Genomic DNA, 57,671 nt, shown 5'->3' on the forward strand with positions numbered 1-57,671 from the left:
TACTATCGACTGAAAGTGGTGGAACTGCGCATTCCGCCACTCAGGGAGAGAGGCAGTGATATCCTGATGCTGGCGGAAAAACTGCTGGCCAAAACCTGTGGCAAAATGGGGCTGGACGTCTTCTCAATGGCTCCCGAAACCATGGCCGCCATTTCCCAGTATCAGTGGCCCGGGAATGTTCGCGAAATGGAGCATGCCATCGAACGGGGTGTCATTCTTTCTGAAGACAATATCATCACCCCGGAAAACCTGGATATTGACGTTCGTGTGAAGCAGACCCTGTTTCGTCAGGATGCCGAAGAACTTCAGGATGGCCTGACTCTGGAAGACTACTTCCAGCGTTTTGTTCTTGAGCACCAGGATCAGATGACCGAAACCGATCTTGCACAGAAACTGGGTATCAGTAGAAAAACACTCTGGGAGCGGCGCCAGCGCCTGGGTATTCCGAGAAAGAAAACAGCGGGGACATAGTGCATGGTTTCAATGCAATTGATGAGTTCTTTCTATCAATGCCTCCCAAGCTCCGTTCGTCCTGAGCGGAGATTGTACACATCAAACTCATCGAAATGATGTACTGGATTAGTCATGTGTGACTAACAGGATTTTTGCACTTTAGTACTGTTAACAAGGTGCTATTTTTTATCCCTTTTACCCGAAAAAGATAAATGAATACATTTTATGGAATCTTTTCATAAATAAGAGGTCATATATAAGTACGAATAATAATATCAATCCCTGTTTGACGGGATTCAGGAGGTTTATATGCGCTTTGATGATAGTTCCAAAATAGTAGGTTTCTTCTCGAATGCATGGAAAGCAGCAAGTGATAATGATGCCCAACCTGATCAGTGTCAAAACTGTCTTAATTTTAGTTATAGATTGGTCAAAACGTGTGTAGTGGCGGTTTTCTGCCCAAAACCATCGGAAGATGACCCGGCAGGTTTGACAGAGACGTTACTGCCTAAAGCCGGTCAAGGTGTTTTGGCTAAACAACCAGATCGGAACGATATGTCAGAATCGGGTCCAAATTCGGACGTATATTTTGTGGGGAGGTATGAAGCTGAGGCCGAAGGGGCTGTCCCTTTCGAGTCTTTTGGGGGTGATGCGCCCGAACCCGGGGAAAATCACGAGTCTTTGGTGGGTGATTCGCCCGAACCCGGGGAAAATTACCAGCCTTTGGTGGCTAAATCGTCCAATCCCGAGGAAAAGTACAAGTCTTTGGTGGATGATTCGCCCGGACCCGAGGAAAATTACGATACTTTGGTGGTTAATTTGTCCCAACCCGAGGTAAACGTCACTAACGAGCAGTTAGGGGTGAAAGAATAAAAAGGATTTACACATGGTCATTGTCTGCAGCCATTAGTCCAGTGTCAGGGCGACAAAAAGCTGATTTCAAATTGAATAAGATGTCTTTGGCTTATTAACTTGAAAAATTTCAAACACTAAAGTCGAATCCTTGTCAGTTCAACTTCAAAGGATTTTGAAGTTGAACTGTTCCAGACATCAGGCGGGCTGTCCGCTCAAGTCTGCGTCACTTTCACTGGCTGATTTGATCTTGGATTCATCCCACATTACAAAGTAGATAAGCGCACATATAAACAGTGCCACAGCAGGCAAGAGGAACATTAGTGCATCGATGCCGAGCAATACTGAGGCTGGCTGTGTTTCCTGTTCTGCCTGATAGCCAATAAAAGATAACCCCGTACCCGCGATGAAACCTGCCAGTGCCTGCCCCATCTTACGGGCAAATGAATAGCTGGAATAGATGACGCCTTCCTGACGCTGACCAGTTAAGTAAGAGTTGTAGTCACTACTGTCAGATACATTTGCCCAGATCAGCAAATTAGGAAGCAGCATCAGTGGAATGCCCACAAAGAGCCACAGGAACATGACATAAATTGAGTCAGGCAGTAAAAAGCAAACGGTCGCGGTAATACCGGCCGAAAGAAATCCGGTAATCATAATTTTCCTGGTACCGAACTTTAAGGCGAGCTTTCCGATAAACGATGAAATGATAAGGATAGCAAGAACACTGACCGCTGAGCTTAAGGATATGAACCACAGTTGGCCATCCAGGTTCTCAGTCAGGAAATAGTAAGTAATGGCACTCTGGGCCATAAATGCCGCCAGCATAAATGCGGAAGATATACTCACACAGAGAAATAATGAGTTTTTCCGCAAAGAAGTGATACCCTGAAAAATGTTAATGTTTTCGGTTGAAGGCTCTTGTCGTATATGTTCAGCAGTACACCGGTAGGATATAAGATAGGCGATCATGGCAAAAATGCTGACGAAGACAGCAGAGTACAAATAACCTTTGGCAAAGTCATCGGCGAAAATCGACAGGAAAAGTGGTACGGCAATGTTGCCTACGACATTGCCAGCCATGCTACCGACGCCTCTGGCAGCGGAAAGAGAGGCCCGCTCACCTTTATCATTGGTCATCACCGTCGCCAGTGAACCGTAGGGTATATTGATAAAGGTATATGCCATGCCCCAGACAATGTAGGTGGCGTAAGCCCAAATCAGTTTTTGTGAGTCACTCAGGCCCTGTGGTGCCCAAAACACAAAAATGGCTGCCACCGCAACAGGTCAGCTGCCTTTCACCAGAAAGCCGCGAAACTTGTCCCCGGTATGCTTGCGGGTGAAGAGTTTGTCACAGAGAGCACCCATGATCGGGTCATTCACAGCATCCCAGATTCTGGCAACGAGAAACAGCGTCCCCGCTGCAGCGGCAGTAATACCCAGTACATCCGTATAATAAGCCAGCAAGAAAGTGGACATCATACCGAAGGTCAGTGTGTTGCCCAGGTCCCCCATGGCATAGCCAACTCGATTGAGTTTGGTAATGGTCTTCATTGTGTCGCCTTTTTTTAATTGTTTTTGTTCTATAAATTTTTTCGGCTTGCCTTAAGAGCTTGAGTTCAGAGTTCGTAATGTACGACAGTGCATTACAATGAGCAAATAAGGGGCTTTTACCGTGGAGCCGATAAATGTCAATAAATGAACAAAGCGGCAGCATTGTCAGAAAAATTTCTGGCAAATTTTGAATTTTCTACCACTATAGAGTGTCGATTATCTGTCTTTGATTCATGAATTAAAATATGAGATTGCCCTGTACCGTTTTCTCCCTGGCTCAGTTACGGATCAGGTATTGCGTTGGTGTTTCAGCCAACCGTCAATCGTTGGATTAACTTGGACACTTTTTTCTATGCAATTTCAGGTGAGAAAAATTGTGAAGAGGGTGGGGTATGGATTCTGCATTATTGGCTAGTACATTAAACTCGTTATCTATTACGAGTACCACAGACCAAAGTAAAGTGGGTACAGAGGAACCATCAGACAACGGTAATCCAAAAATAATGGATGCCAGGGTAGTTAAAAATAAATTACCACTGAAAGGAGATATTTATTCTCAGGTATTAAATACTCAAGTTATCAGTGATCGATTAATTCAATACCTTGGGCTGGATGACCTTCGCCGATTGGGTGCTGCATTAATAAGCAGTTCAGAGTGTAAGCCTTTATTTTCCAGCACTAGAGAGGAGGTGAGAAATATTGTGTTTACTCCGGTGGAAATTGACGGTTCGCTCTGGGAGGGTAATTATGCATGGTATTCTTTTTTAGTTGATGATGGTTCCTGGGAAACACGGGGGACGCCGCAGCCCGGTATGGTCGAATACACAACTGAATGCAGGGAGATTGACAAAGTCTTCTCATACCAGGAGGGTGAAAATGAAACAGAAAACTGGATCATGTTTGGCGAATTAAAGGATGGTAGTGTTTATAAGTTTGAGGGGGGGTGTGATAATACCGGATTTGGTTGTATAGGTGGCGGGGAGCTGATATTGGCACCTGGCTGGAGAAATTTGTTTGATCATCTTACTGTTTATGAAATTGGCAGTTTTATCGATAACTTGAACCAGGGGTCAGTAGAATTAAAACAAGCCTTGGATGATATTTCTGATTCTAAAGACCTGAATGAAGTATTAGCGCAATTGTTTTCCGATAAAATTATCCCGGACTGTTTGCAACTAAGGTAGATCAGTCTGGCTTTTGCAAAAATGAAATATCTGGCCTCCCCGCATTGCAAAAAAAGACCTTCCCTATAGAATCACATTTTTATTATTTTCAGGTACACATTCTCCTATGTCCGCGCATGAGGAAAAGCGGCTCCCTCCCGCTGTATTTTTGATGGGTCCTACCGCTTCAGGCAAAACTGACCTTGCGGTAGCGCTCAGCAAAGAGCTGCCTTTTGAGATCATCAGTGTTGACTCGGCACTAATTTATAAAGGGATGGATATTGGCACTGCCAAGCCGGAACCTGAGGTTCTGGTGGAAGCGCCTCATCACCTGATCGACATTCTTGATCCGGCGGAATCGTATTCAGCCGCCGATTTTCGACAGGATGCCCTGGCGTTGATGGCCGATATCACCGCCCGTGGGAGAATACCTCTGCTGGTTGGTGGTACGATGATGTACTTTAAGGTGCTCAGGGACGGTATGGCGACCATGCCCGCTGCCGATGCCGGGGTTCGTCAACGGCTGCTGGATAGCGCACGGGCACGGGGTTGGGCATTTTTACACCAGCAGCTCTCAGGCGTTGATCCGGAAGCGGCACTGAGAATAAAACCCTCGGATACCCAGCGCTTGCAGCGCGCCCTGGAGGTTTATGAGCTGACTGGTAAACCGCTGTCTCAATGGCACAGGGAGCAGAAAGAGCAACGTTTACCCTATGGCGTTGTCAGCCTGGCGATGGCTCCAAAAGACCGTTCTGTGCTCCATGAACGCATTGCACTGCGTTTCAGAATGATGCTGGAGAACGGTTTTCTGGAGGAAGCAACCCGGCTTTATCAGCGTGGGGACCTGAATGTTACCATGCCTTCTGTCCGTTCTGTTGGTTATCGTCAGGCCTGGTCTTACCTTGCTGGGGAACTAAGCTACGATGAGATGGTCGAAAGAGGTATTATTGCGACCCGACAACTGGCTAAAAGGCAGTTAACCTGGCTCAGAAGCTGGCCTGATATTCACTGGCTTGATACGTTTTCCAACAACCTGCCGGGTGATGCCTTGAAAGTTTTGGAGGGTGCCCTTAAATAACATCGGTATAATTTATAGTCATGAGGTAAAGTGCATAGCCCTGAGGAATGCCGAGGGCGTTAATGCAAATTTCTTCCATAAACCGTTGGCTGTTTAGACTTATTGCTTAATAAAGTAGTACCTTAGAACCTCTAATTGTTCCGGCAGGACTGGTGGGAGTAGCTAATATTACTTATTGAGTGCGGTGTTGGGTTAGCTTAATGTGAGTCGGCATTTCATAGGCTGTACATATATTGAACAATGAGTACTGGCACAGCCGGTCCAGCGGATAGTCCTCCCCAAAGTGAAACAAGGCTATTCAAAAACCCGAGAATTAAAAGGAGTACAGAAATGTCAAAAGGGCATTCTCTACAAGACCCTTACCTGAATGTGCTGCGTAAAGAACGCGTGCCGGTTTCTATCTACCTGGTTAATGGTATTAAGCTTCAGGGGCAGATTGAGTCTTTCGATCAGTTCGTTATTCTTCTCAAGAATACGGTGAGCCAGATGGTTTACAAGCACGCCGTATCAACTGTCGTTCCCAGCCGTCCGGTTCGTTTGCCGATGCAGGGTACTGATCAGCCTGAGAATGAGTAATTCTGTTGATGCATCTTGAAGGCACCTGAGGTGCCTTTAGGTGTTTATATTTATTTTAAAAATGAGCCATGTGGCGCAGTCTTGTTTTCAGGTTGTCTGTTAGCTGGTTCTCAGCTCGTGCGGTTCGTGGCTGTTTAGGAGATCTATTTGTTTTTTGACCGCCATGAGGGTGGTGAAGCCGCGGTTCTTGTTCATCTGGAATTGAACGATGAGCGTGAGCGGGAAGACCCCCAGGAATTTATGGAGCTGGTACGCTCCGCTGGCGTTGAGTCTGCCGCATTTATTACCGCAGGCTGCAAACATCCCAATCCCCGTTTCTTTGTCGGTCCCGGCAAAGTTGAAGAAATCCGTCAGCTGGTTGTCCTGCACGATGTCGATGTTGTGCTGTTTAATCATGCCCTCTCTCCGAGCCAGGAACGTAATCTGGAAAAAGAGCTGAAATGCCGGGTTATTGATCGTACCGGACTGATTCTGGATATTTTTGCTCAGCGTGCCAGAACCTTTGAAGGTAAACTTCAGGTTGAGCTGGCTCAGTTGCAACACATGAGCACACGACTGGTTCGCGGCTGGACTCACCTTGAACGACAAAAGGGTGGTATCGGCCTGAGAGGACCGGGTGAAACCCAGCTGGAAACCGACCGTCGTCTTCTCAGGGCGCGCATCAAAAGCATTAGCCGTCGTTTGGAAAAGGTGCGCAGGCAGCGGGAGCAGGGGCGACGTTCCAGACAGCGGGCAGAGGTTCCCCAGGTATCACTGGTTGGCTATACGAACGCTGGCAAGTCGACACTGTTTAACCGCGTGACCGAGTCGGTGGTTTATGCGGCTGACCAACTGTTTGCCACCCTTGACCCAACGCTGCGGCGAATTGATTTGCCGGATATCGGGCCTGTCGTTCTTGCGGATACGGTGGGTTTCATACGTCACCTGCCTCATAAGCTGGTGGAGGCATTTCGGGCAACCCTTGAGGAAACCCGTCAGGCTGATCTGCTGCTGCATGTTATTGACAGCCATGATCCGGAGCGTCTGGAAAACATGGATCAGGTTCATTCGGTACTGAAAGAGATCAATGCGGATGAAGTGCCACAGTTGGAGGTCTATAATAAAATTGACCTGTTACAGGGGGTAGAGCCGAAAATCCAGCGCAATGATGAAGGGCGTCCTGTGCGAGTCTGGGTTTCCGCAGTGACCGGTGAGGGTGCTGATCTGCTGCAAGACGCCATCAAAGAGTTGCTTTCTGATGATATGCTGCAGGGGCAGTTAACCCTGAAGCCTGCCCAGGGACGCATCCGTGCCCGTCTTTATAAGCTTGGCGCTATTCAATCCGAAGTCTACTCCGATAGTGGTGATGTGGTTCTGGATATTCGCCTGCCAAAGTCTGACTTTGAGCGCCTTTCCAAGCAGGAAGGTCTGAGTGAGAGTTGCTTTAATTCCATGCTGTAAGCTCTTGTGGTTTGTGCGTATTGGCTCGGGTCAATACGTACGATGTCTTTTATCTTCAATATTACCTTCTCGCTGTCTCTGCTGGCTGTGTGCCAGTAACAGTATGTACTGTTTATGCGGTCAAAAAGTGTAGCCGCAGATGATAAAAAGCGTTGCTCGCTGGACAGAATATTTCATCAGGACAGATGGATGAAATTTGGGCGAAACAGCTCTGATTTGGTGTTTGTAAAGAAAATCCGTTGCGGTCTTTACCAATTCGGCTTGCGCTATTCGCTATCCAAACTCTACAATCTGGCTCAGGAACTATCTTTACCGGGTACGTCTTATTGAGTGCCTGTAAAGGCTGGTCAGGATTCCGGACGGTACGGATACATTGCATTTTTTACGCTCCTGTGTTGCAGTGAAGGGCGAAGTGGAAGTTGATGACTGCTCTGGAAATTTATCCTGCGACGTCATGTCATACCTGGGACTCTCAAGGTCTGTAGGTAACTATGGTGTGCACATCCTCTGATGGACCGGCAATGGATTTAATCGCCTGTTGTCCCCAGTAACAGGGATGCTCAAACCAAAATTCAATCTGATGCTGACTCTACGGAGACATATATGGCCTGGAACGAGCCGGGTGGAAACAACCAGGATCCATGGGGCGGTGGTAACAAAGGCGATAAGCAAGGACCACCGGACCTGGACGATGCTTTTCGCAAATTTCAGGAAAAACTGAATTCCATGTTTGGGGGAAGCCGCAAAGGCGGTGGTGGCTCCGGTGGTGGTGCTCAGGCAGGCTCCTCTTCCGGCATTTTTATTGGCATTCTGATACTCGCTGTTGCAGCCTACATCTGGAATGCGGTCTATACCGTTGATGAAAAAGAGCAGGCCGTCATCCTGCGCTTTGGTGAGTATGCAGAGACGGTTGGCCCTGGCCTGCATATGTACTTCCCTCCCATTGAAACCAAGTTTCAGGAACGGGTGACTGAACTTCGGACCTATAACCTCTTGCAGCAAATGTTGACCGAAGACGAGAACATCGTCGAGGTGGCCATGTCGGTTCAGTACAACATTGATGATATCAAGCACTATGTTCTCAACGTTGCTAAGCCGCTGGTCAGTCTGGAAGAAGCGACACAGAGTGCATTGCGTCATGTTGTCGGTGGCTCCGAGATGTACCAGGTGTTGACCGAAGGTCGTGAGGTGATGGGTATCGAAGTGCGTGATCGCCTTCAGGCTTATCTGGACAGCTACGGTACCGGCCTTAATGTTGCCAAGGTAAACATTGAGAGCGCCCATCCTCCCAAAGAAGTGCAGGCAGCGTTTGATGACGTTATCCGCGCCCGTGAAGATGAAGAACGGGCCAAGAACAAGGCCCAGGTGTATGCCAACAAGATCATTCCGGAAGCCCGTGGTCAGGCTCAGCGTATTATTGAGAGTGCCAACGGTTACCGTGATGAGGTAGTTGCCAAGGCAGAGGGTGAGGCGGATCGTTTCGTGAAACTGTTGGGTGAGTACCAACAGGCACCTGAAGTAACCCGCGAGCGTCTATATATTGAGGCGATTGAAGACGTGTTCAGTAAATCCAGCAAGGTACTGGTGGATGTTGAAGGTGGCAATAACATGATGTATCTGCCGCTGGATAAACTGACACAGTCCCATGGTAGCAGCAAAGTGCCATCCAGACAGTTATCTGCCCAGGAATTAAACGAGATTACCACCCGGGTGACAGAAGAATTGAATAAACGCGTCAATAGCTCGCGAGTCAGTGGGGGGAGGGTAAGTCGATGAGTCAGAAAGCCTTCACTGGACTGATTATTTCTCTGGTTGTTGTAATACTGGCATGGGGAAGTTTATTCGTTATCTCCGAACGGGAGAGGGCGGTGCAACTTCGTTTTGGTCAGGTAGTACGTGACAGTATCCCTCCGGGCCTGCATGTGAAAATCCCGCTGGTTGACAAGGTTAAGGTGTTTGATGGCCGTCTGCAGACTTTGGATGTGCCATCCGAGCGCTTCCTGACCCTTGAGCAGAAGGCCGTGATTGTCGATTCCTACATCAAGTGGCGCATTCACAACGTCTACGACTTCTACCGCGCAACGGCAGGCGATGTATTCCGTGCCAGTAACCTGCTTGCCCAGCGTGCTGAGTCCAGCATGCGGAACCAGTTTGGTAGCCTCACTCTGAACGAAGTGGTGTCCGGCCAGCGTGACGAGATGATGGAAGAGCTGACCACAACGCTGAATGAAGTTGCCCAGGATGAGCTGGGGGTCAGTGTTATGGATGTACGTATCAAGCGGATTGACCTGCCTCCCCAGGTCAGTGACTCGGTATTTGAGCGGATGTCATCCGAGCGTGAGAAAGAGGCCCAGGACTATCGTTCCCGTGGTCAGGAGATGGCAGAAGGTATCATGGCGAATGCCGACCGTGAAAAGCAGGTGGTTCTGGCCGATGCCTACCGTCAGTCTGAAATGATCCGCGGTGACGGGGATGCCAGGTCAGCTGAGATTTATGCCAAAGCGTATCGGCAGGATCGGGAATTCTATGCCTTCTATCGTAGCCTTCAGGCCTACAAAGAGAGCTTCGGAGAGTCCGGTAACGTCATGCTGATAGAACCAAAAGGTGATTTCTTCCGCTACTTTAATCACGATAAGCAAGGCAAATAATGAACTCTTGCTGCCAGCGCTAAAAAACCGTGGTAATATTATCAAAACCGGGCCTCGCCCGGTTTTTTCGTGTGTGGGCAAGTAGCGAAGAAAAAACTTCCACAGTAACAATAAGAGAGGCTGTTATGACCGTCGCTGATCGCTGGCTGCTCCCTGATGGAATTGAGGAAATTCTTCCCGGCAGAGCCCGTTGTGCTGAAAAGTTAAGGCGCGACATACTCGACCTGTTTGACCGCTGGGGTTACCAACTGGTGATTCCTCCCCATCTGGAATTTATCGAGTCACTGACGGCAGGTGTCGGTCATGACCTGGATCTGCAAACCTTCAAGGTAACCGATCAGCTGACCGGTAGAACCATGGGATTAAGGGCAGATACCACACCGGCGGTGGCCAGAATTGATGCCCATACCCTGAAAGTGGATGGGCCGGTAAGGCTTTGTTATTCAGGCAGTGTCTTTCATACCCGCCCCGCTTCCCTCGGGGCTTCAAGGTCACCCATCCAGATCGGTGCAGAGCTGTATGGTCACTCTGGCGTGGCAAGTGACCTGGAAGTGATTTCCCTGATGCTGGAAACCCTGGCTCAGGTGGAAGCCGATTCAGTCAGTCTGGATCTTGGGCATGTGCAGATTTACCGGTTGCTGGCATCTCAGGCCGGACTATCGGGTGATCAGGAGCTGGCGCTTTTTGATGCCTTGCAGCGCAAGGCGATCTCTGAAGTTGAACAGCTGGTCAATCAGTGGGATATCAGCGCAGGGTCTGCCCGAATGCTGAAAAGCCTGCCCAATCTGGCCGGTGGTCCGGAAATACTGGAACGGGCCAGGGGTGAGCTGGCTGATGGTCCTGAGGGCGTCGCCACTGCTCTGGATGAACTCGGGTTGATTGCCAGAGAGATTACCAGTCTTTATCCGGGTGCTGACTTCTATTTCGACCTGGGCGAACTCAGGGGCTACAACTATCATACAGGTGTCGTTTTTGCGGCTTATCTGCCCGGTCAGGGGCAGGCAATCGCCAAAGGTGGGCGCTATGATGGGATCGGTGAAGCCTTCGGCCGATCACGCCCTGCGACCGGTTTCAGCACTGACCTCAAGACGCTTATGGAGCTTAAGGCGTTGCTGGAGCTGAAAACAGAAAGTACAGAAGACTGTACCGAAGGCAAGACCATTTTTGCGCCTGTTGATGCGGATGCTGCCCTGGTGCAGTCCCTGCGTCGGCAGGGGGAGCGGGTAGTTCGCCAGCTGCCCGGGCAAGCGACAGACGCAGCAGGTATGGGTTGCAACCATCAGCTGATCTGCCGTGACGGCGAATGGTTGGTTGAACCGTTATAAATTGCATTGAAACTAAGAGACCGATTCCATGGGTAAGACTGTTGTCGTACTTGGCACCCAGTGGGGTGATGAAGGTAAAGGCAAGATTGTCGACCTGCTGACCGAGCAGGCGGAAGCTGTTGTTCGCTTCCAGGGCGGCCATAATGCCGGACACACCCTTGTTATTAATGGTGAGAAAACCGTTCTGCACCTGATTCCTTCCGGAATCCTGCGGGAAGATGTGGTTTGTTACATCGGTAACGGTGTTGTGCTGTCTCCTGAAGCGTTGCTGAAAGAGATGAAGCAGTTGGAAGAAACCGGTATTCCTGTGCGCGAGCGCCTGAAACTCAGCCCTGCCTGTCCTCTGATTCTGCCTTACCATGTGGCGCTGGATCAGGCCCGCGAGCTGGCCCGTGGCGAAGCCAAAATCGGTACGACGGGGCGTGGTATCGGTCCTGCCTATGAAGACAAGGTAGCTCGCCGAGGTTTACGTGTTGCTGATCTGCTGCACCCTGAACGTTTTGCCAGAAAGCTGAAAGAAGTGATGGATTATCACAACTTTGCCCTGCAGCACTACTACAAGACAGAAGCCGTAGATTACCAGACCGTTCTGGATGACACGCTGGCCATGGCCAGGGAACTGATTCCGATGATTGATCGTGTTTCAGACCGTCTGCATGAGCATCATGGGCGTGGTGACCACATTCTGTTTGAAGGTGCCCAGGGTTCTCTGCTGGATATCGACCACGGCACTTACCCGTTTGTCACGTCATCCAACACCACCGCAGGTGGTACCTCTACGGGGACTGGTTTTGGTCCGCTGTACCTGGATTATGTCCTGGGTATTACCAAGGCTTACACCACCCGTGTAGGTTCAGGCCCCTTCCCGACAGAGTTGGATGACGAAAATGGCCGCCATCTGGCCAAAGTCGGTAATGAGTTTGGTGCTACGACCGGTCGTCCACGCCGTTGTGGCTGGTTTGATGCCGTAGCCCTGAGACAGGCTATTCAGATCAACTCGGTCAGTGGCCTCTGCCTGACCAAACTGGATGTACTTGACGGTCTGGAAACAATCCGCATTTGCGTGGATTACAAGAATGCTGATGGTGAGTCCATTACCACGCCTGTTGATGTTGAAGAGTACGAGTCGGTTCAGCCTGTCTATGAAGAGATGCCGGGCTGGAGTGAGTCGACATTTGGTGCGAAGAGCCTTGATGAGCTGCCTGCCAATGCGCTGGCTTATATCAAGCGTCTTGAAGAAGTCACCGGTGCACCGATTGATATTATTTCCACCGGACCGGACCGTGTAGAAACTATCGTTCTGTGTCCGCCGTTTGCCTGATCATCAGGATTGGCCTCTGTGACAAAATCGCCGGTTTATCATCGGATAAACCGGCTTTATACCTAGTACATGGTTTCAATGAGTTTGACGGGTTGTCGTGCCTCCGCACTCCGTTCGTCCTGAGCTTGTCGAAGGACCCATAGGGCCTAAAGGCGGAAACTCCGGACTCTGATAGATCGTGCCAAGCACCCTTCGACTCCGCTCAGGGTGAACGGAGATCGTACACGTCAAACTCATTGAAATCATGTACTAGGGTGATATTGTCAGTAGTTATGGTTTTGACATCAATTTTTTAAGCGCTTTCAAAGTCACCTGCAATAACTGAGTCATAACTCGGTGGTGGACTTGGGTAAAGACAATGATAATCGGGCGGGGCTTCATAAGATGTGGTCATAAATATGTCCATAATTTTATTGTTTAGTTGATCGCAGTTAAGATGTTGAAAATCAGCAGGGGATGGGTCATGCCTGTCCTGATGCCCGATAGCAAACAGTGTGAGAAATTGCTGTTTGAACAGCTCATTTTCGCTGGCCAAAAGTTGGTTGCGAAAGGTGCCAGAGTTGGCAATTTTGTCCCTTAGAGCGTTGAGTAAAATATCAAAACGCTGGTTTAATTTGCGAAAACATCCTTTGCAGTACTTGTCCATAAAAATAATCAGCAGGTTTTCAGCGGCTCCTGTGCCGATGGGTAAGCCGGGGTCCAGATTCAGAGTCTGGTCTGTAAGCAGATGCTCAGTCAGGCCGAAGTGATCAAACATCAGGGTCTGGCCAATAAAATTTACGTGGATGTAAGGACTTTGTGGATGTGGATAAAAACTCTGATTATCTACTTTGCTGGATAGAGCGAACGCACCCGTTTGGTAAAAAGATATCTCCGTGTTCACATCGACTCGGTTGTGACCGACAAGCATTTTACAGATTTCTTCCCTGTTTATATTGGCAGGGTTGCTGTTGATTAATTCCTTTGGCGTAAAACGCAGATAATGGCCCCCGGTATCCCCAAGCCTGATGGTGACTTCAGGGCGAATAAAAATATTATTAAGCAATATACTCACTATTTCCGGTGTCAGTTTTTCTGTAACATGATACTGGCGACGGCGTCCCCGCGCATCAAACATTCTTCTTGGGGGGATCAGAAAATTCTCACCCGCCAACGCATAATTCGGGTAGGCCCCAAACTCAAGCAATAACTCCAATGCTTCTGCCTTGCCGTTTGCCGCTGCTTTGGCCGCCGCGTCTTCCAGCCCTGTCCCAACAGAGTTACCGTTGGCTAAAGTGTGCTGGCGAACCAGTCGCCTGATCAGTGGCAGATCACCGGTTGTTGCAGCCCGTAACAATGTCGATTCACGACTCTTGAATTTCAGAGAAATCAAGTTGATGGCTTGATGGCAACGGAGGGTGAGCTTCTGACTGGAAGTCCGCCGGGTTGCCCGATACGGTGGTGCATCAGTGGCATTGGGCGATTGATTACCAGTCTGGATGGGGGCAGGGCTGCTACTGTGTATCATGCTTCTGACTTCGTTGAATTTATGATGTTTCGGGATTGGCGCTTGCAAACCCCGGAGTTCCAGCAATCAATGAATCGGACTTACCTGCCAGTCAATAAGTTCCCGGTCTCAAGCAGTTTTTTCTGTTGATCTGTCCGGGGGAAGTATCATTTGCCTTCAGGGGTCCGGCTTGCTTTACACTGTCTCCACCGGTTGTTTTGGCATAACACTGAGATCAGCTATTCTTTTGTTATTCTCTCTTTTCACTTTCTCCCTTTGCATTAATAGTCTGATGCATGTACTAATACAGAATGGATTCAATGTTGACTTCTCCCCCCTCCATGGCCTTTGAAGAAAGATATCATGATTGTAGATTTTCATTTTCACCAGGCAGCCCCGGGCTGCCATACGCCCTAAAAGAGGTGCAATAAGCCCATGTCAAAAGGGTGGAAAAGCCAGGATAGTCAGGCATCTCTCGAAGCAGAGCGCTATGAAAACCCGATCCCCAGTCGTCTGTACATCATGGAATACCTTGAGCAACGCGGGGCTCCGGTCAGCCATCAGGCGTTATGTCGTGCACTGGGTATAAACGACGAAGAACAGCAGGAAGCACTGATGTTCCGCCTTAAGGCGATGATCCGCGATGGTCAGCTGCTGCAAAATCGCAAGAATGCCTTTGCCCTGATCAGTAAGCTGAATCTTATTAAAGGGGTAGTTCAGGGTAATAAAGAAGGATTTGGCTTTTTAATGCCGGATGGTGGTGGTGAAGATCTCTACCTTTCCCCCCGTGAGATGCGTCAGCTGTTTGATGGTGACCGTGCGGTTGTGCGTGAATCAGGTGTCGATCATCGTGGCCGCAGGGAAGGCCAGCTGGTTGAGGTGATTGAGAGAAATACGACACAGGTTGTCGGTCGTTACTATACCGAGTCTGGTGCGGCCTTTATGGTGCCTGAAAACCCCCGTATCAGCCGGGAGATTATTGTTCAGCCGGGCCCGCTGATGCCCACGGAGGGACAATATATTCTGCTGGAAATTACCCGGCAGCCCGGCCGTCGCAACATGCCTATGGGCATTGTTAAGGAAATTCTCGGTGGCAGAGCCGATGCCGGCATGGAGGTCGAGGTTGCTGTTCGCACCCATAATATTCCCCATGACTGGCCGGAAGCGGTGGAAAAACAGTGCAAGGGTTTTACCACTGAGGTCGCAGAGTCGGACAAAGATTGCCGGGTCGATTTACGGGCAACGCCGTTTGTCACAATTGATGGGGAAGATGCCCGTGATTTTGATGATGCGGTTTATTGTGAGTCAAAAAAAGGCGGCGGCTGGCGTCTGTTTGTTGCGATTGCCGATGTTTCCCACTATGTGAAACCGGGCTCAGCCCTGGACAAGGAAGCGTTTAACCGGGGGACTTCGGTTTACTTCCCGGGGCATGTGATTCCCATGTTGCCGGAGGTTCTGTCCAATGGTTTGTGCTCCCTGAACCCCGAAGTAGATCGACTGGCAATGGTCTGTGAAATGACCATCAGTGGCAAAGGCAAGATTTCCGGCTACAAATTCTATGAGAGTGTTATCCGCTCCCATGCCCGGCTGACGTATACCAAAGTCTGGGATATGTTGTCCCTCAGTGATGAGGGCCGGGCGCTACGGAAGCAGTACCAGCCATTAGTGCCACACCTTGAGCATCTGTACTCGCTCTACAAGACCTTGGTATCCGTACGGGCAGAGCGTGGCACGATTGATTTTGATACGGTGGAGACCCAGATTATTTTTGGTCGCCACCGCAAGATTGAGCAGATTGTGCCCAGAGAGCGTAATGACGCCCACAAGCTGATTGAAGAGTGTATGCTGTGCGCCAATGTGTGCGCGGCAAAGTTCCTGGAAAAGCATAAACTCCCGGGGCTTTATCGTGTGCACGAAGGGCCGACGCTGGAGAAGAAGCTTAACCTGAACAGCTTTATTGGCAGTCTGGGGCTGGCACTTCCCTCAGGCAAAATCACCCCCCGTGATATTCAGGCATTGTTGCTTAGGGTGAAAGATCGTCCTGATTACCATGTGATTCAGACCGTGGTTCTTCGCTCAATGAGCCAGGCAGTCTACAGTGGTGATAATCAGGGGCATTTTGGCCTGGCCTTCAAGGCTTATGCACACTTTACCTCGCCCATCCGGCGTTACCCTGACCTGCTGGTACACAGGGCGATTCGTCATATTATCCGCTCAGAGAGCCCCTCCCGGCATGTGATTCGTGTGGGGGCCAGCCTCATACCTGAAAAGCGCATCTACCCCTATAATGCCGGCGATATTCAGGCACTGGGAGAGCACTGTTCCACCACAGAGCGGCGGGCTGATCTGGCAACCCGCGATGCCATGGACTGGCTGAAGTGCGACTATATGCAGCAGCATATTGGTCAGATCTTCAGCGGTATTGTCTCTTCAGTGACCGGATTCGGGTTGTTTGTTGAGCTGAAAGATGTCTATGTCGAGGGATTGGTTCATGTGACCAGCCTGCCGGATGACTATTATATTTACGACAATGTTCATCATTGCATGCGCGGTGAGCGCACCGGTCGCCGGTTTGGTCTGGGCGATGAACTGGAGGTGATGGTCAGTAAGGTGAATCTGGACGATAAGAAGATCGACTTTGAACTGCTGTCAGCGCTTAGCAGGCCGGGAAGAAGAAAGTCCTCTGGTAAGTCTGGTTCGGCGAAAAAATCCCGTTCATCCGCAAGCGCGGCGCTTGGCAGTCGATTCAAGTCGGCAGCGGCCAAGGAAAAACTGCTCAGAGAAGCCAGGGCTGCTGAAGAGGCGGCTAAAAAAGGGAAAGGCAGTTCATCCGCCAAGGGCTCTTCATCCGCTAAGGGCTCTGCCGAAGACGGTAAGCCATCCGGCCGTAGGACGAAAGGCAGGAAATCCGCCAAAACAACCGGTAAAAAGGGCAAGCCAACCGCTTCCGGCAAAAAGAAGACTGCCGGTAAGAAGAAAGCCAGCAGCGCCCGGAAGTCTGATTCAGCCAAAGCCTCAAAGCCGACGGGCAAACAGCCTCGTAAACGGAAGATCAGTTAATAAGCTTCGTATCACAGGGATTATCAAGCATTGCTTCCTGGCTCCTTGGGTTACTCCGGGAGTCTGTCTGCTTTATCGAGATGTCTTTTGAAATCAGGCCGCTTCACAGCGGCCTTTTTGTTTCCGGGTTGATAAGAGTTTTTATTTAACGATCACTTTTCGGGCAAGGAAAACACCTTAGCGGCAGAATTGGTTAAATATCTTAGTGTTCATAGGGAACTAAAACCAAATATAAATATCTATTAGCTGTAACAAACATTAATTAAAACGGAAGGTTTCGATATGGACAATATCACTTCTAATCCAAAAAAGGACTTTGGTTCAATAAATAACGTAAGCGATAGTACAAAATGTAAACATTCTTCTGGTCGTTCAGGTATACGGGAATGCGTGGAAAGTTCTGACCAAAAAAATTATCTCTCCTGTGAAAAACAGTTTACTGATAATGAGATAGAATGTATTCCATTGCAGGATCGGATAGTGACTATTTCGAAAAAAACCATTAAATTTCTGTGCCAGGCTACTTTGACGTTTACTCTCCCGGTTGCGCCCTCGGCTTTAGTTGGGTTTGCTATCGGGGCTACCGGGTCTGCTGCTGTCGGGGTTGATAGTGCCGGGTTTGCTGCTTGTGCTGAGCTTGCTGCCGGGCCTGCCTTGATTGCCTTAGCTGGATTTGCTATTGGGGCCTTCTGGGGTTCTGTTCAGGGTGAAAGGGCTACCAGCGATGTTGGTACTGGTGTTGCCAAAGGTGTTGCGACAGGTGTTGCTACCAGTGTCTGTATGGGGACTGTCGGGGCTGCTAGTCTTGCTACCTCGTCTGCTATCGGGTCTACTGTCGAGGCTGTTGGTAATTATTTCTTTAAAAAAGACGATTAAAATGTTTGGCCGAGCTATTGTTACGCATACTCGGCCAGCCTCCTCGGTCGAGGTTGATGCAGAATTTAGCTAACTGGAAATGAGTCCGGTAGCGCATAGGTCATGCTTATTCTGGCCGTTTTCGTTAACATATCAGTGTTAAAACATCAGCAATAACTCCTGTCCTTCCAGTTTTGCTAAAATCCCCCTTTTTATGGCCTGTAAAGGCTTTCAAATGAGAAATCAATGAGCAATGACGTAGTATTTGGCCTGCATGCAGTGCAGAGCCTGTTTGAACGGTCACCCGAAAGAATACTGGAGCTTCAGATCCAGAAAGGTCGTACGGATAAGCGAATCAATGCCCTGGTTGATCAGGCCAGAGATCAGGGCGTTTCCGTCCGATTTGTTGAACGCAGTCGTCTTGATGCCAAAGCGGAGGGTGTGCATCAGGGTATTATGGCCAGAGTCTCTGCCGCCCGGGTTTACCGGGAAGAAGACCTGGAGGATATTCTTGATGGGCTGAATGAACCATCCTTTCTCCTGATTCTGGATGGCGTTACGGACCCTCACAATCTTGGGGCCTGCCTGCGGACTGCCGATGCGGCAGGTGTACATGCGGTGATTGTGCCCAGGGATAAGTCTGCCAGTCTCAATGCTACAGCAACCAAAGTGGCCTGTGGTGCAGCAGACAATGTACCTCTGATTCAGGTGACCAACCTGGCACGGAGTATGGAATGGCTCAAGGAGCGAGGTATCTGGATGATTGGTACCGCAGGCGAGAGTTCCGGCAATATTTATCAGTCGGATTTAACCGGTCCTCTGGCTCTGGTCATGGGCGCAGAAGGTAAAGGAATGCGTCGCCTGACCAGAGACCTGTGTGATTCGCTGATTTTTATTCCAATGGCCGGTTCTGTCAGTAGCCTCAATGTGTCGGTTGCTACCGGGGTGTGTTTATTTGAGGCGGTTCGACAGCGACGATGATTGTCACCACTCTGATTTCACTGAATCTGCCCTTTGGATAAATCATCGATTCAACAAGCCAGTTCAAAAAGACTGGCTTTGGGGCATTGGCTTATTCAATGGTCGTTCTTCGGTTGTTCCATATTGACGATAAGTAGTTGGCCAAATGAAATCGTATATTTCTGGCTAAGTGGACAGTTACTATGCAAGGCACAACGCAGGGAGCATAGCCGTAGCTATGTGACCGGAGTTGTAACGCCGCAGAGTGACTGTCCACTTAGCCAGAAAATATGATTTCATTTGGTTAACTACTTACGCATCTAATTGCCCAAAAAAAACGCAATAATAAAGGATTAGCCGGACTCATCTGAGGAAAAGCTATTCCCATTTGGCATTTTTGAGTAATGTTTTATCAAGATAATTTAACTTCCAGCTGTGATAACGTCCCCAAGCCATACGATCTTTATAACTGCGAAGGATCTCCGGAAGATCGTTGATTGTTGCTTCTGAGTTCAGGCTATTCTCATGAGGAGTAGAGACTTGTTTCTTCATCTCTTTGATAGAGGCATAGAAGCTTTTTTCCAAAATAAATCTTGCTTCCTCAGGGGAGATATCTTCCAGGAAATTATTATGAGTAACAATACGTGAAAGCGAGGTTTTTTTTAAATCATATTTTGGTTTTAATTTATTAAATATTGACCGTTCAATCGAATTCATTGTTTCATGATCCTTATCATTCTTTTTTTTAAGTTTTTTGCAGAAGTCATCAACAATCCAACAAGTTTGATTAAGGGAGATACCTAACAACTCAGAACTGTAAGGTGATTCTTTTAATGATGGTATAGATTGAAAAACGCAAGTATGGAATCTTCCCTTCAGGTCGTCTAATTGGAATTTTGGTTTCCCGATGGCCAAAATGTTGACAGCTCCAATATTATTACGATCATCCGTTACTACTGCATAGACATCCATGTGTTTGGATAGTATATCCCTGAAGTCTCCGTGTGTCATAAGGTGTTCTTCCGCAAAAATAAGAGGTTCTTTATCCTTGGGACGGTAAAATGTTTTAGTCAAGTGGACTGTAGGCGCATCGGATAAGGCGCTGGCAGCCTGTACAGAACTCGATGCAGCTGCACCCTCTGTCGAAATACATGTTCTGTGAGCAATGGGATTAGTGGTTCCACTTTCCCCGTGCGACACTTTAGTATCCACTTTTTGATTCTTGTTTTCCTGTTGGGGATTATAAGTGTTTCTTGAAACATTACCGTTATTTACACCGTGCATGACTGGTAACCTCAATTTTGGAAAAACAAAGACTATCTTCATATAGTTCTTGATATTTGGCCCAATATCTGACCGTTTTTCTAAAATTAAGTTTCCTTCCTCCAGGTAGCCAATGTATTTTTTTACCAATTAATAACGATGCAAAATTTTCGGAAGTCAGTACCTCTCATTGAATTCATTAAATCTTAATAGGTCTATTTTTTTTCTGTCGCAATTGTAAACTGGTAGAAAAGGTCGATAGCCTGGGCAATGCCGCTAACGGCCTGAAGGTAAAGTCGCGGCATTAGTTCGTAGCGCACCTTAACTTCAGCGATAGAGTCAAAAACACCTGCGCCATATTGCACCCGCAGGCCCGGCGCAATCGTCCCGCCAATGGTGACCCGGGTGTCATCACCGCTGCCCTGGGTGTCGAGCGTGACATCCGAGAGGCCGATTTTTTCACCAATGGAAGTCACTACGCCGCCAAACTGGCTGACACCGAAACCGATCAGCATGGATTGCACTGCCGAACTGTCACCATCTTCGAGTCCCCGCCCTCTGAGCAGATAAGACCACTGTTCCTGCTGTGGCATGGATGGGTCCGAATAGATAGAAAACTCCGGCCGGGAGGGGGCACCGCTCACCTGCATGCCTATTAATACATCGTCTTCTATGCTGTCAGGGTTGCGAATAGCGTTCACCGACAGGTACGGGCTGGATAGCGGGCCGGAGAAAATAATATGGCCCTCTTTAATCAGCAGATCCTGACCGAATTGATGATAGCGGCCGTTGGTCAGTTGAATAGAACCATTGGCAGTCATTGGTTTTTCGGGTTGCAGATCCAGCAGCAGTTGGCCGCCAAGGTCTGATTTCAGCCCATAGGCGTCGATCTTGATGTCTTTACCTAAAATCACATTCACATCCATGGAGAAGGGCGGACCGGCACGCAGCAGTGCTTTTCTGGTTCCCGGAGTGATAATCTCCACATCATCAGAGGGGGTGACGGCCTGTTTGGGCAGTTGTTTGATGTTCGCTCTTGCCCAGGGAATGGTGATGTTCCCGGTCAGGGTTTGCGCGGCTCCAATGGTCAGCCTTAAATCGGGGGAGGCTTTCAGCTGGAGGATGCCCGGCACTCTGGCTCCCAGGTTTTGCCCTGTTATATCGATGACACCGGAAGGGGGCATCTGTTGCCAGTCAAGATGACCTGACAGCTTCACTTCACCGTCGTCTATCTTCATGCTGCCACTGACTGCGCCTTTATTGCCATCCACATTCAGCTCAGTGATCAGATGGCTGACTTTGACCATTTCCTGTTTAGCGGCCAGCTGTCCTGCACGGAGTTTCAGGTTGCCAAACAGCAAGGGGTCTTTCAGGGTTCCACCCATGCGTGTGTCAGCGGATAAAATACCATCAATATGACTGATATCCGGAATCAGTGGTTGCAGAAAGTACAGGCGCATATCCTGCAGTCTGGCTTGTCCACTCAGGGTCTGGTCACTGTGCATGTTGTCGATGGCCAGATGGATGTGGGCGTCCCCCAGCTGTTTTGAGTCAAAGTCAAACTCTGCCTGCAGATCACCCTCATTCAGATTAATCACGGTGGAGAGCGTTTGATAGTTCACTGATAAAGGCTGATCTGAGTTGCTGGTGATTTCACCCGGCGTCGTCTGGATTTGGATATGAGCTATGGGCTGACCGTTATCCCATTGGATATCGCCACGGCCCGACAGTATGGCCTGCCAGTTAAGGTTGCCTGGCAGGAGTGGTTTCAGGGTTGACAGGTTAAAGTCTGATAGCCGGAAGCGTGTTGTTCCACGGTTGGCTGAAAATTGTGATGCATCAATACAGAGCCTTGCCGGTTTGGCAAGCCAGCATTGATCCGTCAGTTTCACTTCTTTGTTGGTGGCATTCAGCCCGATGGTAACAGGCTGCTCCAGAGACCAGGCATCCACCGGTGTGATTACCCTGGCACTGGCTAACTCCCCCTGCCATTTGCCATGGCTGTTACCGTGGGTACCCTGCCAGACTCCGTTAATCTGTAACTCGCCGGATACCGGCTCACCCTGAGTTTTCAGGGATATTTGATGATTCCGTTCACTGCCACTGGCATTTAGCAGCACGTTTTTCAGCTGAATATTGCCACTGTTGAGAGAGTCTGCCTTAACCGTGGTTTTACCTTCCAGTAAGGTGGCTCTGGTCAATTCGCCGTTCACTTGTAACCGGTTGATACTGGTCTGTTCAACCTCTAGGGATGGGCTATCAAAGCTGAATAAAAGCTTTGGATGTTTATCGCTCCCTGATAGCTGAACGCTGCCTTGTAACGAGCCTTTCAGCTCCGGGGTAATCCTATCCAGAGAGCTGGCATCCAGTTTGGCGCTCAGGGATAACTGTTCTGCGATTTGTCCACTGATGTTAAGGCGGTTCTCGCCAAACGCTGCATAAAAGCTGTGAATATTCACGTTGAAGGGTAAAGCGGCCATAGGCCCGACCTGGTTGTCGGATGCCAGTTTTCCGGTCAACTCAAGAGGGTTATTCAGTAATGAGCCATTGATCATCAGTTCCGGAATGCTGAGCTGCCATAAACCATCGGTCATCGTAAATTGAGTGGTTACTTTGCCGCTCAGCGTGCCGGGAAATTCCCTTAGCCATACTTCTGGCTGTAGTTTTGACAGCAGAATGTGACCTTGCCAATGAATGCCATCTTGCCAGTTAACTGTTCCGGTCAGTTCCAAGGGATTTTCGGAAAGATTGCTTTCATCATCAGGGCTAAGTGACAGTGTTTTAATATCCAGCTGCTGCAAACTGCCAGAGGCATCTAAACGCAGTTGAGTTGCTGGTTGCTCAGCCACTTTAATGGATGTGTTCAGTGAGAGCTGGTACTGATTCAGATTGCCAGTGATCCTGGCTAAGCCATTGTCGGATGAAACCCCGGAGGCACTTTCTTGCAGCGGCCATTGGAATTCATGCCATTTCAGGGCAACGCTCAGGGGGAAGTTGGGGGCAAGAGGGCCAATATTTCCTTCCAGCAATGCATTGATGGAGCCCTGTGTGGCAAGCCGCAGTTGCAGTTGGCTAAGATCGCCCGAGGCTGCCAGTGCTAGCTTATCCCCTTTCATGGCTGCCAGCTCAGGAATATTGAAGTTATCCAGAATAGTGGTATTCAGGGTCAGGCTTAATGGATAGTTTTCAGCTAGCTGTATTTCGCCGTTTAAATGAATATTGGCCTTGGTTTGTTCTGCCTTAAGTGTCAGGTTAGTGATATGAGTCGCTTGCCAGTTGAAACTCAGCGCCAGCGCTTTCAGGGTTTCATCAATATCACCCTGCTGGTAGCGGGCATTGGTTAGTGTGAAATTTTCCAGGCTGACAGGGATTGGGAGTTTTACTTCCGGCAGTGTGATGGTTGAGAGATCAATGCCTGCCGACGTTGGTTTGTTCGGCGTTAAAGCCTTTGGAGTGGACGTTGTGCTGTCTTGGTCTTTTAACACAATCTGAAGGTTATCTGCCCGAACCTCAGGGATAAACAGCTGGCTATTCTGTAGACGGGCGTCTGCGGTAAAGGTTTCCAGGGACACCGTGGTTCCTGAAAAGGTGACTTCAAAATCCTGGATATGGATCTGACTGATCAGAATATCCAGGGGAATATCGACGGTTGCATCGGTAGAGGGCGGTGCTGAAGGCACGATTTCTTCGGCTACGGGCTGAATCTCAAGGTTGCCGCCTTTAACTTCCACCAGTTGTACCGGCAGCTGCCTGGTTAACACTTTTCCAAGCTGCCACTTCAGCGTTATATCATCAGCCTGAAACTTGATCCGGCTATCTTGCCAGCGGAGATTCTGAATATGCCAGCCTGTCATCAGCTGGCCTTCCGTCAGCTCCCCATCAAGCGCCGGAAGCACATTGTTCAGTTGGTGCCAGAGCAGGGTGTTGCCAGTGTGAGTAAACAGCAGCAGTGAGATCAGGGTAAGCAGGAAGACGGCTGTGACTGATAGACACCGCTTGATCAGAGATACTTTTTTCACTGGGCGTTGGTCTGGCGCTGCCGGGGCAGACCCGGCCTGTTCAGAGTTATGGTTTGGGGCGCTGTTCATAAATCCGGCCCCATGGAAAAGTGGATTCGCCAGGGAGAGCCGGGCTCACTGATCGCAAAGGCAAAGTCCAGTTTTAACGGACCCAGGGGCGTCACCCAGCGGATGCCCGGCCCAGCCCCGGTTTGCCATTCAACCTGACCTTTTTTGTAGGAGTTGGTTGCAGTTCCGCTGTCAACAAACAAGGCGACCCGCCAGTTTTCAGCAATTTCATAGTCATATTCAATACTGGCTACCGAAAGGTACTGGCCGCCAACCAGCTGGCCGTTGCTGTCCCTTGGGGACAGGCTTTCATAGCTGTAGCCACGGACCGTCTGGTCACCACCGGTAAAGAAGCGAATGGACGGCGGGATATTCTGAATGTCATCCACCCAGATGGCACCCTGCTCAATTCGGCTGATCACCCGGTGATGCTGGAAGAACGTGGTCAGCCATTTGGCCCGGCCCCACACTTTGATAAAGTCCGCATCAGATTGCCAGGCTTGGGCAGAGGTTTCGATTTTCAGATTGTAGAGGTGTCCGGAGCGGGGATCCGTTGGGTTACCAACCACTTTCCGGCGATCAAATGACATGCCGGGTATTAGCAACAGGTTACTGCTGTTCTGCTGCCCTTGGGTGTAGTTCTCATAATCTACCCGGATAAAAAAGTCCTGGTCCCAGTTACCCGGCCGCTTTTTCCACTTATTAACAGAAGCGGAAATAAGCTGACTGTCGGTATCCTGAACCGACGTTCTCTGGTAACCGCTGTCCAGGCTGTAGTATTCCAGCAGAGGGTTGCCGTAGGGGATTTTATAGCGCCCACTCAGCTCCTGCCCTGTTTTGGACACTCTGATATCGCTGGTGAAACTGTGCCCTTTTTCATCCAGCCATGGGTTATCGATGCTCAGGGATACCCTCGGACCTTCGTCTGTAGAGAAACCGATACCGGTCTCCAGCTCCCAGGCTGTTTTGGGTATCACGCTGACGAAAATCGGAACTTCACCATCAACCGCTTGGTCCTTGAGAGGGCGGACTTCAATGGATTTAAAATATCCGGTGGCAGAAAAGTCCATGTTCAACTGGCTGAGCTGTTCGGAGCGATAGGGTTGCCCCGGCTCAAAATTGATCATGGTGTTCAGCAACTCACGGGTAGCTTCGCTCACCGGGGCGTCATAAATAACCGGTCCGAACCGGTATCGTTGGCCGGATTCCATGGTCAGGGTAATGTCAGCCCGATGTTTGGCCGGGTAGACTTTGATCTGGTGTTCACTCAGGTCTGCATCAAAATAACCACGGGTCAGGGCCAGTTTATTGAGCCCTGTTTTCAGCGACTCATATTCACCATCATGCAGGACATCGCCTGTTTTTAACCGGCTCTGCCTGATTAACCGGGTAAATGCCCGGTCTTGCCGGGCATCACCTTCCAGATTGATTTGCAGGGACTGGACAATCACTGGCTGACCCGGATTGATAGTAATGATGAGCTGACTGGCAGCTTTTTTGCTGTGAAAGTCAATGGTGGGCTGGTAATAGCCCAGGGCCATCAGGGATTTTTGCAGGGCCTCCCGGATTTCTTGCCGGTATTCATCCAGTTGTTCGGGTTTGATGGCAGGCAGGTTATTAAGGTAGAGCGTCGCATTTTGCAGTAAGGCTTTGTCGAGCCCATTGATTTTATAGGTCAGAGGTTTTGTTGCCCAGGCCGATGCAGAAAAAAACAGGATGATCAGCAGCCACAGGCCGATTCGCCGTTTCGGTGTATGGATAAGTGCTGTGCTTTCGTGATCGGCCATAATTCAATGATAGTGGGTACGCGTTCCCGGCAATAAAAACGGTAAATTGGAGCGGTCTCTGGCTATATCGACCTCCAGGAGGCTCATCGTTGAATGGATAGTGGTAAATCACCATATCGACACCGGATATTACCAGTGCGGCAGACCTTGTCTCCCCTTGCAACCAACGCAACAAATCTCTAAAATTCCCGCTCTTTGTATGCTCCGGCCAATCTGTCCGGCGTATATTTCATTCTCAGTAGAGCTTTTTTGGTCAAGAGTCGATCAAGAGGGTTGCCATTGTGAATGTAGTAACCGGTGAGCGCCTGCGCTCACACTCTCCTTGCCTTACTGCTTTATAGAATCTTTTCGACGGCTGTCGGAGATAAAAATTGCAGGAGGCTATTTAACCCGTAAGGAGCAAATAATGCGTCATTACGAAATCGTTTTCCTGGTCCACCCTGACCAGAGCGAGCAAGTACCTGCCATGGTTGAGCGCTATACTCGCGCTATCACCGAAAATGGTGGCAAGGTACACCGTCTTGAAGACTGGGGCCGTCGTCAGCTGGCTTACCCAATCAACAAGATCCACAAGGCTCACTACGTTCTGATGAACATTGAGTGTGGTAACGAAACTCTGGATGAGCTGACGGAAAACTTCCGCTACAACGACGCGGTTATCCGTAACATGGTCATTCGTCGTGATGAAGCCATCACTGAAGCTTCTATCATGCTGCAGTCTGAAGAAAAGCGTGATCGTCGCGACGATCGTCGTGAAGACCGCCGTGAAGAACGTGCCTCTGAAGAAGCCGTTGAAGACGAAGTAGAAGAGTCTGAAGAGTAAGACCTGACGCTCAGTCGCTCACGACTGCTAAGGTTCCTGCTTTAACCTGCTCTTTACCATACAAGCATAAATCCAAGGAGGCGTTGCCATGGCACGTTTTTTCCGTCGCAGAAAGTTCTGCCGTTTTACCGCTGAAGGCGTGAAAGAGATCGATTACAAAGATCTGAACACCCTGAAAGCTTATGTTTCTGAAACCGGTAAGATCGTTCCTAGCCGTATCACCGGTACCAAGGCTCGTTACCAGCGTCAGCTGGCAACAGCGATCAAGCGCGCTCGTTACGTGGCCCTGCTGCCATACACCGATCGTCACTGATTTATTCACAGGGTATAGCTGATGCGTGGACTGGCGGAACTGGTAATGCGTGGCCCGAAACAGGCAATGATCCTGGCCACTGTGTTTGCCTGTATTCCCATGCTGTTCTGGGTGAGTGCAGCCATTATTTCACTGGTAGTACTACGTCGTGGTACCAGTGAAGGGCTGAAAATACTCACGTGGGCTGTGCTGCCGGGTATTGCCTGGGCAGCCATGGGACAGTTCTCCACGATCATCGGTTTGACAACCATCGTGGCTTTGGCCCTGGTATTACGCCAAACGGTTTCCTGGCAAAAAACACTACTGGCGCTGCTGCCAGCCGGAGCTTTCATCGCTCTGGTCATGGCGCAGCTGGCTCCACAGCAAATCGCCCTGATCAGCGAACTGGTCATGACACTGGTTCGTGACTACGTTCAGCAGGCAGGGCAGAGTACGGACGACTTAGTAGCGGGCATTGGGCCGTTGGTAGAATACGGGGTTATCGGTGTGATCACCTGGTTTAACCTGGTGATCTGCATCCTTGGGTTGGTGCTGGCCAGATCCTGGCAGGCACAGCTTTTTAACCCGGGTGGATTCCGTGAAGAGTTTCACCAGATCCGCCTGCCGTTCCCGGTAGCCATGGGGCTTCTGGCATTTACCCTGGTGGGAGCAACCGTTGTTCCTTACATGCTGGTGCTGGTTCCTGCAGCAACGCTGCCATTGCTGGTGGCGGGGCTTGCCATGATCCACGGGCTGGTGAGGATGCGACAACTGGGAAGCTTCTGGCTGGTAGGGTTTTACATCCTGTTGATTTTTGTCACGCAACTGGCGTACCCGGTCATTGTTTTAACTGCATGTCTGGACAGTCTTTTTGATTTTCGCGCCCGCGCGAATAACCGACTGCATCAGGGATGACAGGTACTAGATAGAGGCTAGCGAAATGGAAGTAATCCTGCTCGAAAAAATTGCCAAGCTTGGTAAGCTGGGCGACAAGGTCACCGTTAAAAACGGTTATGGCCGTAACTTTCTGATTCCTTTTGGCAAGGCCCTGCCTGCCACTGAAGCGAATCTGGCGACTTTCGAAGCCCGTCGTGCCGAGCTTGAGAGCGCGGCTAACGAACAACTGAGCGGTGCTCAGAAGCGCGCTGCAGAAATGGCTGAAATCGAACTGACCCTGACCGCCAAAGCAGGCGACGAAGGCAAACTGTTCGGTTCTATCGGTCCTCGTGACCTGGCGGAAGCCATCACTTCTGCCGGTGTTGCGGTTGCCAAGAGCGAAATCCGTCTGCCAGAAGGCCCAATCCGTGCCGTTGGTGAGTACGACGTTGGTATCCAGCTGCATTCTGATGTTGCTGCAACTATCAAGGTGTTTATCGAAGCTGAATAATCAGTTCGGTTAACAGATAGATTAAAAACCGGAACTCTAACGGGGCTCCGGTTTTTTTTAACCCGGCTTATGGCAATTCATCGGTTTTTTTCCCTTTCTACAAAGAGAAGGGCTGTCCTGAGATTAACCATCGAGCGTTGCAATAAGTTGCTCAAAAAATTCTGGACAGTGAGTCCTTATCTCTTTCACGTCAAGTGCTGCTAATGTTAACGGATGGATGGGGTTTTTATTAACCCATTTAAACAGCAGGTCATGCTCAAAATAGACGGTCTGTGGCCCACCCTGGTTCTGCTTTTTGTCGATTGCTGCCGGCCATGAAATTAAATTTCCGCCAATGGGGCAACGATAGGCTGATGACTCGTTATCTCCCGACTCACTCAGAAGGTCTTTTGCCAACGTCAATTGCCCGGACCACTCAACAAGTTCTTTAACCCTTTGTGGTGATGGGGATTCTCCGGCTGCCAGAAGGAAACTGATGAGATTCCAGCCAGGATCACAGGATACAGGAATGTGATCAAATTCTCTCCTGGGCAAGCCGATTTTGCAGGCAATCGGAAAGATCCATCCAATTCCATCGTCTGTGTCGGGGATCTGGCTGAATGCTGAAATATAAGCCATTCCCTGCTGGATGTTGCTAACGGTCTGCTCAGGCAGACAACTCAGGAACTCATCGGTTTGTTGTTGCGGGAAATAGGCCAGCGCTTCCTTGTCATTCAGCCATTGCAGCGCCTGATAAAGATGACCCGTTTCAAGACCCCGTTCGGTTTCAGTCAGTTTCTTAGACAGGCGATAAGCCAGAAGCTGTGGTTTGTCTCCGGTACACGTTTGTAATGCCTTTAGCTCATCAAATCCAAGCCCTGTACACATACCAATTCTATGCACGTTATGGCTCAGCAGTAGATTACCCAGGAAATCCATGGTTAAGGGTATTGAGCCTGGTTTTCGGGGGATTTCATCTTGCTGGCCAAGTACTAACGGCGGTAATGGTGTGCCGGTGATGGATTGTAACTGCGGAAACGTACTCATATTGCACACGCTGTTCACCAATGATGCCGAACAAGTCTGATTCAAAGCGTACAGGAGATTTTCGGGAGTGAGCCTTCCCAACGTATTGGCTGCATAGAAAATGTCATAAATCATTTTTTGTAAAACTTTTGCATGCTCCCCGGAAACAATCAACTTTCTTTTATGGTTGGGTAGACCCAGCATTTTTGCCAGAGGTTCTGCCTCAAAATCCGGATTCTGAATCAGCATGTCGGCCAGTTCTAACAATTGTGATCGCGTAAATACCGGGCTTGCCTGTTCAGAATCACCAGCGGTCATGTTACTCAATAACCGGTTGGCTACTCTGAACTCCATCACCTCCGGTTTATTAAGAATGCGGACAACGTCAGTAATGGATAAACCGCCTTTGCTATTTCCACGGTTTTTCTGGTAAATCAGTTCCAGAAAAATCACTCTTTTAAGAGTATCAGGAAAAAACTTGATTTTTTTCTGCATCGTCATCAACAGGGGGTGTTTAAGTAGTTCGGAATAACCACAGACCTGTGCCAGATATTCCGGGAGGATTTGCATTTGATTACAAAAAACGGAAACCAAATCCCGTATACTTAACAACCGATCAGGCTCGCCGTTATTTTCTGATAACCTCCTTTTGGATTGGTATTGTGGAAGCTGATGATAATCCAGGCCCAGTTTGGGACAAACTTTCGTCTCGACTGACCAGCAACTGCCACTTTCACAAATAACCGCACACAAATTGGCGAAGGTCAGCAGTTGCTGTTCGTCTGCCCGCCATAACAGCTCTGCGACATAGACATTCCATTCTCCGACCAGTAGTGGCAATAATGCTTCCCGGTCAGCGTCAGGCAGATCTAATCTGGCGGCAAGAGAATAACGTTGTGCTTTATCCAAGTGCTTATTAACGATCAGGTAAGCATCTCTGGGTGAAATCCTGTCGTACCACGACCGATTGTCATTGTTATAGCAATCAGGCTCCGCCAGGGAGAGAGATCCGCAGTCAAAAAAGCTTTTTGCTCTGGTGACAATTTCCTGTTTTTTATTGAAAACGTATTGATGCGGGAAAATGAATCGACATAAGGCGTATGTGTTATTTCTATATTCTTCACACAGTGCCATATCCATAAGTTCGCTGACCCCCTGAACCAACCTTTCTGGTAGCAAAAGGTTTGATGTTTCAGCGCAGGTGAGTAATTCGCACAACTTGCTCTCGGGGTTGCTCAATGCAAGGTTTGTATCGATGCTTTTTATCATGTCATAGGGAACCTCCAGTACTAACCCGAGCCCTTGCCACTGTTGTGCGTCTATACCAGCATCTTTCAGACATTTCAGGGCATTTTTGACGGCGTCTGTCATCGGTACCCGGCTACCGTCTGTGGGTGTTTGTGAAATATTTCTTGATGTAACTGACGATGTGGTGGCGTGTGGATGCAGAGCTGAAGTACCTTGCGGTATCTGTGGGACTGTTATCTCAGAGAGCAGCCTGACAGGGCATTCTTGATGGGATGGTATGGTACTGTCTGATTCAGGCGAACGGGCCTCTCGGGGTGTCAGGATTGGAGCATGTGAACGAGTTGGAAAATTATTCATGGGAACATTGCTTTCCGTTGGCCTGATTTTTTGTTGGACTCGTTAATTGAATAAAAATTCCAGATAATCCCTTTGTTAAATAGATAGCCATTGATTTTTATGCTGTTTCCAGTTCGAGGCTGAACGCTGTGCCGTTTTATTGTACTGGTGAATGAAAATCGTTATTCCTTCTGAAGGTCGGAATCAGGTATCCTGACATGCCACTACTCTTTTCCGCAGCACGTTAATATGCTGGATGTCAGTCCTCGCGAACTGTCGCTTCCCCTTGATGAAGCGACAGTTGCCATTAAAACACCTCCCCACTCCATTGAAGCGGAGCAGTCCGTTCTGGGTGGTCTGATGCTGGATAACCAGGCCAGGGGCCGGGTGGCTGATAAGCTGACGTCGGATGGTTTCGGATCGCGGTTCATCCCTGCGGGCGCAGGGAACACGGTTGGCCTCTGCATTAGGCGTTGATAAATCCCGGTTCATCCCTGCGGGCGCAAGGAACACTGGGTTAATCGCAACCTGATGAGTTCGTCTGACGGTTCATCCTTGCGGGCGCAGGGAACACCTTCATATTCAGAACTGTGAAATCTAATTTCTCGGTTCATCCCTGCAGGCGCAGGGAACACTCTACAGCAATCCCACAGCCGGTTGGACAATCCGGTTCATCCCTGCAGGCGCAGGGAACACGGACAGCTTCCAGCAACATCTTGCCGGTGTCGCGGTTCATCCCTGCAGGCGCAGGGAACACTAATCATCCCCGGTGTAATGCCCTGCCATTGACGGTTCATCCCTGCAGGCGCAGGGAACACCCACTCAAGCCCGTACCACCTCCGCCGAAATACGGTTCATCCCTGCAGGCGCAGGGAACACGCTTTGCGGCATACGCGCCCATTGCCAGAATGCGGTTCATCCCAGCAGGCGCAGGGAACACGAGATTATAGAGATAAAGAAAGGCGGTTTTTACGGTTCATCCCAGCAGGCGCAGGGAACACGGCGCAGCATATAGCCGACGATACCGTTATGACGGTTCATCCCTGCAGGCGCAGGGAACACTTCAGTGCGTCCCTCAGACATAAAAGCCGGTTCATCCCTGCAGGCGCAGGGAACACCGTTGCTGCCTTTCAAGCCATGAATCAATGTGCGGTTCATCCCTGCAGGCGCAGGGAACACGAGCGGGACGTGATTCGACAACTGCTGATGCGCGGTTCATCCCTGCAGGCGCAGGGAACACTTAGGGTTGTCCCGAATCTTGATAATGTCCCGCGGTTCATCCCTGCAGGCGCAGGGAACACGATCACATCACCGCCATGTATAATAATCTGATCGGTTCATCCCTGCAGGCGCAGGGAACACCGGGCCGCCAGGTTCTCCGCTGACACCGCCAGCGGTTCATCCCTGCAGGCGCAGGGAACACAGTTATGTTGCTCAGGGTGATACATCAGGTCGCGGTTCATCCCTGCAGGCGCAGGGAACACTTTTACTGTAACCTGACCCGTCACCGCAGAATCGGTTCATCCCTGCAGGCGCAGGGAACACCTGCCTTTCACCACCCCTATCAGGAATACACCGACTCGTAAAAATTGCCCAAAATCTGCATGATCGTCCATTGTCTTTCCTTCAAACCGATCACATGTTCCTCCTGATTATTGACCGTTAAGACATTTATTCCCTGGAAACAGAAAAACACCCATCTCGCCGTTGGGTTCTGGCAGGGCTTCTTTTTCTGGTTTGGAAATACTCGGCTCTGTTTTTTCAGCTCGTGCCTTATTTTGTGCTGGATAGCAGCATAGACCATCAGGCACAGTGTCATCACCATTAACAGAGCTTCAATGCGCTCAGCTTTCTTCAGATAGAGTGAAGAGACCAGAAAGTCCGGGCTTTTCAGGAATCGAAAGCCGCCCTCAACCTGTTGTTGTGACTTGTAGGTAGACAATAGCTCCGTCGCACTCATGCAATTCTGATCCAATTCATTGGTGCCCAGGATAAAGCAACCCAGTGAGGCCTGTGCATTCTCCCTTTTCTGACAGGGAACAAAGCATTCAGCCTGCACAAAGTACTCGAAGTGATCAGGCTTGCTATCCGGCGATGGCCGTCCCCTGCCCGAATAACAGGGTTTACCGGTAACCTCAGGCTCCGTTGCACTCTGGCAGAGTTTCGATTGTTTCTGCCATAAGGCAAAAGCCTTCAATGCATCGTCCCGACACAGAAAGGCCTTTTTTCCCAGCTTTTCCAGATCACGGGCTTCTTTCAGTGACTGCTTCTGCATCTTTCGGGTCAGTGTTTTCTGTTCAACCAGCCTGCGCTTTTTGTTGAGAAACAAGAACCATCGTTGTTTAACATCTCCATAGCAGGAAGGCACTTCAGCAGAGTAATAATCTTCATAGCCTTCAACCGGCTCCAATGACATGGCTGGCGCTTTGCCGACCAGCTCCTTTGCACCCTTGATATTCAGGGGCACACGGGAGATAAACAGCTGCTTTTGCTCGTCAAGCAACTGAAGGGTTTCAGCAACGTACATGGCGGCATCAGCGACCAGATAGCGGCTATTCAAAGTCTCCTTGAAACACGACAGATGATTTTTGATAATTTCCTGAAAACAAGTTTTGTCGTTTACATTACCGCTCGCAGGTGCCATAAACACTGGAATACCTGCCTCATTTTCGGTCATTAACTGCAAGACCACCTGATTCAGGTCAGGTCGGTGGTCACGGCTGTAACCGCGGCAGATATGGATACAATTCAAGTCATCAGGATTTTCATGACTGTTATAGATTCCATCCACATGAAAGCTGGTGCCATCCAGATTCAATGCCTTGCAGGGCAGCTTCAGATGATTGACAACCTTAACGGCAAGGTTCAGGTACAAGTCACTGACGCCAGCGTCGTACAGGCTATCAAGGGCCCGACCAAGTACCTTGTCGTTCAAGTGTTCGGGCTGTATGCCTTCCCCGATGAGGCGATCAATCGGCTTGTCCTCAAAAAACTCAGGGAACATATACAGAGTTTGCCCTGTAAACCCCAACCCATTGATGATCATTGCGACCACCGCTTGTCCTATAGTGACATGACGCACATCGGAGTCATTAGTTATACGCGCATCGATGTATTCGGCTATCCTTAGCTCCCGACACATAGCGGCAACCAAGCCAAGGTGGTTCAGGTTCTTAAACTGGTATTGAACTGGCAACATGTCGACGTTCCTGAATATCTGATCAATCCTTTGACAACAGATTTCAGGAAAATATCAATCGGGGTGGTGAAAGGCAGGAACACAGATTTATAGTTATTATTAAAAGTCCGGTTCATCCCTGCAGGCGCAGGGAACACGCAGGTTTGGCCAGTAAAGCACTGGGCAATACCGGTTCATCCCTGCAGGCGCAGGGAACACTACAACAACTCAGGGGCTGGCGTGGCCCGCACCGGTTCATCCCTGCAGGCGCAGGGAACACGTCATCCTGGGTCAGTACATCTTGAGAGCCATCGGTTCATCCCTGCAGGCGCAGGGAACACCGGATCAGGGCGTCCAGTTGCTCCTTGATGGCCGGTTCATCCCTGCAGGCGCAGGGAACACTGCTTCCACCGCTTCATTCAGCTCATCCATTGCGGTTCATCCCAGCAGGCGCAGGGAACACAACCTATGGCTCACTCTACGCTCAATTCTGCGCGGTTCATCCCTGCAGGCGCAGGGAACACTTTACAAAACCTTTTACAGTCAGGTGGGCATAACGGTTCATCCCTGCAGGCGCAGGGAACACGCGGTATCAATGGGTTGGATTTTGCTTTTCTTACGGTTCATCCCTGCAGGCGCAGGGAACACCTGAAGCTTCATAGCGATCTGAATCAAAGCACCGGTTCATCCCTGCAGGCGCAGGGAACACAACCGCCGGTTTGCTTCTACATAACCGAGCCGCGGTTCATCCCTGCAGGCGCAGGGAACACAGTAGGCTAGCCATTCTGGCTTGAAGAGCCTCAGGTTCATCCCTGCAGGCGCAGGGAACACTTTAATCAGGATGACTGGCAGGATTGCGACTACGGTTCATCCCTGCAGGCGCAGGGAACACGACAAAAGCATCGACATCCCCCAGTCCTTTACCGGTTCATCCCTGCAGGCGCAGGGAACACTCGATCAGGTCCGTCTGGTTGATCTTGCGGCCCGGTTCATCCCTGCAGGCGCAGGGAACACGAACTCCGGCCTGTTCGCAGGCTTCAGTGAAACGGTTCATCCCTGCAGGCGCAGGGAACACCACAAAAAGAAAGGTGTTGATGATGTTTATAACGGTTCATCCCTGCAGGCGCAGGGAACACTCGCAGGTAAGCATTAACACCGGCGGTCACATCGGTTCATCCCTGCAGGCGCAGGGAACACTATCGCCTGCTCTGTTGATATGGGGGACTATCCGGTTCATCCCTGCAGGCGCAGGGAACACACCTGTAATTGTTGTTGCAGGTTTCGCAATTTCGGTTCATCCCTGCAGGCGCAGGGAACACGAGCAGCACTTTCGCTTCGGCTCGCTCCATGACCGGTTCATCCCTGCAGGCGCAGGGAACACGGTACATGAACCAGTCCATCTGGTTCAGATCATCGGTTCATCCCTGCAGGCGCAGGGAACACTTGACGTTGCCGATGCTGAGAAACTTAGCCAGCGGTTCATCCCTGCAGGCGCAGGGAACACATAAAGTCAGCCACGACGCATTAAATTTGACGCGGTTCATCCCTGCAGGCGCAGGGAACACTAACGAAAGAGACAGCAGACCGTGAACGACAGCGGTTCATCCCTGCAGGCGCAGGGAACACTGTTTTGGTGAGGACTTTGGCCGCTCTGGCGACGGTTCATCCCTGCAGGCGCAGGGAACACTTTTTCTTCCCCGCCATTTACTGCCCCCCGATCGGTTCATCCCTGCAGGCGCAGGGAACACGTATTAAACATGGGGTCATAGTAAGTGAACTGCGGTTCATCCCTGCAGGCGCAGGGAACACCTTCATTGTGCTGGGCATCGGGGCATTGGGTGCGGTTCATCCCTGCAGGCGCAGGGAACACCTGCTGGAAGGATTCGCCCACTTTTGCATAGACGGTTCATCCCTGCAGGCGCAGGGAACACGATGGCATGAGCGTTTTTAATGACAAACAGTTCGGTTCATCCCTGCAGGCGCAGGGAACACAGATAGGTCTCGTAATCGATGCCGTTATTGCCCGGTTCATCCCTGCAGGCGCAGGGAACACTCCTGCATGGAGAGGGGAACCTGTTCCATGCGCGGTTCATCCCTGCAGGCGCAGGGAACACCTTTTCCTGCGCCCCTTTTTCATTCGGTGAATCGGTTCATCCCTGCAGGCGCAGGGAACACCATCAAGACCGGCGGCCATCAGAGGCGTGTAGCGGTTCATCCCTGCAGGCGCAGGGAACACTGCTCTTTCCAGTAATTGAATAAACGTTCATTCGGTTCATCCCTGCAGGCGCAGGGAACACATCCTTCACCAGGCGGCCATCGTCTTTCAGTGCGGTTCATCCCTGCAGGCGCAGGGAACACCGGCTGTCGGCTGATATCGGTTACGTCCACGGCGGTTCATCCCTGCAGGCGCAGGGAACACTTCAAATGGTTTTTTTTGGTTCCATGTCTGCTCGGTTCATCCCTGCAGGCGCAGGGAACACCCCATGATCTCCATGAAGAACACATCATCATCCGGTTCATCCCTGCAGGCGCAGGGAACACGAACTGAACGACAGCCAGCTGATGACCATCGGCGGTTCATCCCTGCAGGCGCAGGGAACACGTTGCTGATGCCCCTGATGCCGACTGGGGAATACGGTTCATCCCTGCAGGCGCAGGGAACACTTCATTTATGACGCCTCTTTCACGTTCGTACTCGGTTCATCCCTGCAGGCGCAGGGAACACTTCGATTTCGGTGTCCGTGGCGTTGGGGCCGTACGGTTCATCCCTGCAGGCGCAGGGAACACACCGTCAGCCCCTCATAGGAACCGGATCGACGCGGTTCATCCCTGCAGGCGCAGGGAACACATGATGTATTGCCCGGTACAGCCGACAATACCCGGTTCATCCCTGCAGGCGCAGGGAACACCAGAACATTGAATCAACGTCCCTGGGTGATTGCGGTTCATCCCTGCAGGCGCAGGGAACACCCGACTTGTCCAGCCGGTCATATTCAAACTGGCGGTTCATCCCTGCAGGCGCAGGGAACACTCAGTAAATAGCCGTTATATAAAAAATAATCCCGGTTCATCCCTGCAGGCGCAGGGAACACTCCAACTCAACCCGAGCGCCCATGAGATATTTCGGTTCATCCCTGCAGGCGCAGGGAACACAGTTGGTGCCGGTGATTTTTTTCACGGTCTGGCGGTTCATCCCTGCAGGCGCAGGGAACACGCGACCAGTCCGGCCAGTACTGCCCAACCGCCCGGTTCATCCCTGCAGGCGCAGGGAACACACTCTCCCCCATGGCCAGCCCGACAAAGGTCCCGGTTCATCCCTGCAGGCGCAGGGAACACGGGCAATGGCCGCATCACCGTGGCGCTGTTTGCGGTTCATCCCTGCAGGCGCAGGGAACACTCGGTGATTGGTGTCCCGGTTAACGACACCACCGGTTCATCCCTGCAGGCGCAGGGAACACCGCCCATCGAACGACAGCAGCTGCACGTTGCCCGGTTCATCCCTGCAGGCGCAGGGAACACTTCTGTCAGGCTGCTTTGAATAATCAAGAAGCCGGTTCATCCCTGCAGGCGCAGGGAACACATCCGGACGCCCTTATGCTGGAAGAATAGACGCGGTTCATCCCTGCAGGCGCAGGGAACACCAAACTGCCATTTGTCCAGCGGTAAAGTGTCCCGGTTCATCCCTGCAGGCGCAGGGAACACGGGCAAAGGCTTCATCACCGGGCCCTCGGACGCGGTTCATCCCTGCAGGCGCAGGGAACACCCAGATCGGCCCAGCGTAATTTGCACACTTCACGGTTCATCCCTGCAGGCGCAGGGAACACCTGATCCCCCGTTTGTTCTCTCCGGGCAAAGGCGGTTCATCCCTGCAGGCGCAGGGAACACATACTTTCTGGCGGCAGTCTCAATATCCCCGACGGTTCATCCCTGCAGGCGCAGGGAACACCTCTGCCACATCCATGGTTTCCCCGAACTTTCCGGTTCATCCCTGCAGGCGCAGGGAACACGGCTGTGGCAACTGGGGGCGGGATTATCAGCCCGGTTCATCCCTGCAGGCGCAGGGAACACGTGTTCCGGCCATTCGTTAAATTCGCTAGAACCGGTTCATCCCTGCAGGCGCAGGGAACACCGGTTAAACGGGGAATGTCGTCATTGAGCTGACGGTTCATCCCTGCAGGCGCAGGGAACACGTCCGGCTTGGGTAACCGGGCCAGCAGTTGCGCGGTTCATCCCTGCAGGCGCAGGGAACACGGTTCCCTGTAAATAGTTTTGCCTGAAATACTCGGTTCATCCCTGCAGGCGCAGGGAACACACCATCATGAGCAATAACAAACAGGCATCCATCGGTTCATCCCTGCAGGCGCAGGGAACACTTATAAGAAAAAGTTGATTCAGTCGGATCCTTCGGTTCATCCCTGCAGGCGCAGGGAACACAAGAATGAGCATATTTAATGAACTGGAATTAGCGGTTCATCCCTGCAGGCGCAGGGAACACGGCAAAGAGCAATGGATGCCATTAACGATGCCCGGTTCATCCCTGCAGGCGCAGGGAACACCGGCTCACCCCCAAGCTCGACCAGCCTGATGCCGGTTCATCCCTGCAGGCGCAGGGAACACGACCTATCAACATGCCCCCTTAGAAAAAAAACGGGTTCATCCCTGCAGGCGCAGGGAACACTCTAAAAAAATACACCACTAAATCAAAAGGTTGCAAGACCTAAAATTTCCACCAGCAAATTCATCCAAAATTCGCTGTAAATATTCCATTGTTAAAGAACAGATTGATTATTCTTCCGATTGAAAAAGAACCAGCCTTAAACCATCTTCTTCGATTGGTATTCTCCTGTTTGTGCCGTAGGTTTGAAAATCAAATCCGGATTCTGTGTTGGTTGCCCAGGCCATAGCCACGTTGCCTTCCTCAGCAAGCGCATTTATCTGTTCCCAAATCATTTCCCTGATTCTTATGGACACATCTCCAACGTACACACCGGCGCGAATCTCCAGCAGCCAGACCGCCAATCTCCCCCTTAATCTTGGTGGTACATTTTCAGTCACCACAACCAACATACTCATTTCAGCTGCTCCTGTGACCTGTATCACCTATCGAAACAGGCTCAGGAATCGCCGGTGGTTGTGCATCTTCCGGTGGCGGAGGTGGCGTAATTTCTCCCGCTGCCAGAATCTCTTCAATGGTAGGAATGATTTTTTTCAGCAGCCGTGTTTTACGAAAACTGTCACGACAGGCAATACGTACATCCCTGTCCGGACTATGGGTACCTTTGGCAGCAATCTGAAACGCCACCGGCACCACTGTTTCGAATTTGAACAGATCAGCAATGTCATACACAAACGCTTTGGGCTTACCGGAATGAATAAAACCGATCGCAGGCGCATATCCCGCAGCCAACACCGCTGCCTCAGTAACACCGTAGAGACAAGCTGTGGCGGCACTTAAACATTGGTTGATGGTGTCTCCTGACTCCCAGTCCTTTGGGTCATAACTTCGCCCCTTCCATTGCACACCATATTGTTTTGCCATCAGCTGATACGTTTTTCTGACCCTGGCACCCTCAAGGCCTCGCAACTGATCAACTGAGCGACGGGAAGGGGCTGGCTCACCAAAACGAAATTCGAACATCTTGCGCACGACTTTCAGTCTCAGTTCTTCATCCAGAGCCAGTTTTGCCTGATAAAGCAATTTATCTGACCTTGCACCACCCGGCTGACCGGCAGAGTAAAGCCGAACACCGGATTCTCCAGTCCAAATCAATAGCGTCCCGGTCGTTGCCGCCAGTTTGACGGCAGCATGGGATACCCGTGTACCCGGTTCGAGCATAATACAGACGACAGATCCCACAGGAATATGCTTTCTGTCACCTTTGACTTCATCAACCACAACGAAGGCCCCATCACGTACATCAATACGACCTTTGCTGACAAACACCATGGACACCCGGTCTTTGATCGGGATGGGTTTTAGTGGAATGAACGACATCCAACCTCCTTGTCATTGTTATATTTCAGGCTTAACCAGTAGCCAGACTTAACAGCCCCATGCCAAAGGATTTGGCTGGCCCTATACCTTCAGCTACAACTATCTGGAATGCAGCCGGATCATTCACCAGCAATACCCCCTCAAACAACACCGGCTGCACCTTGCCACTGCGTTTCTCCCTTGCCTTACGGAAGTAAAGTGGATTTTCTTGCACTATATTCACTGCCTGTAAACGGGCTCCTGCTTGCCTGAGTTTACTGTCCAGCCATTGCTGCTGCTCTTCTTCCCTGATTAAAGGTACTCTAACAGAACGGATATGCGTTCTACCGTTACGAGTTACCGTACCTTTACGCTCATCCTTAATCGCCTTGACCGGATTACACCGTAGTCGGAATCGCAGTTGCTGACCTTCCTGAAATTGATAATTAATAGCTTTGGCTGCCAGGCAACGAACGTGCTCACCACTTCCAGTCGGTTTTAGGTGTGACTGCATTAATACCTGAGCACCAAACGCACGACTCAGGCTTTCTACACGAAACAGAAAGGAGCGGTTATCATCCGGTCGATCAGGAAATAATTGCCATAAAGCCCGGTGCAATTCGTAAGCATTGTTACTCTTTGCAGGAGCAATATGCACTTTAGCCAGATACATCACATCCCTCCTCTGTTGTCAGCACCTGCACATGGACTCTCCTGTTAGCAAACTGCCTTGGTTGTTCAGGGATGGGTATATCCCTGAGCTGCAGTTGGTGGTTGCCTGATGCTTCTTCGTTGTAGACCGTACCTGCTACAGGTTTAATTTTTATCAGTGCGGCCAGCGCATCTTCGGCTTCAATCATATCTTCAAACAAGGGGCGAACCAGCGGACAGCTGCGTCGGCCCAGTACCGGAGTAAAAACAGGTTTGCATATAGCCTGCTGTAATTGATGCAGAGAGATACTGGCTTCTGCCAAATTCCAGATGGCAATAGTGTATTTGGCATCTTGCCAGTACTCGCGCCAGGTCTGAATGGTCTCATGGCTTTTCAGGCCCTGATAATCCACCCGTGCATCCTTCACGGTGTGGTAGTCCGTCATTTTTATCGGCCCGTGTTTGCCCTGATCAACACGTACTGCAAAGCCGACACTTGTCGCCAGTTGACGTTGCCTTTCACAGTCCGCACGGTCAATACCAAGACAGGCTCCCAGAAGCCCCAACAAGGCACTGCGCCCCGGAAAAGCCTCCGACGGTCGTAACCCTTCAAAGCTGTGTTTACCCCAGCTTTGCAAGGGACCTTCCAGTTTCAGAATCAAATGCTGTCGCATTATCAACCCTCACCATTGTTTTGAACCCACTGTTTCAGTGCAGGTAAGGACTCAACAGCATTAATACCTTGAGGTAGTTCAACATCCTCAAGCACCCATTCGGCACAGCATTCATCCAGACCAAACCCTACTGACAGTTTTTGCCAATGGTCATGGAGTTCCTTTATTGAGGGACGGCGAAAGCCATTGCCGGTTTCCTTCACAGGGCTTTCAAAAGCATTGGCCAGGGACAGAGGCTGGTCAGAAAAACTAACCAGTGCCAGATCAGCCAGGTTATGGGCAGCAAAACTTTGTTGTTTGGCAGAAGGCACTTCGGTGGCAAGCATATGTAATACATGTGCAGCGATTTCCAGCGCCTGTTCACGGGGAGCATCACCCAGATTTTTTTGTAACTGCTGAAGGTTCAGGCTGGCATAACGGTAAAAAACGCCAGAAGAAAATTCCTGAGTATCCAGATGGCCCGATCCCATTTCCTGCAAATCATCCACAGCAGTGAACCAGTCGATATCGGCATCAACAGCGTGGGTGGTGATGGAATGGGCCACTGCAAGGGCACCATCAACATTGGTCATTAAACCCGATGTTGCCATTCGCCCCGACAACGCAATATCTGTTGCACGTCCACAAGCTTTTACCATTATTTCAGTGCGCTCTTTTAGCTCTCGTTTTACTATTTTTGCCAAGATAATATCTTTAACTTGATCATCAGATAATCTCGGTTTCTTTGCCGTTGCCTTTCGTTTACCCTCTTTCTCTATGGCTTTTACCAGTGACGCATGATCCTTTTCATTTAAATCAGACTCATAGATTTCCTGAACAAGCTCACAAAATGTTTTAAACTCTGAGATAGACCAAGGGGCTACTGCTGTTTTCTTTTGTGTTATTTCCTCGTCCGATTCCATATCATCATCTGAGTCATCTATCACTTTACTGGAAAAAAGCTCTACACTCTTAGCAATCCATTTTTCATCAATTTTAGGGGCCAACTGAGTTAATTTTTTCGCCAATAACTCCAGTTGCCTGGTACGAATTGATACTTCAGGAAAATGCTCCTGATAATACTCACTGGTGCGCATTGCACGCTTAAGACTCTGGCTAGAAACGCGCACACGGCGTTTACCACCGAAAATAGCCGACTTCTGCATATTCATGTCATCCCGGTTAAGGCAGGATGGGCTGTGAGAAATCAGGATATGAAAGTTTATAAAATTCTTATTCATAAGACTGCCCTTTTAAATGTTGTGAAAAAAATGGTTCAGTGCGACTCTTTCTGATGCAGAAAGAAATTTTCCAGCAATTTTTGCTTTTGTTCCGGCTTATCCCAGCGCAATAGCAGCCAGGCTGTTTGAGAAAAGTCGACTATTGGGTTCACTTGTTGCAATAAACGCCGCAACTGAATCAGATCATTCGGTTCCTGTGAGCGAATCACCATGAACAGGCGTTTTTCCCTGACACCAGCCTCAGCCAGAGCTTTACCCAATGAATCGCCACCGTCCCGATGCTTCAGGTGTGGCAAACAGTAAACCAATCTCCGGATATTCTTGTGACTGCCATAACCTCGTGTTAAACGATAAAAGGCGGGGATTTCAATAAGGTCATCGGGTGCTGCAACCCTGCGCAACTCGGCTTTGAAGCCAGTACCCAAATCATCATAGCGATTCCACAGCCGGATGAAATCCTGAGACTTTTCATTATAAGATTGCATTTAATTCTCCTCTGTAACCACAGGCTGAAGGTCAGCGAGCGATTTATTCAGGCTGCGCCGAGCCAATGCCAGTGCTTTGAGCATTTTGGGTTCCTGCCGGTAGGGTTGTGTGAGCTGATCAAAAAGTGCCTGTATGGTTTGCTTTAGTTGAAAGCGCAGGCGATCCATAGCAGGTAGTGGCTCACTGAAATCGATATCAGCAAATATGTCCCGAATCCACTGTTCGGTTTGCTGGAAATAGAGGTCATCCCCAGACTGACAGAGATTGACTCCAGCACCTTTGATTTCTCTGTTTTTATCCTTGATACCTTCTGCAAAGAGATAGAGAGCCCTGCGCAGAGCCGTTTTATACCCCAGACCTGTCTCTATAATGTGATGGATCACCTCCCCATGTTCAGCCCAGCCATCCGCCAGACTAAAAAATTCATGGCGACGCTCCAGCACAGTTGCCTGCTTGTTTCTATAACCGCCGATAATAAATTGTAAATACTTCTGCCTGATCAAATTGTCATCCCTGATCTGTATCAGCACAGGCGCAGGGTTTTGTCCTTCTTTTTTGGATTCCATGGCCACAACCAGACGGCTAAGTTGAGTCCAGCCAGGTGCTGTGGTGGTAAAAGAAGGAAACTTTTCTTCTTTTTTTCCTTTGGCAATCTTGAAGGAGCGGGCTGACAGTGGGTGAGGCCAGACACCTTCTACCGTGTATTTGAACTTGGCTTTATTAAAACCCTTATACAATGGCGCAGTGACATTACAGACGCTACAGCAACCAGTATCTTCAGCAGGCAAGAGTTCAAAATGTGCTGGTTGCCACAGTAAACCACGGTTAAGGCCGATATTTGTTGCACAAATTTTCTCACCTGCTTTCACGGTATCTACATAGTTTGGAGCTTGTTGTGCAGTATCTTTGTACCACGGCATGACAGAGTTATTCAGACGGTCCTGATGCAGCACATTCAGCCACACTGTTATGCGCAGATCAGGCCCTGTAATCAGTTGCGTAATCGGTGTACTACCGCGCAAACTTCCCTTGAACCCTCCACCCATACTGGGGCAATTATTGGCCATATTAAACAAGGCTATTGCCGTACAACTGCCACAGAGCCCTTCCGCTAATCCTTGAGGATTAATAAAGGTTTTATTGGTACCGTCTGCCACACCTGCCAGCAGCTTATCCATCGGGGTCGGTTCGCTCGCCTTAACTCCGCGAATTTGCATAAAGGGTGTATCCGGGTGATTCAGGTCAAACCAAGCCTTTTTATCCTCCACGCCAGTCAGAAATATATCGGTAGGCAAAGGCTTTTTGAGCCGGGCCAGTAACTCCTTTCGATTAAATGGTGTGAAGCAAACCTGAGTTATGGCTACCAATAATTGCAGACAAGCCAGCTCCAGGTCATCACGGGGTAGACAAAGATCGCCTTTTTTCTCCCCACATAAAAGTTGCTGGTACGTGATTCGCAGCCGGGCTCCTTCGTACTGGACGGGAATCCACGGTTCAGTAAGTAATGAGAATGGTTTCAATTTTTCTTGTCCCTCCAGATTGACAACCAGTGCAATAATCAAGGCTCAACATTCACAACACTTTGTTACAATTTCATGTTTTTGTGCGCTGGAAACCAGTTTCCGGAAAATAGGTGTACTCTGTCTCTCCCCATTGCCCCCGGTAGCCCTGCTCCACGAAAGCCATTTCCAGCCAGATCAAACCGTCATCATCTATATCAGGCAGTTGCCCTTCACTTTTTTTCTTATTCCAGCTGGCGGGTATTCCGAGACTATTCAGGCTGATTTTTTCAAAGCGGTCACTTTTATTCAACTCATCAATCACCGAACCATCCAGCAAGCAACGTTCACCTTCGGAATTACAAGTGACCGGAACAAGTGTCAGGTTCATTTCACCGTCACGGGTTACCGCAGAAATATGATTGTCAGTATCTGCCAGCATATTCATACCGGATTTAATTAGTGTTTGTGCCCCCATACGCTGGCTTTGCTGATGCTCAGCAAAATCCTGATGGGACTTCATAACCCAATCAGGTTCACTCCCCCAGTCGTCTTTTTCATAAACCGGTTCAATCCACTCCCGGTATGCGCGAGGAAATTCAACAATATTTCCGGACTTAAGCAATAACTGCTGAGTCCGCCACAGTATACGGCTATCACCGTATATCAATGCATGCAGCTGATAGTCTTCAGATTCCGGTGGAACCAACACAGTACAAAGGGGGTGACCAAATCCCTCGGGGCGCTTGTGCTTGCTTTGATGACGATGTAGCCGCCCCCAACGTTGGAATAACAGGTCAATTGGGCATAATTGAGTGATCATCCAGTCCATATCTGCATCAATAGAGCACTCAAACACTTGAGTACTTACCAATATATGCCCTTTCTGTCGTTTACCTTCGGGACCAAACAGCTCAAGAACTTTGTCTTCTTTCTTTTGACGGTCAGCAAACACAAAGCGGGAGTGAAACAAAATCAGCTGCTCTTCATCCAGTCGCCCTGCCGCTTTTTCTCGCAACTGGTATAAAGACTGCTGAGCTACATCAACAAGGTTGCAGATAAAACAGACCTGGGCACCCTGCTCTGCGGCAGTAATCATTCGTTCCAACAAGCCATCATCAGGCAACAACTCTGACACTGTTTGCATTTCAATATTGACATGCTTTGTGGCGGGTCGCTGCTGGGTGTCAAGTGAGAAGTGTTGCTGCTTCTGCCCATAGCAGGTTATCAGCGGGTAAGGTGCATCAACAGGGTATTCAAAACGGCCAGGTACTTTTTTCCCAGCCCAGGCCTCCATTAACTGCTGCTTCTGATAATCCGGCAAAGTTGCAGATAACAAAATTGCCGATCCTCCCGAAGCTCGTTGCTGTTTTAATACTTCCTCCAAAAGGCCGTACATATAAGCATCATAGGCATGCACCTCATCAATGATGAGAACGCTGCGCCCAATACCAAAGCCGCGAACAAATTTGTGTCGCACCGGCAACACTGAAACCAACACCTGATCAACTGTACAAATGCCGATCTGCCCTAAAAAAACTCTTTTTTTACTTTCAGCCAGCCATTGAGCACATTGCACTCTGGCCTCCTCTTCCCCCTGTGCAGGGTGTGAGTTGAATGCTTGTTTAAGATTGATAAAATCCTCTTGAAATCCTGCCCGGCCATGAGCCAGCACCGCATTGATTTGCCCTTCAAAAATAACAGGTGCAGCTTTTTCTATACGACCCAACATAGCATTGGCTGTCGCCTGAGTTGGTAGAGCGAACACAATACTATCTGCAAGGTTCTGTTGAATTAATTGCCAGGCATGAGCCAGAGCGGCTTCTGTTTTTCCAGAACCAGTCGAGGCCTCTATTAACGTCAGACTTTCAGTTAGCGGTAACTGCCCCACCAGGCACTGAACTTGCCGTGGCTGATATCCCGCCTCAAGAAGGTTCTGAATAGCAGGATTGTCACGACTTTGATAACCGGTAATACCTGCACGATGAAGCAATTGTCTGGCAATCGGCAAACGAGATTTAAACCAGTCTTGTAGATCATCTATTGGCTGGCTTTCAAATTCAAAATCACCCTCACCACTGGATGAACCCAACCAGTCAGAAACTGAACAAAAACCAGCCAGCAAGGTCCCGTCAGCCAGAAATGGTGGATCACCTTCCAGTGTCAGCCCGGCAGGTTTTAAAAACAGAAACTCCAGAGCTTTCAACCACTCCAGGCGAGCCTGTTTCAATAATGCCAGTCCCTGGGCGCTGACCGACCCGGGTAAAAAAGTAAAGCTGTGGTTATCTTTGTCGGAGTTATCTGCCATGGTTCCATGATGCCCCGCTACCGGCCCGAGCCAACTCAACCACGCATCCCAGCTTTCATTATCGTCATCATCAAAAAAATAACTGTCTTCATCTTCACCTGCAAAACCAGCATGTAAGTCTTGATATAACCAATAAACACCGGCTGGCCCGTGATAATAATCATTGATGTCTTTTTGAGAAAAACGAGGCTGAAAGCAACTTGCCTCAGGATTAACCTGCTGCCAGGCAAGTTTTGCTTTTAATTGAAAACGGAGATCAAATTTGCCCAGATCGTGCAAAGCAATAAAAAAAAGCAACCAAGCCTGAGTCTGCTCATCTGGCAGACCACTTTGATCACAAAACTGACGGCGGAGGGACGCAGATGTCTGCCACCAAACCTTAGCAACCGCAGCGACATCCAGACAGTGATAGGCCAGCAAATGATAACCAGCATTATCATTTTCCGATTGATTACCTGCTTTGCCCCAATAGTTGTAAAAAGACACGCCTGCTTCCATTCTATGACAAGAGTTTCACATTATATGGAGTGTGTATTTGAAAAACATGCTTCACATCAACGTTTGACAGGCTTTCATTGAACTGGAAAAAGCAGCAAAAGCGCAAACCTCTGCTACTGCTGGATGGTGCCAGGTGGGTAAGTCTTATCTTATCGAGGAGTGTTTTGGCAAAGATCACTTCCGTCGGGTTCTTAAGCTGGGATTTCAGACAGGCTGGGAATTAGTACGTAAGTAAATTTTAAGAACAGGATCATAAAAGATAATGTCGCTGTATTTTTACCTCCTGAATTCGTATCATCATTTAATCTTTTTTCTCAGATCGTCACTATGCTGGATGTACGTCCCCGTGAGCTGGAGCTTCCCATCGACGAAGCCACGGTTGCCATTAAAACACCCCCTCACTCCATCGAAGCGGAGCAGTCCGTGCTCGGCGGGCTGATGCTGGATAACCAGGCCCTGGACCGGGTGGTGGATAAGCTGACGTCGGATGACTTTTATAATCCGGGGCACCGGCGTATCTATGCATCCATCAGTACACTGAGCAATGAGAGCAAGCCTTTTGACCCTCTGACGGTTGCCGAGATCCTGGAAAACCGGGGTGAGCTGGATGAAGTGGGCGGGCTGGTTTACCTGGCGGAGCTGGCGGGCAGTGTGCCCAGTGTGGCGAATATTCGCGCCTACGCGGAGATTATCTTTGAGCGTTCGGTACTGCGTAAGTTGATCAATACCGGCCAGAAGATTGCGGACAGTGCCTATAATCCCGAAGGGAAAGACAGTCAGGCGATTCTCGATGAAGCCGAACGGCTGGTGTTCAATATTGCCGAAGAGCGCCCGAACACCGGTGGCCCGATGGGGGTGCGGGAGATTCTTGAAAACACCGTCAAGAAAATTGATGAGATGTTTAATGCCGGTAACGCCATTACCGGTACCACCACCGGCTTTAAGGATCTGGATGAGATGACCTCTGGTCTCCAGCCTTCCGATATGGTGATTGTGGCTGCCCGTCCCTCCATGGGTAAGACCACGTTTGCCATGAACCTGGTGGAAAACGCCCTGCTGAACAGTGAGAAGGGCGTCATGGTATTCAGCCTGGAGATGCCAAGTGAGCAGCTGATGATGCGTATGCTCTCTTCTCTGGGCAGGATCAACCAGTCCAAGGTAAGAAGTGGACAGCTGGAAGAAGAAGACTGGCCAAAACTGTTGTCGGCGGTTGAGCGCATTAAAGACAAGAAGTTGTTTATTGATGATACGGCGGGGATCAGCCCCTCGGAAATGCGCTCACGGGTTCGCCGGGTGGTGCGGGAACACGGTGACCTGGGCCTGATCATGATTGACTACCTGCAGTTGATGCAGATTCCCGGTTTTGGTGAGGGGCGAACCAACGAGATTTCGGAAATCTCCCGATCGTTGAAAGCCATTGCCAAGGAGTTCAATGTTCCTGTTATTGCCCTGTCGCAGTTGAACCGTTCTCTTGAGCAGCGACCCAATAAGCGCCCGGTCAACTCCGACCTGCGTGAATCCGGCGCCATCGAGCAGGACGCCGACGTGATCATGTTTATCTACCGGGACGAGGTGTATAACCCGGATACCGAGTACAAAGGGGTCGCTGAAATCATTATCGGTAAGCAGCGTAATGGTCCCATCGGTACTTGCCGACTGGCGTTTATTGGCCAGTTCACCCGCTTTGAAAACCTGGCACCGGATGCTTACCGGTTTGAGGAAGACTGATTTTTTTAAACCTGTCCAAAGACGGACAGTGGTGGCTCGTCCAGGGCTGCCAGTTGTTCCCGCAATTCCAGAATATGCTCTGCCCAGTACCGTTCGGTATTAAACCAGGTGAATGCCATGGGAAAGGCGGGATCATCCCAGCGCTTGGCCAGCCAGCCGCTGTAGTTGATCAGTCGCAGGGTACGAAAATATTCCACCAGGTTCAGCTCAGAAGGGCTGAAATCCATAAACTCTGTGTAACCTTCCAGAATCTCGGCCATTTGCAGGGTCTGCTCTTGGCGGTCTCCGGATAACAGCATCCACAGATCCTGAATCGCCGGAGCCATACAGGTATCGTCAAAGTCAACAAAGTGTGGTGCCTCATTCCGCCAGAGAATATTGCCGCTGTGGCAATCACCGTGGACCCGAATGGATTGCCACGTATGCTGTTGCGTCATCAGTTCCAGGCGATGGAGCAGGTCCCGGGTCAGGGTCTGGTAGGCTTCCAGAAGAGCAGCGGGAATAAAGTCGTTTGCCAGCAGGTATTCAACATTATCGATGCCGTATCGCTGCAAGCTGATCGCCGGGCGGTGTTGGAAGTCACTGGCTGATCCCAGCTTGTGCATGCGTCCCAGGGTACGGCCAAGGGTCAGCAGGTTATCCAGATTATCCAGTTCCGGTGCATGGCCGCCCTGACGGGGAAACAGGGCAAACAGAAAGCCTGCAAACTCATGCAGTGTGTTGCCTTTTTCGTCAGCCATCGGGGCGACCACCGGTAATTCCATCGCCTTGAGATCCAGGGTGAACTGATGTTCCTCCTGAATCTGATCTTTTGTCCAGCGTTCGGGGCGGTAGAATTTTGCAATCAGGGGTTCACCTTCCTCAATGCCGACCTGGTAAACCCGGTTTTCATAGCTGTTCAGGGCCATAATGCGGGCATCGCTCAGAAATCCTGCGCTCTCAACGGCGTCCAGTGCCCGGTCAGGCGTCAGCTGGTCGTATGGATGTTGAGTAGGCGTGTTCATGCGGGCCTCCGAAGGAGTCTGAGTTCTGTGGAGGGGATTCTATAACCAATAGTTAAGACTGGCCACTGACGCCGGGTGGAATTCTGCTTTGAAGTGAATGTGGATAATTACCTTGAATGCAGTACCCGCAGTCTGTCCGGGAGCAGCTCCAATAATCATCAGCTCTCCGGTGTTCTGGCAACACTCCATATATCCACGCGTTTGACACCACTTTTTTTCAACAGTCGGGTGATTTCATTGACGGTGGCACCCGTGGTTACCACATCGTCCACTAAGGCAACGTGGTGCCACGGCGGTGTGCCGTTTAAAGTGAATGCGTTGCGAATATTTTTTTGTCGGGCGGTGGCATCCAGGCTTTGCTGTGGCACTGAGTGAATGGTTCTTTTGATCAACTGTTGTTCAATGTCCAGGTCTTTAACATTGAGCAGTTTTTTCAGGGCTTTGGTCAGCAGGAGCGTCTGGTCATAACCTCTTTCCCGCAACCGTTTGCGGTGCAGTGGTACCGGCAATATGATTTCCGGCCACTGATCATCAAGATAATAGTCCAGCAACCATTCAGCCAGTGATGCGGCCATTGGTTTTATCAGTTCCAGCCTGGACTGGTATTTCACCATTTGTAATATCCGGTTGACGGGAAACTGGTACAGAAATGGTGAAAGACAGTGGTCAAATAAGGGCGGTTGCTTCAGGCACTGGCCACAAATGCCCGTGTCGCTGTCTTGAATGGGCAAGCCGCAGCAGGAGCAAAAACACAGTGGAACCGGGCATGTTGCCAGGCATAATTGGCAAAGCGGTTGGGCAAGCGTGGTATGTCCCCGGCAAAGAATGCATTTGATCTGTACTTGTTGTTTAAAATTAGACCAGTTGTAAACCTTAAAGAATTTCATAGATTGACGGTGGCAGTAATTCGGTTATCATCTTTTGCATCTTTATTGTGAAAATGTCGTCCTAGTGATTGGTAATTTCATTTTCATGGTTGTTAACTCAAACAATAAATCCCAGGTCTCCGCTAACAAGGGTTTTCTTCCCTGCCGTGATCGGTGTTCACTCCCCCAGAGGATGTCATGTCCAATACCAGTTCAGCCCCAGCAGAAAATTCCTCCAGCTCTTTTGGCCACAGTGTTGTTCGTCATGACTGGACGCTGTCAGAAGTAGAGGCACTTTTCCAACAGCCGTTCAATGATCTGATCTTTCAGGCCCAGCTGGCTCACAGAGCACATTTTGATCCAAACCAGGTGCAAGTTAGCACATTACTGTCGATCAAGACGGGTGCCTGTCCGGAGGACTGTAAGTATTGCCCCCAGAGTGGTCACTACAATACCGGTCTGGAAAAAGAGAAATTGATGGAGGTGCAGAAGGTGTTGGAGGAAGCCAGAAGCGCCAAGGCTTCCGGTGCTACCCGCTTCTGTATGGGGGCGGCCTGGAAAAACCCTCCCGCCAGAGACATGCCTTACATTATTGAAATGATTAAGGGGGTGAAAGCACTGGGTCTTGAGTCCTGTATGACCCTGGGCATGCTGAGTGAGGATCAGGCTACGGAGCTGGCCGGGGCAGGACTGGATTACTACAACCACAACCTGGATACCTCACCAGAGTTCTATGGCAACATCATTACCACCCGAACTTATGCTGACCGGCTGAACACTCTGGCGTTTGTCCGGGAGGCGGGGATGAATGTCTGCAGTGGTGGCATTGTGGGCCTGGGTGAAAACGAGCGCGATCGTGCCGGGATGCTGGTTCAGCTGGCCAATATGCCGAAGCATCCGGAGAGTGTGCCCATCAATATGCTGGTGAAAGTCGCTGGCACACCATTGGCAGACGCTGAGGCGGTGGATGGCATTGATTTTGTCCGTACCATCGCCGTGGCCAAAATTATGATGCCAGCGTCCAACGTCCGTCTGTCGGCCGGGCGTGAGCAGATGAGCGATGAGCTTCAGGCGCTGGCCTTTCTGGCGGGAGCCAACTCAATTTTCCTTGGCGATAAACTGCTGACCACCGCGAACCCTGAGGCGAATAAGGACCGGCAGCTGTTTGCCAAGCTCGGCATCAATAAAGGGCATGATTGGGGTGAGCAATCAGCGGTACAGCCTCCTGAGCAGTGCCCGATCAAAGCGATGTACGATGCTGAAAAAAGCAATGATCATTACTACGACGCCATGGCCAGCCAGTCGGATCGAAACATGGCTGGTCATGGCTGATGAGCTTCAATCTGGAACAGGAGCTTGAGGCCCGCCATGTCGCTGGCCTCTATCGCCGTCGTCAAACCCTGGACTCGCCCCAGGGGCCTGAGGTCATTATCAATGGCCAGCACTTTCTTGCCTTCTGCAGCAATGATTACCTCGGACTGGCAAACCATCCCGATGTTATCGCAAGCTTTCGACAGGCAACGGATCACTATGGGCTGGGTGGCGGTGCTTCCCATCTGGTGCTGGGACACAGCCGGGCACATCATCAGCTGGAAGACGCACTTGCGGAATTTACCGGCAGAGAGCGTGTGCTGCTGTTTGCCAATGGCTATATGGCTAACCTGGGCGTGATCAGTGCCTTGCTGGGTAAGCAGGATGCGGTGTTTCAGGATCGCCTGAACCATGCCTCATTACTGGATGCCGGACGGTTGTCTGGAGCCCGGTTCCAGCGTTACTTGCATAATGATGTGGATAACCTCACTAACCGACTCCAGAAAACCCGCGCCCGACGCAAGTTGATCGTAACGGATGGTGTGTTCAGCATGGATGGCGATGTTGCGCCGGTAAAGGCGCTGTCGGAACTTGCTGAGCAGCACCAGGCCTGGCTGATGGTGGACGATGCCCACGGTTTTGGTTGTCTGGGAGCTAATGGCGGTGGGGTTGCCGAAGCCTATGGCTTGGATCAGAAACATCTGCCGGTGCTGGTGGGGACATTGGGCAAAGCGTTTGGAACTTATGGTGCATTTGTGGCGGGCAGTGACGCTTTGATTGAGACGCTTATTCAATTTGCCCGGACTTATATCTATACCACGTCCATGCCACCGGCGGTGGCGTCGGCGACCCTGACCAGCCTGAAGCTGCTACGGGAACAACAGTGGCGCAGGGAACATTTGCAGACACTGGTTCACTATTTCAGGTCCGGTTGTGAGCAGCTGGGGTTGCCTCTGATGCCGTCATCAACACCGATACAACCGTTGCTGGTTGGTTGTGCAAGACGGGCGGTGACCATAAGCCGCCGGTTGTCTGAGCAGGGGATACTGGTCACGGCAATCCGTCCTCCGACAGTGCCTGAAGGATCTTCCCGATTACGTATTACCTTCAGTGCATCCCATACGTTGCATCATGTTGATCGCCTGTTGGATGCCCTTAAAATGGCTGCACAGTCGACAGGTGTTGCAGACTTTTCTGATCAACCTGCTACCGCATCTTTATCGATGACAGGAGTGTTGTCCTGATGAGTAACTACCCGATCGTTTTAATCAGTGGCTGGGCCATGCCAGCCGGTGCGATGGAGTCACTGGCGGAAGCCCTGGATGTTGACCATCGCCGGGTTTCCATTGTCGAGTTGCCTGGCCTGGTGCGTGAGTCACAAGCGTACAAAACAAGCCATGACTGGAACTCATTACTGACTTATCTGGATCACCAGCTGTTTGAGAAGCCTGCCGTGCTGGTGGGATGGTCGCTAGGCGGAATGCTGGCAACGCTGTATGCCAGCCGGTATCCGGATAATGTGGCCGCTGTCGTTAACCTGGGGGCGAATGCCTGTTTTGTGCAGAATGACAGCTGGCAGCAGGCAATGGACCCGACGCTGTTTGCCAGTTTCTATCAAGGCATGTCCCGGTCCCGTGACAAGACGCTGCAACAGTTTGTTCTGCTGTGCAGCTCCGGCAGTCCACGGCGGAAAGAGCTATCGAAAGCCCTGCAGGCACTACTGTCTGATGCTGACCTTGATCATCAGGCCGAAGACAGCACCCTGCTAAGCCTGCTGGGCATACTGGGCAAGAGTGATCTTCGTTCCGTATTTGGTGATATTCGCTGCCCGGTGACTCATCTGTTTGGTAAAGACGATGCCCTTGTTCCGGTGGAGGCAGCTGATGCCATTGAGCAGGCGTTTGCCAAGCATCGGGTTCAGGTGCTTGATGGAGGGCATTGTTTCTTTATGGATGACCCCGAGCCGGTTATCAGTGAGGTGCGGCGGCTGTCCAGCGGGGATGTCGGAACATGAGTTCGATCCCTGTCCATAATGAAGTTGCCGGTGGCTTGGCAGGTCTTCGGCCTGCCTCCTCTGCCATTAGCGTGACAACAGACCGGGCAAACGCTCGGGTAAAGCAGCGTATCGCTGAAAACTTCAGTCGGGCTGCTGACAGTTATGATCAGGCGGCCATATTACAGAAACGGGTTGCTGCCCGGACGATGCAGGGCTTACCGGCCCGACTCAGCTCAGAGCAGCCACGCTCAAAAGCGTTACACTCCCACCGTATTCTTGACCTGGGTACCGGAACCGGTTTGCACACACTGACGCTGGCTGAACGATATGATAATGCCGTGGTCATCGGTATGGATCTGGCCATGGGGATGCTGCAATTTGCCCGGCACAATACCAGCCATCCCCGGATTGACTGGTGCTCTGGTGATATTGAGTCCATGCCCTTGCAGTCCGGTGCTGTGGATCTGATCTATTCCAGCCTGGCTATTCAATGGTGCGACTTTGAGCAGGTGCTTGGCGAGGTGAGCAGAGTACTGAAGCCTGGTGGGACTTTTGTCTTTTCTACCCTGGCTGAAGGCAGCTTGGCAGAGCTGGATAATGCATGGTGTCTGGTGGGGGAAAATAATCGGGTTAACCGCTTTGACAGTTTTGATACTCAGAAACAGCGTGTGAACGCCAGTGATCTGGTTTGCCAGGCGTTCTCACTGAAGCCTGAAACACTGTTCTATCCCGATGTGATCTCCCTGTTGCGCAGTTTAAAGGCTCTGGGGGTAAACACCGTATTGGCGGATAAAGGTGGCCTGGTGACCCGACGGAAGCTTGAAGCCTTGCAACAGGCTTATGAACAACTACGACAGCCGGAAGGATTGCCTTTGACCTATCAGGTCCTTTACGGCGTCTTGCAGAAGCCAGTGTGTGAAGAGTAGAAAATGGGAAAAACTTATTTTGTCACCGGTACGGATACGGATGCCGGGAAAACCGTCGTCACCTGTGGACTGCTTGAGGCAGCGCGCTTAACAGGGTTAACGACGCTGGCCTTAAAACCGGTGTCTGCGGGATGTCAGCACAGTGAAAATGGCTTGAGAAATGATGACGCATTGGCTCTGATGGAGGCCATGACACTTACTCTACCTTACGAACAGGTAAACCCTCTGGCTCTGGCTCCTGCCATTGCCCCCCATATTGCGGCGCAGGAAGCCGGTGTTCGTATGACCCTGGATCGACTTGTGGGCTACAGCCGCGGTGCCTTGATGCAAAAAAATGATCTGGCTCTTATCGAGGGCGCTGGTGGCTGGCGGGTCCCCCTGAACTCACGGGAGATGATCAGCGGACTGGCAAAAGCGTTGAATACTCCTGCTATTCTGGTGGTTGGCATGAAACTGGGCTGTATCAGCCATGCCTTGCTTACCGTTGAAGCCATTCTCCGTGATGGTGTCAGGCTGGCAGGCTGGGTGGCGAATCAGGTGGATCCTGATATGAGCCGTTATGATGACAATCTGGAGACCCTGAAAAGCCTGATTCCAGCACCCTGTCTTGGTGTGGTGCCCTTTCTTGAGGAGGCCAGTGCCAGTCAGGTCGCCGGGTATCTGGATATTTCACCATTGGCTTGATTGACTTGAATTCACCCGTAATAACTTTTGCTGGCATGTATTGACATTTATTCTGTCTAAACGTAAGTTTCAAACAGTTGTTTGAATCGTGCTATACTCATCTTTATCCATAAGTAAAAGAATATCGAGGATGCATCATGCCAGAATATAAAGCCCCCCTGCGAGATATCCGCTTTGTCCGTAATGAAGTTCTGGGCTACGAGGAACATTACGCAAACCTCCCTCAAGGTCAGGATGCCACTCCGGATATGGTGGACGCCATCCTGGAGGAAGGTGCCAAATTCTGTGAACAGGTACTTTCACCGCTGAATCGTGTGGGTGATGAAGAAGGTTGTACCTGGACACCAGAAGGCGTTAAAACCCCCACCGGATTTAAAGACGCCTATCAACAGTTTGTTGAAGGTGGCTGGCCATCGCTGTCCAGCGATGCTGAGCATGGTGGTCAGGGTCTCCCTGCTTCGCTGGGCCTGGTGCTCAGTGAAATGATGGGGGAATCCAACTGGTCCTGGGGAATGTATCCCGGGCTGAGCCATGGCGCAATGAATACTCTGGAAGCCCATGGTACCCAAGAGCAGAAAGAAACGTACCTTACCCGCCTGATTTCCGGTGAGTGGACCGGTACGATGTGCCTGACTGAGCCTCACTGCGGTACTGATCTGGGTATGCTGAAAACCAAGGCCGTACCCCAGGAAGACGGCACTTATCGTATTACCGGCACCAAAATCTTTATCTCTTCCGGGGAACACGATATGGCAGAGAATATTGTTCATATCGTTATTGCCCGTCTGCCGGGGGCACCTGAAGGCACCAAAGGTATCTCCCTGTTTATTATTCCCCGTCATCGCCCGGATGCTCCGGGTGAAACAAATGGTGTCAGCTGTGGTTCCATCGAGCATAAGATGGGTATCCATGGTAACGCCACCTGTGTGATGAACTTTGACGAAGCCACCGGTTATCTGATTGGTGAGCCCAATAAAGGTTTGAACTATATGTTCACCTTTATGAACTCTGCCCGTCTGGGCACCGGTATTCAGGGTCTTGCCCATGCAGAAATCGCTTATCAGGGGGCTGTTCGATATGCCCGTGACCGTCTGCAGATGCGTTCTCTTTCCGGCCCGAAGAACCCTGATGGTCCTGCCGACCCGATCATTGTTCACCCGGATGTTCGCCGTATGCTGTTGACCATCAAGGCACTGACGGAAGGCAACCGGGCACTGGTTTACTACGTGGCACAAATGGCCGACCTGGTGAAGAGTCCTGATGAAGAAGTCCGGAAACAGGCTGACCTGGAAATGAGCTTCCTGACGCCTATTGTTAAGGCGTTCATGACCGAGACAGGGTTTGAAGCCGCTAACCACGGCCTGCAATGTTACGGTGGTCATGGCTTTATCAGTGAGTGGGGGATGGAGCAGAATGTTCGTGACTGCCGTATCTCCATGCTCTATGAGGGAACCACGGGTATTCAGGCGCTGGACCTGCTGGGTCGTAAAGTCCTGATGACTCAGGGTGCCACCATGAAGCCCTTCACCAAGCTGGTTCATAAGTTCTGTCAGGCTCAGGCAGACAATGAAGAACTCCAGGAGTTTATCAAGCCGCTGGCTGCCATGAATAAGGAGTGGGGCGATCTGACCATGCAGATTGGTATGAAGGCCATGCAGAACCGGGAGGAAGTTGGTGCCGCCTCGGTTG

The 57,671-nt window shown here is 50.4% G+C and carries 40 protein-coding genes, 2 pseudogenes and 2 CRISPR repeat arrays (2 of these 44 cut by a window edge); of the genes and pseudogenes, 25 read left to right on the top strand and 17 right to left on the bottom strand.

Annotated features, from left to right (window positions below):
* Both ACO6UX_RS18640 and ACO6UX_RS18645 read left to right on the top strand, forming a co-directional pair.
* Nucleotides 1-471 carry the end of a sigma-54-dependent transcriptional regulator gene (locus tag ACO6UX_RS18640; protein WP_422449877.1) on the top strand. The gene continues 903 nt to the left of window position 1, outside the view, so 471 of the gene's 1,374 nt are visible here — the last part of the coding sequence; the start codon falls outside the window, past its left edge; the stop codon is at nt 469-471.
* Nucleotides 472-762: 291 nt separating this feature from the next.
* Nucleotides 763-1,326, top strand: coding sequence for a hypothetical protein (locus ACO6UX_RS18645; protein WP_422449878.1), 564 nt, complete (start codon nt 763-765; stop codon nt 1,324-1,326).
* Between the two features lie 177 nt (nt 1,327-1,503).
* On the opposite strand, the pseudogene ACO6UX_RS18650 reads toward ACO6UX_RS18645, so the two are convergent.
* Nucleotides 1,504-2,859 (bottom strand): annotated as a pseudogene (locus ACO6UX_RS18650) (MFS transporter).
* A 392-nt stretch (nt 2,860-3,251) separates the two neighbouring features.
* On the opposite strand from ACO6UX_RS18650, the gene ACO6UX_RS18655 reads away from it, so the two are divergent.
* From ACO6UX_RS18655 to ACO6UX_RS18690, 8 genes are all read left to right on the top strand, one after another.
* Complete coding sequence (locus tag ACO6UX_RS18655; RefSeq protein WP_422449879.1) at nt 3,252-4,043, top strand: hypothetical protein; 792 nt, start codon at nt 3,252-3,254, stop codon at nt 4,041-4,043.
* 151 nt (nt 4,044-4,194) lie between these two features.
* Entirely contained in the window at nt 4,195-5,100 is a 906-nt protein-coding gene (gene miaA, locus ACO6UX_RS18660; protein WP_422449880.1) for a tRNA (adenosine(37)-N6)-dimethylallyltransferase MiaA, read from the top strand.
* Nucleotides 5,101-5,430: 330 nt separating this feature from the next.
* Complete coding sequence (gene hfq, locus ACO6UX_RS18665) at nt 5,431-5,676, top strand: RNA chaperone Hfq (protein WP_101745449.1); 246 nt, start codon at nt 5,431-5,433, stop codon at nt 5,674-5,676.
* Nucleotides 5,677-5,823: 147 nt separating this feature from the next.
* Nucleotides 5,824-7,116, top strand: a complete 1,293-nt coding sequence (gene hflX / locus ACO6UX_RS18670) for a ribosome rescue GTPase HflX (RefSeq protein WP_422449881.1) — start codon at nt 5,824-5,826, stop codon at nt 7,114-7,116.
* A 603-nt stretch (nt 7,117-7,719) separates the two neighbouring features.
* Nucleotides 7,720-8,892 carry an FtsH protease activity modulator HflK gene (gene hflK / locus ACO6UX_RS18675; protein WP_422449882.1) on the top strand — a complete coding sequence of 391 codons (1,173 nt, stop codon included), beginning with the start codon at nt 7,720-7,722 and terminating at the stop codon, nt 8,890-8,892.
* The gene (gene hflC / locus ACO6UX_RS18680) at nt 8,889-9,764 is read left to right on the top strand and encodes a protease modulator HflC (protein ID WP_422449883.1); all 876 of its coding nucleotides are present in this window, start codon (nt 8,889-8,891) and stop codon (nt 9,762-9,764) included. The genes hflK and hflC overlap by 4 nt, the downstream gene beginning before the upstream one ends.
* Before the next feature lie 125 nt (nt 9,765-9,889).
* Nucleotides 9,890-11,089 (top strand): ATP phosphoribosyltransferase regulatory subunit, encoded by a 1,200-nt coding sequence (locus ACO6UX_RS18685; RefSeq protein WP_422449884.1) that lies wholly within the window; start codon nt 9,890-9,892, stop codon nt 11,087-11,089.
* Nucleotides 11,090-11,117: 28 nt separating this feature from the next.
* Entirely contained in the window at nt 11,118-12,410 is a 1,293-nt protein-coding gene (locus tag ACO6UX_RS18690; protein WP_422449885.1) for an adenylosuccinate synthase, read from the top strand.
* A 292-nt stretch (nt 12,411-12,702) separates the two neighbouring features.
* Here the strand turns inward: ACO6UX_RS18690 and ACO6UX_RS18695 are convergent, their stop codons facing one another.
* Complete coding sequence (locus ACO6UX_RS18695; protein WP_422449886.1) at nt 12,703-13,917, bottom strand: hypothetical protein; 1,215 nt, start codon at nt 13,915-13,917, stop codon at nt 12,703-12,705.
* Nucleotides 13,918-14,331: 414 nt separating this feature from the next.
* Here ACO6UX_RS18695 and rnr point away from each other — a divergent pair, with 414 nt between their 5' ends.
* From rnr to rlmB, 3 genes are all read left to right on the top strand, one after another.
* On the top strand, nt 14,332-16,956 hold the full coding sequence (gene rnr / locus ACO6UX_RS18700; RefSeq protein WP_422449887.1) for a ribonuclease R: 2,625 nt from the start codon (nt 14,332-14,334) through the stop codon (nt 16,954-16,956).
* Nucleotides 16,957-17,238: 282 nt separating this feature from the next.
* On the top strand, nt 17,239-17,832 hold the full coding sequence (locus ACO6UX_RS18705) for a hypothetical protein (protein WP_422449888.1): 594 nt from the start codon (nt 17,239-17,241) through the stop codon (nt 17,830-17,832).
* Between the two features lie 225 nt (nt 17,833-18,057).
* Nucleotides 18,058-18,792 carry a 23S rRNA (guanosine(2251)-2'-O)-methyltransferase RlmB gene (gene rlmB, locus ACO6UX_RS18710; protein WP_422449889.1) on the top strand — a complete coding sequence of 245 codons (735 nt, stop codon included), beginning with the start codon at nt 18,058-18,060 and terminating at the stop codon, nt 18,790-18,792.
* 357 nt (nt 18,793-19,149) lie between these two features.
* Here the strand turns inward: rlmB and ACO6UX_RS18715 are convergent, their stop codons facing one another.
* The 3 genes from ACO6UX_RS18715 to ACO6UX_RS18725 all read right to left on the bottom strand — a co-directional run bounded on the left by ACO6UX_RS18715 (nt 19,150) and on the right by ACO6UX_RS18725 (nt 25,888).
* A complete protein-coding gene (locus tag ACO6UX_RS18715; RefSeq protein WP_422449890.1) occupies nt 19,150-20,055 on the bottom strand; it encodes a hypothetical protein in 906 nt (301 codons plus the stop codon).
* A gap of 194 nt (nt 20,056-20,249) precedes the next feature.
* Complete coding sequence (locus tag ACO6UX_RS18720; RefSeq protein WP_422449891.1) at nt 20,250-24,122, bottom strand: translocation/assembly module TamB domain-containing protein; 3,873 nt, start codon at nt 24,120-24,122, stop codon at nt 20,250-20,252.
* Nucleotides 24,119-25,888 (bottom strand): autotransporter assembly complex protein TamA, encoded by a 1,770-nt coding sequence (locus ACO6UX_RS18725; protein ID WP_422449892.1) that lies wholly within the window; start codon nt 25,886-25,888, stop codon nt 24,119-24,121. The genes ACO6UX_RS18720 and ACO6UX_RS18725 overlap by 4 nt, the downstream gene beginning before the upstream one ends.
* A gap of 406 nt (nt 25,889-26,294) precedes the next feature.
* Here ACO6UX_RS18725 and rpsF point away from each other — a divergent pair, with 406 nt between their 5' ends.
* The 4 genes from rpsF (at nt 26,295) to rplI (ending at nt 28,390) form a co-directional block, all read left to right on the top strand.
* Entirely contained in the window at nt 26,295-26,711 is a 417-nt protein-coding gene (gene rpsF, locus ACO6UX_RS18730) for a 30S ribosomal protein S6 (protein WP_101745436.1), read from the top strand.
* An 88-nt stretch (nt 26,712-26,799) separates the two neighbouring features.
* Nucleotides 26,800-27,024, top strand: coding sequence for a 30S ribosomal protein S18 (gene rpsR / locus ACO6UX_RS18735; RefSeq protein ID WP_020584246.1), 225 nt, complete (start codon nt 26,800-26,802; stop codon nt 27,022-27,024).
* Nucleotides 27,025-27,045: 21 nt separating this feature from the next.
* Nucleotides 27,046-27,918, top strand: a complete 873-nt coding sequence (locus ACO6UX_RS18740) for a hypothetical protein (RefSeq protein WP_422449893.1) — start codon at nt 27,046-27,048, stop codon at nt 27,916-27,918.
* A 25-nt stretch (nt 27,919-27,943) separates the two neighbouring features.
* A complete protein-coding gene (gene rplI, locus ACO6UX_RS18745; protein ID WP_422449894.1) occupies nt 27,944-28,390 on the top strand; it encodes a 50S ribosomal protein L9 in 447 nt (148 codons plus the stop codon).
* Nucleotides 28,391-28,513: 123 nt separating this feature from the next.
* Here rplI and ACO6UX_RS18750 read toward each other — a convergent pair whose 3' ends face one another.
* On the bottom strand, nt 28,514-30,766 hold the full coding sequence (locus tag ACO6UX_RS18750; protein WP_422449895.1) for a hypothetical protein: 2,253 nt from the start codon (nt 30,764-30,766) through the stop codon (nt 28,514-28,516).
* A gap of 462 nt (nt 30,767-31,228) precedes the next feature.
* Here ACO6UX_RS18750 and ACO6UX_RS18755 point away from each other — a divergent pair.
* Nucleotides 31,229-31,396 (top strand): annotated as a pseudogene (locus ACO6UX_RS18755) (DnaB-like helicase N-terminal domain-containing protein); the annotation flags it as partial.
* A 6-nt stretch (nt 31,397-31,402) separates the two neighbouring features.
* A CRISPR array of direct repeats spans nt 31,403-32,524; the repeat unit is 29 nt; unit sequence CGGTTCATCCCTGCAGGCGCAGGGAACAC.
* Between the two features lie 19 nt (nt 32,525-32,543).
* On the opposite strand, the gene ACO6UX_RS18760 reads toward ACO6UX_RS18755, so the two are convergent.
* The 9 genes from ACO6UX_RS18760 to cas3 form a co-directional block, all read right to left on the bottom strand.
* A complete protein-coding gene (locus ACO6UX_RS18760) occupies nt 32,544-34,178 on the bottom strand; it encodes an IS1634 family transposase (RefSeq protein WP_422445567.1) in 1,635 nt (544 codons plus the stop codon).
* Nucleotides 34,179-34,286: 108 nt separating this feature from the next.
* A CRISPR array of direct repeats spans nt 34,287-38,835; the repeat unit is 29 nt; unit sequence CGGTTCATCCCTGCAGGCGCAGGGAACAC.
* Between the two features lie 107 nt (nt 38,836-38,942).
* Nucleotides 38,943-39,230, bottom strand: coding sequence for a type I-E CRISPR-associated endoribonuclease Cas2e (gene cas2e / locus ACO6UX_RS18765; RefSeq protein WP_257293982.1), 288 nt, complete (start codon nt 39,228-39,230; stop codon nt 38,943-38,945).
* A 1-nt stretch (nt 39,231) separates the two neighbouring features.
* Nucleotides 39,232-40,152: a type I-E CRISPR-associated endonuclease Cas1e gene (cas1e, locus tag ACO6UX_RS18770; RefSeq protein WP_422449896.1), complete on the bottom strand. Its 921-nt coding sequence runs from the start codon at nt 40,150-40,152 to the stop codon at nt 39,232-39,234.
* Between the two features lie 31 nt (nt 40,153-40,183).
* Nucleotides 40,184-40,804 (bottom strand): type I-E CRISPR-associated protein Cas6/Cse3/CasE, encoded by a 621-nt coding sequence (cas6e, locus tag ACO6UX_RS18775; protein ID WP_422449897.1) that lies wholly within the window; start codon nt 40,802-40,804, stop codon nt 40,184-40,186.
* A complete protein-coding gene (gene cas5e / locus ACO6UX_RS18780; RefSeq protein WP_422449898.1) occupies nt 40,791-41,456 on the bottom strand; it encodes a type I-E CRISPR-associated protein Cas5/CasD in 666 nt (221 codons plus the stop codon). Before cas5e ends, cas6e begins: the two co-directional genes overlap by 14 nt.
* 2 nt (nt 41,457-41,458) lie before the next feature.
* A complete protein-coding gene (gene cas7e / locus ACO6UX_RS18785; RefSeq protein WP_422449899.1) occupies nt 41,459-42,676 on the bottom strand; it encodes a type I-E CRISPR-associated protein Cas7/Cse4/CasC in 1,218 nt (405 codons plus the stop codon).
* 35 nt (nt 42,677-42,711) lie between these two features.
* Entirely contained in the window at nt 42,712-43,161 is a 450-nt protein-coding gene (casB, locus tag ACO6UX_RS18790) for a type I-E CRISPR-associated protein Cse2/CasB (RefSeq protein WP_422449900.1), read from the bottom strand.
* The gene (casA, locus tag ACO6UX_RS18795; RefSeq protein WP_422449901.1) at nt 43,162-44,724 is read right to left on the bottom strand and encodes a type I-E CRISPR-associated protein Cse1/CasA; all 1,563 of its coding nucleotides are present in this window, start codon (nt 44,722-44,724) and stop codon (nt 43,162-43,164) included.
* 31 nt (nt 44,725-44,755) lie between these two features.
* Nucleotides 44,756-47,455, bottom strand: a complete 2,700-nt coding sequence (cas3, locus tag ACO6UX_RS18800; protein WP_422449902.1) for a CRISPR-associated helicase/endonuclease Cas3 — start codon at nt 47,453-47,455, stop codon at nt 44,756-44,758.
* Between the two features lie 339 nt (nt 47,456-47,794).
* Here cas3 and dnaB point away from each other — a divergent pair, with 339 nt between their 5' ends.
* Nucleotides 47,795-49,195, top strand: coding sequence for a replicative DNA helicase (gene dnaB / locus ACO6UX_RS18805; RefSeq protein WP_422449903.1), 1,401 nt, complete (start codon nt 47,795-47,797; stop codon nt 49,193-49,195).
* 5 nt (nt 49,196-49,200) lie between these two features.
* Here dnaB and ACO6UX_RS18810 read toward each other — a convergent pair whose 3' ends face one another.
* Both ACO6UX_RS18810 and ACO6UX_RS18815 read right to left on the bottom strand, forming a co-directional pair.
* Nucleotides 49,201-50,199 (bottom strand): serine/threonine protein kinase, encoded by a 999-nt coding sequence (locus ACO6UX_RS18810; RefSeq protein WP_422449904.1) that lies wholly within the window; start codon nt 50,197-50,199, stop codon nt 49,201-49,203.
* Nucleotides 50,200-50,357: 158 nt separating this feature from the next.
* Nucleotides 50,358-50,813, bottom strand: a complete 456-nt coding sequence (locus ACO6UX_RS18815; RefSeq protein ID WP_422449905.1) for a ComF family protein — start codon at nt 50,811-50,813, stop codon at nt 50,358-50,360.
* 450 nt (nt 50,814-51,263) lie between these two features.
* Here ACO6UX_RS18815 and bioB point away from each other — a divergent pair, with 450 nt between their 5' ends.
* The 6 genes from bioB to ACO6UX_RS18845 form a co-directional block, all read left to right on the top strand.
* Nucleotides 51,264-52,397, top strand: a complete 1,134-nt coding sequence (bioB, locus tag ACO6UX_RS18820) for a biotin synthase BioB (protein ID WP_422449906.1) — start codon at nt 51,264-51,266, stop codon at nt 52,395-52,397.
* Nucleotides 52,397-53,620, top strand: a complete 1,224-nt coding sequence (gene bioF / locus ACO6UX_RS18825; RefSeq protein ID WP_422449907.1) for an 8-amino-7-oxononanoate synthase — start codon at nt 52,397-52,399, stop codon at nt 53,618-53,620. Before bioB ends, bioF begins: the two co-directional genes overlap by 1 nt.
* Nucleotides 53,620-54,390, top strand: a complete 771-nt coding sequence (locus ACO6UX_RS18830; RefSeq protein WP_422449908.1) for an alpha/beta fold hydrolase — start codon at nt 53,620-53,622, stop codon at nt 54,388-54,390. Before bioF ends, ACO6UX_RS18830 begins: the two co-directional genes overlap by 1 nt.
* Nucleotides 54,387-55,298 carry a malonyl-ACP O-methyltransferase BioC gene (gene bioC, locus ACO6UX_RS18835; RefSeq protein WP_422449909.1) on the top strand — a complete coding sequence of 304 codons (912 nt, stop codon included), beginning with the start codon at nt 54,387-54,389 and terminating at the stop codon, nt 55,296-55,298. Before ACO6UX_RS18830 ends, bioC begins: the two co-directional genes overlap by 4 nt.
* Before the next feature lie 3 nt (nt 55,299-55,301).
* Nucleotides 55,302-55,982: a dethiobiotin synthase gene (gene bioD / locus ACO6UX_RS18840; RefSeq protein ID WP_422449910.1), complete on the top strand. Its 681-nt coding sequence runs from the start codon at nt 55,302-55,304 to the stop codon at nt 55,980-55,982.
* Nucleotides 55,983-56,119: 137 nt separating this feature from the next.
* Nucleotides 56,120-57,671: the 5' portion of an acyl-CoA dehydrogenase C-terminal domain-containing protein gene (locus ACO6UX_RS18845; protein WP_422449911.1), read on the top strand. The gene runs 239 nt beyond the window's last position; 1,552 of the gene's 1,791 nt are visible here — the first part of the coding sequence; its start codon is at nt 56,120-56,122; its stop codon lies beyond the right edge, outside the window.

Source organism: Endozoicomonas sp. ALB091 (genome assembly GCF_049310265.1).
Lineage (GTDB): Bacteria > Pseudomonadota > Gammaproteobacteria > Pseudomonadales > Endozoicomonadaceae > Endozoicomonas.

What these genes read in the sequence shown, in the direction of transcription:
- bioF (WP_422449907.1), top strand. Translation starts at nt 52,397, where the DNA reads ATGAGCTTCAATCTGGAACAGGAGCTTGAGGCCCGCCATGTCGCTGGC.
- ACO6UX_RS18695 (WP_422449886.1), bottom strand. Translation starts at nt 13,917, where the DNA reads ATGATACACAGTAGCAGCCCTGCCCCCATCCAGACTGGTAATCAATCG.
- cas7e (WP_422449899.1), bottom strand. Translation starts at nt 42,676, where the DNA reads ATGAATAAGAATTTTATAAACTTTCATATCCTGATTTCTCACAGCCCA.
- casB (WP_422449900.1), bottom strand. Translation starts at nt 43,161, where the DNA reads ATGCAATCTTATAATGAAAAGTCTCAGGATTTCATCCGGCTGTGGAAT.
- ACO6UX_RS18815 (WP_422449905.1), bottom strand. Translation starts at nt 50,813, where the DNA reads ATGGTGAAATACCAGTCCAGGCTGGAACTGATAAAACCAATGGCCGCA.
- hfq (WP_101745449.1), top strand. Translation starts at nt 5,431, where the DNA reads ATGTCAAAAGGGCATTCTCTACAAGACCCTTACCTGAATGTGCTGCGT.
- bioD (WP_422449910.1), top strand. Translation starts at nt 55,302, where the DNA reads ATGGGAAAAACTTATTTTGTCACCGGTACGGATACGGATGCCGGGAAA.
- rnr (WP_422449887.1), top strand. Translation starts at nt 14,332, where the DNA reads ATGTCAAAAGGGTGGAAAAGCCAGGATAGTCAGGCATCTCTCGAAGCA.
- rlmB (WP_422449889.1), top strand. Translation starts at nt 18,058, where the DNA reads ATGAGCAATGACGTAGTATTTGGCCTGCATGCAGTGCAGAGCCTGTTT.
- ACO6UX_RS18690 (WP_422449885.1), top strand. Translation starts at nt 11,118, where the DNA reads ATGGGTAAGACTGTTGTCGTACTTGGCACCCAGTGGGGTGATGAAGGT.
- cas5e (WP_422449898.1), bottom strand. Translation starts at nt 41,456, where the DNA reads ATGCGACAGCATTTGATTCTGAAACTGGAAGGTCCCTTGCAAAGCTGG.
- ACO6UX_RS18740 (WP_422449893.1), top strand. Translation starts at nt 27,046, where the DNA reads ATGCGTGGACTGGCGGAACTGGTAATGCGTGGCCCGAAACAGGCAATG.
- rplI (WP_422449894.1), top strand. Translation starts at nt 27,944, where the DNA reads ATGGAAGTAATCCTGCTCGAAAAAATTGCCAAGCTTGGTAAGCTGGGC.
- ACO6UX_RS18720 (WP_422449891.1), bottom strand. Translation starts at nt 24,122, where the DNA reads ATGAACAGCGCCCCAAACCATAACTCTGAACAGGCCGGGTCTGCCCCG.
- ACO6UX_RS18810 (WP_422449904.1), bottom strand. Translation starts at nt 50,199, where the DNA reads ATGAACACGCCTACTCAACATCCATACGACCAGCTGACGCCTGACCGG.
- hflK (WP_422449882.1), top strand. Translation starts at nt 7,720, where the DNA reads ATGGCCTGGAACGAGCCGGGTGGAAACAACCAGGATCCATGGGGCGGT.
- ACO6UX_RS18725 (WP_422449892.1), bottom strand. Translation starts at nt 25,888, where the DNA reads ATGGCCGATCACGAAAGCACAGCACTTATCCATACACCGAAACGGCGA.
- rpsF (WP_101745436.1), top strand. Translation starts at nt 26,295, where the DNA reads ATGCGTCATTACGAAATCGTTTTCCTGGTCCACCCTGACCAGAGCGAG.
- ACO6UX_RS18685 (WP_422449884.1), top strand. Translation starts at nt 9,890, where the DNA reads ATGACCGTCGCTGATCGCTGGCTGCTCCCTGATGGAATTGAGGAAATT.
- ACO6UX_RS18645 (WP_422449878.1), top strand. Translation starts at nt 763, where the DNA reads ATGCGCTTTGATGATAGTTCCAAAATAGTAGGTTTCTTCTCGAATGCA.
- cas6e (WP_422449897.1), bottom strand. Translation starts at nt 40,804, where the DNA reads ATGTATCTGGCTAAAGTGCATATTGCTCCTGCAAAGAGTAACAATGCT.
- dnaB (WP_422449903.1), top strand. Translation starts at nt 47,795, where the DNA reads ATGCTGGATGTACGTCCCCGTGAGCTGGAGCTTCCCATCGACGAAGCC.
- ACO6UX_RS18760 (WP_422445567.1), bottom strand. Translation starts at nt 34,178, where the DNA reads ATGTTGCCAGTTCAATACCAGTTTAAGAACCTGAACCACCTTGGCTTG.
- cas2e (WP_257293982.1), bottom strand. Translation starts at nt 39,230, where the DNA reads ATGAGTATGTTGGTTGTGGTGACTGAAAATGTACCACCAAGATTAAGG.
- bioC (WP_422449909.1), top strand. Translation starts at nt 54,387, where the DNA reads ATGAGTTCGATCCCTGTCCATAATGAAGTTGCCGGTGGCTTGGCAGGT.
- ACO6UX_RS18705 (WP_422449888.1), top strand. Translation starts at nt 17,239, where the DNA reads ATGGACAATATCACTTCTAATCCAAAAAAGGACTTTGGTTCAATAAAT.
- ACO6UX_RS18655 (WP_422449879.1), top strand. Translation starts at nt 3,252, where the DNA reads ATGGATTCTGCATTATTGGCTAGTACATTAAACTCGTTATCTATTACG.
- miaA (WP_422449880.1), top strand. Translation starts at nt 4,195, where the DNA reads ATGGGTCCTACCGCTTCAGGCAAAACTGACCTTGCGGTAGCGCTCAGC.
- bioB (WP_422449906.1), top strand. Translation starts at nt 51,264, where the DNA reads ATGTCCAATACCAGTTCAGCCCCAGCAGAAAATTCCTCCAGCTCTTTT.
- rpsR (WP_020584246.1), top strand. Translation starts at nt 26,800, where the DNA reads ATGGCACGTTTTTTCCGTCGCAGAAAGTTCTGCCGTTTTACCGCTGAA.
- hflC (WP_422449883.1), top strand. Translation starts at nt 8,889, where the DNA reads ATGAGTCAGAAAGCCTTCACTGGACTGATTATTTCTCTGGTTGTTGTA.
- cas1e (WP_422449896.1), bottom strand. Translation starts at nt 40,152, where the DNA reads ATGTCGTTCATTCCACTAAAACCCATCCCGATCAAAGACCGGGTGTCC.
- ACO6UX_RS18830 (WP_422449908.1), top strand. Translation starts at nt 53,620, where the DNA reads ATGAGTAACTACCCGATCGTTTTAATCAGTGGCTGGGCCATGCCAGCC.
- ACO6UX_RS18715 (WP_422449890.1), bottom strand. Translation starts at nt 20,055, where the DNA reads ATGCACGGTGTAAATAACGGTAATGTTTCAAGAAACACTTATAATCCC.
- ACO6UX_RS18750 (WP_422449895.1), bottom strand. Translation starts at nt 30,766, where the DNA reads ATGACAGACGCCGTCAAAAATGCCCTGAAATGTCTGAAAGATGCTGGT.